The 57,671-nt window shown below is 40.3% G+C and carries 48 protein-coding genes (2 of these 48 only partly in view); 29 read left to right on the top strand and 19 right to left on the bottom strand.

From position 1 onward, the window contains the following. From crcB to lrp, 5 genes are all read right to left on the bottom strand, one after another. Positions 1–29, bottom strand: the 5' end (the start) of a protein-coding gene (gene crcB / locus FH971_RS08860) for a fluoride efflux transporter CrcB (protein ID WP_137220902.1). It extends 346 nt beyond the left edge of the window; the window shows 29 of its 375 coding nt (coding positions 1–29); it begins with the start codon at positions 27–29; the stop codon falls past the left edge of the window. Beyond that, the gene (locus FH971_RS08855; RefSeq protein WP_140234052.1) at positions 22–1,353 is read right to left on the bottom strand and encodes a replication-associated recombination protein A; all 1,332 of its coding nucleotides are present in this window, start codon (positions 1,351–1,353) and stop codon (positions 22–24) included. The genes crcB and FH971_RS08855 overlap by 8 nt, the downstream gene beginning before the upstream one ends. A gap of 8 nt (positions 1,354–1,361) precedes the next feature. Then, a complete protein-coding gene (lolA, locus tag FH971_RS08850) occupies positions 1,362–2,006 on the bottom strand; it encodes an outer membrane lipoprotein periplasmic chaperone LolA (protein WP_140235554.1) in 645 nt (214 codons plus the stop codon). Positions 2,007–2,014: 8 nt separating this feature from the next. Then, a complete protein-coding gene (locus FH971_RS08845; RefSeq protein WP_140234051.1) occupies positions 2,015–4,624 on the bottom strand; it encodes a DNA translocase FtsK in 2,610 nt (869 codons plus the stop codon). Between the two features lie 271 nt (positions 4,625–4,895). Then, complete coding sequence (gene lrp, locus FH971_RS08840; RefSeq protein WP_140234050.1) at positions 4,896–5,393, bottom strand: leucine-responsive transcriptional regulator Lrp; 498 nt, start codon at positions 5,391–5,393, stop codon at positions 4,896–4,898. A gap of 178 nt (positions 5,394–5,571) precedes the next feature. Between lrp and ald the strand changes: the two genes are divergently transcribed. Next, the gene (gene ald / locus FH971_RS08835; RefSeq protein ID WP_137220910.1) at positions 5,572–6,687 is read left to right on the top strand and encodes an alanine dehydrogenase; all 1,116 of its coding nucleotides are present in this window, start codon (positions 5,572–5,574) and stop codon (positions 6,685–6,687) included. A gap of 161 nt (positions 6,688–6,848) precedes the next feature. On the opposite strand, the gene FH971_RS08830 is transcribed toward ald, so the two are convergent. From FH971_RS08830 to FH971_RS08820, 3 genes are all read right to left on the bottom strand, one after another. Further along, the gene (locus tag FH971_RS08830; protein WP_137220912.1) at positions 6,849–8,063 is read right to left on the bottom strand and encodes an RsmB/NOP family class I SAM-dependent RNA methyltransferase; all 1,215 of its coding nucleotides are present in this window, start codon (positions 8,061–8,063) and stop codon (positions 6,849–6,851) included. 285 nt (positions 8,064–8,348) lie between these two features. Continuing rightward, positions 8,349–9,614 carry a sugar MFS transporter gene (locus FH971_RS08825; protein ID WP_140234049.1) on the bottom strand — a complete coding sequence of 422 codons (1,266 nt, stop codon included), beginning with the start codon at positions 9,612–9,614 and terminating at the stop codon, positions 8,349–8,351. Between the two features lie 109 nt (positions 9,615–9,723). After that, positions 9,724–11,358, bottom strand: a complete 1,635-nt coding sequence (locus FH971_RS08820) for an alpha-glucosidase family protein (RefSeq protein WP_140234048.1) — start codon at positions 11,356–11,358, stop codon at positions 9,724–9,726. A gap of 505 nt (positions 11,359–11,863) precedes the next feature. Here FH971_RS08820 and FH971_RS08815 point away from each other — a divergent pair. From FH971_RS08815 to FH971_RS08800, 4 genes are all read left to right on the top strand, one after another. Continuing rightward, the gene (locus tag FH971_RS08815; protein WP_140234047.1) at positions 11,864–14,584 is read left to right on the top strand and encodes a TonB-dependent receptor; all 2,721 of its coding nucleotides are present in this window, start codon (positions 11,864–11,866) and stop codon (positions 14,582–14,584) included. Positions 14,585–14,691: 107 nt separating this feature from the next. Further along, entirely contained in the window at positions 14,692–16,275 is a 1,584-nt protein-coding gene (locus FH971_RS08810) for a tryptophan halogenase family protein (protein WP_140234046.1), read from the top strand. Between the two features lie 125 nt (positions 16,276–16,400). Then, positions 16,401–18,314, top strand: a complete 1,914-nt coding sequence (locus FH971_RS08805; RefSeq protein WP_140234045.1) for a glycoside hydrolase family 13 protein — start codon at positions 16,401–16,403, stop codon at positions 18,312–18,314. 103 nt (positions 18,315–18,417) lie between these two features. After that, entirely contained in the window at positions 18,418–20,412 is a 1,995-nt protein-coding gene (locus tag FH971_RS08800; protein WP_240778462.1) for an alpha-amylase family glycosyl hydrolase, read from the top strand. A 178-nt stretch (positions 20,413–20,590) separates the two neighbouring features. On the opposite strand, the gene FH971_RS08795 is transcribed toward FH971_RS08800, so the two are convergent. The 4 genes from FH971_RS08795 to FH971_RS20390 all read right to left on the bottom strand — a co-directional run bounded on the left by FH971_RS08795 (position 20,591) and on the right by FH971_RS20390 (position 24,108). After that, positions 20,591–21,904 (bottom strand): coproporphyrinogen III oxidase family protein, encoded by a 1,314-nt coding sequence (locus FH971_RS08795; protein WP_140234044.1) that lies wholly within the window; start codon positions 21,902–21,904, stop codon positions 20,591–20,593. Between the two features lie 605 nt (positions 21,905–22,509). Then, positions 22,510–22,752 carry a YecH family metal-binding protein gene (locus FH971_RS08790; RefSeq protein WP_140234043.1) on the bottom strand — a complete coding sequence of 81 codons (243 nt, stop codon included), beginning with the start codon at positions 22,750–22,752 and terminating at the stop codon, positions 22,510–22,512. A gap of 284 nt (positions 22,753–23,036) precedes the next feature. Then, positions 23,037–23,225, bottom strand: coding sequence for a hypothetical protein (locus FH971_RS08785; protein ID WP_140234042.1), 189 nt, complete (start codon positions 23,223–23,225; stop codon positions 23,037–23,039). A gap of 25 nt (positions 23,226–23,250) precedes the next feature. Next, positions 23,251–24,108, bottom strand: coding sequence for an STAS/SEC14 domain-containing protein (locus tag FH971_RS20390; RefSeq protein ID WP_167495999.1), 858 nt, complete (start codon positions 24,106–24,108; stop codon positions 23,251–23,253). A 620-nt stretch (positions 24,109–24,728) separates the two neighbouring features. Here FH971_RS20390 and FH971_RS08770 point away from each other — a divergent pair. The 3 genes from FH971_RS08770 (at position 24,729) to FH971_RS08760 (ending at position 28,863) form a co-directional block, all read left to right on the top strand. Continuing rightward, the gene (locus FH971_RS08770; protein ID WP_140234041.1) at positions 24,729–25,883 is read left to right on the top strand and encodes an MFS transporter; all 1,155 of its coding nucleotides are present in this window, start codon (positions 24,729–24,731) and stop codon (positions 25,881–25,883) included. Positions 25,884–26,239: 356 nt separating this feature from the next. Continuing rightward, on the top strand, positions 26,240–28,225 hold the full coding sequence (locus tag FH971_RS20725; protein WP_140234040.1) for a protein-L-isoaspartate(D-aspartate) O-methyltransferase: 1,986 nt from the start codon (positions 26,240–26,242) through the stop codon (positions 28,223–28,225). A 185-nt stretch (positions 28,226–28,410) separates the two neighbouring features. Beyond that, complete coding sequence (locus FH971_RS08760; RefSeq protein ID WP_140234039.1) at positions 28,411–28,863, top strand: hypothetical protein; 453 nt, start codon at positions 28,411–28,413, stop codon at positions 28,861–28,863. A 228-nt stretch (positions 28,864–29,091) separates the two neighbouring features. Here FH971_RS08760 and FH971_RS08755 read toward each other — a convergent pair whose 3' ends face one another. Beyond that, positions 29,092–29,556, bottom strand: a complete 465-nt coding sequence (locus tag FH971_RS08755) for a GNAT family N-acetyltransferase (protein WP_140234038.1) — start codon at positions 29,554–29,556, stop codon at positions 29,092–29,094. A 331-nt stretch (positions 29,557–29,887) separates the two neighbouring features. Between FH971_RS08755 and trmY the strand changes: the two genes are divergently transcribed. The 5 genes from trmY to FH971_RS08730 all read left to right on the top strand — a co-directional run bounded on the left by trmY (position 29,888) and on the right by FH971_RS08730 (position 37,899). Next, positions 29,888–30,484: a tRNA (pseudouridine(54)-N(1))-methyltransferase TrmY gene (gene trmY / locus FH971_RS08750; protein WP_137220942.1), complete on the top strand. Its 597-nt coding sequence runs from the start codon at positions 29,888–29,890 to the stop codon at positions 30,482–30,484. A gap of 216 nt (positions 30,485–30,700) precedes the next feature. Next, positions 30,701–32,800, top strand: coding sequence for a glycoside hydrolase family 97 protein (locus FH971_RS08745; RefSeq protein WP_140234037.1), 2,100 nt, complete (start codon positions 30,701–30,703; stop codon positions 32,798–32,800). A gap of 451 nt (positions 32,801–33,251) precedes the next feature. After that, complete coding sequence (locus tag FH971_RS08740; RefSeq protein WP_140234036.1) at positions 33,252–34,811, top strand: MFS transporter; 1,560 nt, start codon at positions 33,252–33,254, stop codon at positions 34,809–34,811. Between the two features lie 57 nt (positions 34,812–34,868). Next, the gene (locus FH971_RS08735; protein WP_140234035.1) at positions 34,869–37,331 is read left to right on the top strand and encodes a glucan 1,4-alpha-glucosidase; all 2,463 of its coding nucleotides are present in this window, start codon (positions 34,869–34,871) and stop codon (positions 37,329–37,331) included. Between the two features lie 172 nt (positions 37,332–37,503). Further along, on the top strand, positions 37,504–37,899 hold the full coding sequence (locus FH971_RS08730; protein WP_137220950.1) for a DUF805 domain-containing protein: 396 nt from the start codon (positions 37,504–37,506) through the stop codon (positions 37,897–37,899). Between the two features lie 83 nt (positions 37,900–37,982). Here FH971_RS08730 and FH971_RS08725 read toward each other — a convergent pair whose 3' ends face one another. The 3 genes from FH971_RS08725 to FH971_RS08715 all read right to left on the bottom strand — a co-directional run bounded on the left by FH971_RS08725 (position 37,983) and on the right by FH971_RS08715 (position 40,896). Further along, positions 37,983–38,915, bottom strand: coding sequence for a DUF808 domain-containing protein (locus FH971_RS08725; RefSeq protein ID WP_140234034.1), 933 nt, complete (start codon positions 38,913–38,915; stop codon positions 37,983–37,985). A gap of 146 nt (positions 38,916–39,061) precedes the next feature. Continuing rightward, positions 39,062–40,099: a LacI family DNA-binding transcriptional regulator gene (locus tag FH971_RS08720; RefSeq protein WP_140234033.1), complete on the bottom strand. Its 1,038-nt coding sequence runs from the start codon at positions 40,097–40,099 to the stop codon at positions 39,062–39,064. A gap of 86 nt (positions 40,100–40,185) precedes the next feature. Next, positions 40,186–40,896 (bottom strand): DUF3334 family protein, encoded by a 711-nt coding sequence (locus tag FH971_RS08715; RefSeq protein WP_140234032.1) that lies wholly within the window; start codon positions 40,894–40,896, stop codon positions 40,186–40,188. 277 nt (positions 40,897–41,173) lie between these two features. On the opposite strand from FH971_RS08715, the gene FH971_RS08710 reads away from it, so the two are divergent. The 13 genes from FH971_RS08710 to FH971_RS08650 all read left to right on the top strand — a co-directional run bounded on the left by FH971_RS08710 (position 41,174) and on the right by FH971_RS08650 (position 53,482). Next, positions 41,174–42,790 carry a methyl-accepting chemotaxis protein gene (locus FH971_RS08710; protein WP_140234031.1) on the top strand — a complete coding sequence of 539 codons (1,617 nt, stop codon included), beginning with the start codon at positions 41,174–41,176 and terminating at the stop codon, positions 42,788–42,790. Between the two features lie 386 nt (positions 42,791–43,176). Next, entirely contained in the window at positions 43,177–43,434 is a 258-nt protein-coding gene (locus FH971_RS08705; protein WP_140234030.1) for an HPr family phosphocarrier protein, read from the top strand. Positions 43,435–43,446: 12 nt separating this feature from the next. Continuing rightward, complete coding sequence (gene ptsP, locus FH971_RS08700; protein ID WP_140234029.1) at positions 43,447–45,180, top strand: phosphoenolpyruvate--protein phosphotransferase; 1,734 nt, start codon at positions 43,447–43,449, stop codon at positions 45,178–45,180. Positions 45,181–45,249: 69 nt separating this feature from the next. Beyond that, positions 45,250–45,759 (top strand): PTS glucose transporter subunit IIA, encoded by a 510-nt coding sequence (gene crr, locus FH971_RS08695; protein WP_137220963.1) that lies wholly within the window; start codon positions 45,250–45,252, stop codon positions 45,757–45,759. Between the two features lie 275 nt (positions 45,760–46,034). Then, a complete protein-coding gene (locus FH971_RS08690) occupies positions 46,035–46,376 on the top strand; it encodes an ArsC family reductase (RefSeq protein WP_140234028.1) in 342 nt (113 codons plus the stop codon). Beyond that, positions 46,376–47,509, top strand: coding sequence for a succinyl-diaminopimelate desuccinylase (gene dapE / locus FH971_RS08685; protein WP_140234027.1), 1,134 nt, complete (start codon positions 46,376–46,378; stop codon positions 47,507–47,509). The genes FH971_RS08690 and dapE overlap by 1 nt, the downstream gene beginning before the upstream one ends. Then, a complete protein-coding gene (locus tag FH971_RS08680; protein ID WP_140234026.1) occupies positions 47,500–48,228 on the top strand; it encodes a M15 family metallopeptidase in 729 nt (242 codons plus the stop codon). The genes dapE and FH971_RS08680 overlap by 10 nt, the downstream gene beginning before the upstream one ends. A gap of 16 nt (positions 48,229–48,244) precedes the next feature. Further along, complete coding sequence (locus FH971_RS08675; RefSeq protein ID WP_140234025.1) at positions 48,245–49,093, top strand: alpha/beta fold hydrolase; 849 nt, start codon at positions 48,245–48,247, stop codon at positions 49,091–49,093. 107 nt (positions 49,094–49,200) lie between these two features. After that, the gene (gene can / locus FH971_RS08670) at positions 49,201–49,818 is read left to right on the top strand and encodes a carbonate dehydratase (RefSeq protein WP_137220974.1); all 618 of its coding nucleotides are present in this window, start codon (positions 49,201–49,203) and stop codon (positions 49,816–49,818) included. Positions 49,819–50,018: 200 nt separating this feature from the next. Further along, positions 50,019–51,203, top strand: a complete 1,185-nt coding sequence (kdnA, locus tag FH971_RS08665; RefSeq protein ID WP_137220976.1) for an 8-amino-3,8-dideoxy-alpha-D-manno-octulosonate transaminase KdnA — start codon at positions 50,019–50,021, stop codon at positions 51,201–51,203. Positions 51,204–51,275: 72 nt separating this feature from the next. After that, the gene (gene kdnB / locus FH971_RS08660; RefSeq protein ID WP_140234024.1) at positions 51,276–52,346 is read left to right on the top strand and encodes a 3-deoxy-alpha-D-manno-octulosonate 8-oxidase KdnB; all 1,071 of its coding nucleotides are present in this window, start codon (positions 51,276–51,278) and stop codon (positions 52,344–52,346) included. Between the two features lie 87 nt (positions 52,347–52,433). Further along, a complete protein-coding gene (gene kdsB, locus FH971_RS08655) occupies positions 52,434–53,171 on the top strand; it encodes an 8-amino-3,8-dideoxy-manno-octulosonate cytidylyltransferase KdsB (protein WP_137220980.1) in 738 nt (245 codons plus the stop codon). Between the two features lie 74 nt (positions 53,172–53,245). After that, a complete protein-coding gene (locus tag FH971_RS08650) occupies positions 53,246–53,482 on the top strand; it encodes a DUF2897 family protein (RefSeq protein ID WP_137220982.1) in 237 nt (78 codons plus the stop codon). A 228-nt stretch (positions 53,483–53,710) separates the two neighbouring features. On the opposite strand, the gene FH971_RS08645 is transcribed toward FH971_RS08650, so the two are convergent. Both FH971_RS08645 and FH971_RS08640 read right to left on the bottom strand, forming a co-directional pair. After that, positions 53,711–54,793, bottom strand: a complete 1,083-nt coding sequence (locus FH971_RS08645; protein WP_140234023.1) for an AI-2E family transporter — start codon at positions 54,791–54,793, stop codon at positions 53,711–53,713. Positions 54,794–54,825: 32 nt separating this feature from the next. Continuing rightward, the gene (locus tag FH971_RS08640) at positions 54,826–55,041 is read right to left on the bottom strand and encodes a sulfurtransferase TusA family protein (protein ID WP_137220986.1); all 216 of its coding nucleotides are present in this window, start codon (positions 55,039–55,041) and stop codon (positions 54,826–54,828) included. Positions 55,042–55,204: 163 nt separating this feature from the next. On the opposite strand from FH971_RS08640, the gene bepA reads away from it, so the two are divergent. From bepA to FH971_RS08625, 3 genes are all read left to right on the top strand, one after another. Beyond that, on the top strand, positions 55,205–56,638 hold the full coding sequence (gene bepA / locus FH971_RS08635) for a beta-barrel assembly-enhancing protease (RefSeq protein ID WP_240778494.1): 1,434 nt from the start codon (positions 55,205–55,207) through the stop codon (positions 56,636–56,638). A gap of 97 nt (positions 56,639–56,735) precedes the next feature. Further along, on the top strand, positions 56,736–57,092 hold the full coding sequence (gene arsC, locus FH971_RS08630; protein WP_140234022.1) for an arsenate reductase (glutaredoxin): 357 nt from the start codon (positions 56,736–56,738) through the stop codon (positions 57,090–57,092). An 11-nt stretch (positions 57,093–57,103) separates the two neighbouring features. Further along, positions 57,104–57,478, top strand: a complete 375-nt coding sequence (locus FH971_RS08625) for a DUF2069 domain-containing protein (RefSeq protein ID WP_140234021.1) — start codon at positions 57,104–57,106, stop codon at positions 57,476–57,478. Between the two features lie 89 nt (positions 57,479–57,567). Here the strand turns inward: FH971_RS08625 and hda are convergent, their stop codons facing one another. Further along, positions 57,568–57,671, bottom strand: the 3' end of a protein-coding gene (gene hda / locus FH971_RS08620) for a DnaA inactivator Hda (protein WP_140234020.1). The gene runs 607 nt beyond the window's last position; 104 of the gene's 711 nt are visible here — the last part of the coding sequence; the start codon falls outside the window, past its right edge; its stop codon occupies positions 57,568–57,570.

Below are 57,671 nucleotides of genomic sequence, written 5' to 3'. Positions count from 1 at the left end.
CCTAATGCAACGAGCAACACATTAATCATAGCGTTTGTCCTCACTTTGCTGATCAAGCAGGCTCAATTGTGCCATTTTGTCTTGAATGCGTTTCTCAAAACCTCTATTAGTGGGCTGATAAAATTGGCTATGTTGTAATGACTCAGGGAAGTAATTTTCACCTGCGGCATAAGCACCCGGCTCATTATGCGCATATCGATATTCTTTACCAAAACCGATTTCTTTCATCAATTTGGTTGGCGCATTACGCAGATGATTAGGAACTGGTTCGTGTCCCGTTTGTTTGGCCAGCTCTCGAGCTTGGTTAAAAGCGCTATAAACGGCATTACTCTTGGGCGCACTGGCCATGTATAAAACAGCTTGTGCAATAGCACGTTCACCTTCGGCAGGGCCTATGCGGTGATAACAATCCCAAGCGTTTAATGCAACCGTCATGGCAACGGGATCGGCATTACCAATGTCTTCTGAGGCAATAGCCAGTAATCGACGTGCAACATACAAAGCATCGCCACCACCCTCTAAAATTCGGCAATACCAATACAAAGCGGCATCGGGTGCTGAGCCCCGTACTGACTTATGCACGGCTGAAATTAAATCGTAAAATTGATCACCATTTTTATCGTAACCCGCAGCTTGATGTCCAGCGACCTGAGTGAGCATTTCGGTGGTAAATTCGCCGCCATCGCTGACTAAATCACTCATGAGTTCCAGCAAGTTAAGCGCTTTACGAGCATCGCCATCGCTAATATCTGCAAGCTGCTTAGTGACATCGGCAGGTAGTGTTAACTGGCGTTTGCCTAAACCGCGTTCAACATCGGTTAATGCTTGAGTGACAATTAAACTAATTTCGTCTGAGGTTAAGCGATTAATAAGGTAAACACGCGCCCGAGATAATAAGGCGTTATTGATTTCAAATGAGGGGTTTTCGGTGGTTGCACCAATAAAAATAACTGTACCATCTTCAATAAAGGGTAGAAAAGCATCTTGCTGGCTTTTATTAAAACGGTGGACTTCGTCAACAAATAATAAGGTACGTTGACCACGACTTTGGGCGATAGCTTTTGCTTGTTCTATTGCTGCACGAATGTCTTTTACACCAGATGTAACCGCGGATATACGTTCAACATGGGCGTTGGCATAATGAGCAATTAATTCTGCTAAAGTTGTTTTTCCTGTCCCTGGCGGCCCCCATAGCAACATTGAATGTGCGCGGTTAGCTTCCAGAGCTTTACGCAGTGGCTGACCGTCACCCAACAAATGTGCCTGACCGATATATTCACTAATGTCTCTTGGGCGCATGCGAGCAGCCAAGGGGCGAAAGTCTGGGGCAAAATCAAAACCTAAATTAGCCATCAAACAACCTAGTTAGTTTGCTTTAAACGTTGATCGTCTATATCAACGTTATCAGGCACGGCAAACTTAAAGATATCGGCTTCGTTATCTTTTACTAAGCGCTGCTGAGTTAATGTAAATTGGCTCAAGTTTCCTTGTTCATCAGTTAAGTTAAATTTAACTAATTGATCCGCGTCGAAACACACACTTACCGCAACCACATTGCTATTGAGCTTTTTAGGTTGGATATCAAAACAATGTAATGTGCCTTTAACGTCTTGCTTGATAACTGAGTATTTAGCCCATGTCGCTTCATCTCGATGAACCAATAAAGCCATTGGTGATGCATCGACCGCTTGGGCCACATCCATCACAGTGACTTCTTCGGCAAAGGGATTAAAAATCCACAAATTAGCACCGTCAGCCACAATCAATGACTCATCTGGCTGAGTTAAATGCCAGTAAAATTGATTAGGATACGCAAGCGCAAATACACCGCTTCCGGTTTGAATGGGCTTATTGTTTATGTCTGTCACTTGCTGGGCAAATGTCGCATGTAAGCTATCAATATTTGATAACTTGGCGCGTAATTCGGTTGCGTCATCAGCCGTAGCGGCAAAACAACTTAAACTTGTGGTCAATAATAGACTTAATACCGCAAAACGTTTGTTCATCATTACCATTAATTCCTCGGTGGTGGCGGTGCCAACACTTCACGATTACCATTGTGGCCTTGGGCTGTCACAATACCTTGGCTTTCCATCATTTCAATAATACGGGCGGCGCGATTGTAACCAATTTTAAATTTACGTTGCACGCTAGAAATTGAACCACGGCGAGTTTCGGTCACAAATGCCACGGCATCATCATATAAAGCGTCCAACTCTTCTTCGCTGTCTGAGGTTTCACCAGGTAACAACACCTGTTCACCATCGGTAGCGCCATTAAGAATTTCATCAACATATTGCGGCTTACCACGAGCGCACCAGTCTGCAACCACTTTATGAACTTCGTGATCATCAATAAATGCCCCGTGAACACGATTTGGCAAACCCGTACCCGGTGGCAAATACAACATATCACCCATTCCTAACAGCGTTTCTGCGCCCTGTTGATCAAGGATAGTACGAGAATCAATACGTGACGATACTTGGAAAGCTATACGAGTCGGAATATTGGCTTTAATCAAACCAGTGATCACATCAACTGACGGACGTTGTGTTGCTAATATTAAGTGAATACCTGCCGCTCGAGCTTTTTGCGCGATACGGGCTATCAGTTCTTCTACTTTTTTACCTACGATCATGATCATGTCTGCAAATTCGTCGACAACAACCACAATAGAAGGCAGTTTTTCTAACGGCGGCGCATCGTCTAACATGCTTTCTGACGACTTCCATAATGGATCGGGAATGTACTCGCCTTTGGCTGCCGCTTCTTTAATTTTTATGTTGTAACCTTTAAGGTTACGCACCCCTAATGCCGACATTAGTTTATATCTGCGTTCCATTTCGCCTACACACCAGCGCAGTGCATTGGCCGCTTCTTTCATGTCGGTAACAACTTCACACAATAAATGTGGAATACCTTCATACACAGACAATTCAAGCATTTTAGGGTCAATCATAATAAAACGGACATCATCAGGGCCCGATTTATACAGTAAACTGGTGATCATCGCGTTCACACCCACCGACTTACCAGAACCTGTGGTTCCTGCAACCAATAGATGCGGCATTTTGCCTAAATCAACCACGACTGGATCGCCAGCAATGTCTTGGCCTAACACCATTGACAAGCTTGATTTACTTTCTTTAAAGGCTGCTGAATCTAGTACATCACGCATAAAGACTGTTTCACGAAATTTATTAGGTAACTCTAGGCCTACGTAGGCTTTACCTGGAATGACTTCAACAACGCGCACGTTTTCGGACAATAATGAACGAGCCAAATCTTTCGATAAATTAGTGATTTTAGACGCTTTAACCCCTGGGGCTAATTCAAGTTCAAAACGAGTAATAACAGGCCCAGGGTAAACCCCTACTACATTGGCGATAATGTTAAAATCCGCCAATTTAAGTTCAACTAACCGAGCTACCTGATCTAACTCTGCTTCACTAATAGGGTTTTTCTTACGATCAGGAACATCGAGTAAGGTAATGCTGGGGAGTGGATCCATCTTTTGACGTACTTGTGGGCTTTGCCCATCAATCACCACAACGCCATCAACAATCTTGACTTCTTTTTTAGGCTGTTTTTGTGCGACTAAAGCGCCAGTTGAATGAGGTTTAGCAAAGGCTTCATCAAATGAATCGTCAGTTAAATCTGGGTTATTGATAGCGCCGTCATTGATGTCCTGGTCATCAATATTGACATCATCTTTACTGGCTATCCAAGGTGCAAATGGTGCTTCATCGTTATCAAGTTGCATCGACGGCTCTTGGCGCTCATCAATATCATCGACATCAAGCTCTTGGTCATCAATGTCTGACACTATGATATCTTCTGTCGGTTTTGCTTTACGACTAAAAAAGCGGCGTTTCTTTTCAGCAATTTCAGAAATGTCCACAGCGGGTTCAACGTCTATTGACGGTTGATCATGTTGATCAATTTCATCACGACGCTGGGTAAACTTATCCACTAATGACATAAAACCTTTAGTATCTTCAGTTTCACGTTCATGTTTAAACAATTGCGGTAGCGACCATAATTTTTTGGCACACCAAATAGCCCCTAACCCCGTTAACTCTATAATGGTTAACCAACTAATACCGGTAGCTAAGGTAAAGCCGGCACCAATAAAACACATTAATAATAATGTGGTACCTAACTTATTAAAGTAGGGCAACATTGCCTGACTGATCACATCACCAGCAACACCACCAGCAGAAAAAACAAACATATTATCGGCATTCATACTGAACAGCGCAGCCAAAGCCAACAACATGAGAATAAAGCCAATGATTCTTAACCCAACAGAAAAAAAGTCTATTTCGAATAAGCGATGTGCACGATTAAAAATAAACCAGCCTGTAGTGGCAATAATAATGGGAATTAAAAAGGCCATAAAACCAAAAAAATAAAACAGCACATCAGCGGTCCATGCGCCAACGGCACCGGTCCAATTGTGGATTTCACCTTGAAAATGCGACTGACTCCAGCCCGGATCATTCGGGTTAAAACTGGACAGCGCCAATAGAATGTAGGTTGCAACCATGCAACAAAGAATTAAACCACCTTCAAGTAACCGTTGTAGGCCACTGAGTGTTCTTAGACTATTTTCCTGAGTCAAACGAAAACATCCATAAAAGAGTGAAAAATAAGGAGTAATATAACAGAATATCACTGTATTTGCAGTGATTATGCACCTTGATTATATGAAGCTCAATCGATTGTTATGTCGAATTAATCCTAAAACTCAAAAGCATTACAAATGAATCTATACTTGGTTAGTTTTTCAGCACAAGCAATACAAAACAAAAATGGTGAATATGACTTCCAACAACGGAAGATAATTCACCATTCAGGGTTTGCTGGTTTGGCTGGTATTGCAGCCGAAGTCATTAACCTAAATTGTACAACGCAACTTTACTGGTTTGTTTAACCTCTTCCATTACAACATAAGTACGAGTATCTGATATTGAAGGAAGTTTCAGTAGGGTTTCACCTAATAAACGCCGATATGCCGACATATCTGACACTCTTGTTTTTAATAAATAATCAAAATCACCAGAGACTAAATGACATTCTTGAATATCATCAAGCAATTGAACCGCGCGGTTGAATCGGTCAAATATATCAGGAGTATCACGATTAAGGGTAATCTCTACAAACACTAATAACGATGCACCTAGAAAATGTGGGTTAACCGTTGCGGTATAGCCTGTAATAAACTTCTGTTTTTCTAGTCTTTTCACTCTTTCTAAACAGGGTGTAGGGCTTAATCCTACTCGTTTTGATAGTTCAACATTTGAAATACGACCATCCGTTTGCAGCTCATTCAAAATGTTACGATCAATGCGGTCTAAATCTTTCACTGAAAAGCTTTTATTATTTGCCATATATTTAACCATGTTTTATCCATAAAACAATATTTAACTCTATTATTTTAGAAACTATAGCAGCATAATCTACTAAAGCAACACTATACTAGAGTTACCTGAAGGTAACACGATCAGGTCACAATTTATAACAACTAAACCCACTTGAGTGGGTTTAATTTCAATCGAGGCTCAAAAAATGATTATTGGTGTTCCAACAGAAATCAAAAACCATGAATACCGTGTAGGTATGGTTCCTTCAAGCGTTCGCGAATTGACCAATAAAGGTCACGATGTATTTATTCAATCAGAAGCGGGTTTAGGTATTGGATTTACAGATCAAGACTATATTGACGCAGGCGCCTCGATTTTAGCAACAGCTGCTGAAGTGTTTGTAAAATCGGAGATGATAGTTAAAGTTAAAGAGCCACTTGCAATTGAACGTTCAATGTTACGCCAAGACCAAATTCTGTTTACTTATTTGCATCTTGCACCAGATTTACCACAAACAAAAGATTTAATCAGTAGCGGTGCTGTGTGTATTGCTTATGAAACAGTCACTGATGACCGTGGTGGATTACCCCTACTCGCTCCAATGTCAGAAGTAGCAGGCCGCATGTCGATTCAAGCGGGTGCCCGCGCACTTGAAAAATCATTGGGTGGCCGTGGTATGTTACTTGGTGGTGTTCCTGGTGTTGAGCCAGCAAAAGTTGTGATTATCGGCGGCGGTATGGTTGGTACTAACGCAGCACAAATGGCTGTTGGTATGGGTGCCGACGTAGTGGTATTAGACCGAAGCATTGATGCTTTACGCCGTTTAAATGTTCAATTTGGTTCTGCAGTTAAAGCGATTTACTCAACAGCTGATGCGATTGAACGCCATGTGTTAGAAGCCGATCTTGTTATTGGTGGTGTATTAGTCCCAGGTGCTGCTGCGCCAAAATTGGTGACTAAAGACATGATTAAGCGTATGAAACCAGGTAGTGCGATTGTTGACGTTGCTATTGACCAAGGTGGTTGTGTTGAAACATCACACGCTACTACTCACCAAGACCCAACGTTTATTGTTGATGACGTAGTACATTACTGCGTAGCTAACATGCCAGGTGCTGTTGCGCGAACGTCTACATTCGCATTAAACAATGCCACTCTACCTTATATTATTAAGTTAGCTAACTTAGGTTACAAACAGGCATTATTAAATGACAAACATTTATTAAATGGCTTAAACGTTATCCACGGTAAGATAGTTTGTAAAGAAGTAGCTGAAGCATTAAATCTTGAGTTCACTGAACCTAAAAGCATGCTTAACTAATTTCAGGTCGAGATAATAAATGCTTATCTAGATTGACAAAAATGCCGCATATTTAATGCGGCATTTTTATTTGAGTAAACATTACATGCTCAGAGATAATATTAACAATAATTAGAAAATCATCTTATTACAAAGCATAAAAACCAAAGTCTATATAACGTTTATTCAGATAGACGTTCCATTTTGGCCAAATAGAAACCATCAAAACCACGCTCTGACACCAAGATATTTTCATCTTCGATAAGGGTAAACTGCGGATTTTCTGCTAGAAATGCATCGATTTGATTACGATTCTCTTCTGGCATAATGGAGCAAGTTGCATAAATTAATATGCCTCCTACTTTGACCATGCGACTGTAGCTTTGCAAAATATGCTTTTGCAGTTCAACCAATATTGGCAAACGCTCTGGGGTATCACGCCATTTTGAATCTGGGTTTCGTTTTAATACCCCAAGCCCTGAACAAGGCACGTCTAACAACACTCGATCAGCAGAAAACTTAAGGCGTTTAATGGTTTTTGAACTGGCAATAATACGTGTTTCAACGTTATGTGCACCAGCACGTTTAGCACGGGTTTTAAGGTTATCGAGTTTCCATTGCTCTATATCCATGGCTAATAAACGGCCCTTACCTTGCATTTGTGCTGCAATATGTAATGTTTTACCACCCGCGCCAGCACAAGCATCAACAACACGCATACCCGGTTTAGCATCCACTGCATTAGCAACTAATTGCGAACCAGCATCTTGTTGTTCGAACCAGCCATCTTTAAATGCATCTGTACGGAACAATGCTGAGTCGGATGTCACCTCAACCGCGGAAGCTACATCGCTTAACGGTACAGAGGTTACGCCTTCTTTTTGTAGACGAGCAATCAGCTTTTCTCGATCACATTTAAGCTCATTCACGCGTAGATAACGCTTAGGTTGCTCAGCAAGTGCTGCGCGTTCAGCAGGCCACTTATCACCAAGTTGAGCTTGCCCAAGTTCATCCAACCATTGTGGACAGCCATCCCACAACACTGGATCTGCCTTTGCGATTTCAAGGTTAGCATCAAATACGGCTTGTTCAACTTGCAACGAATACTGCATTTTGGGTAAATCTAAGCCGTGAAAAATATGCCAGCCATTGAGTAGTTTTGATCCTAAACGATCAAACTCTTCTGGTTTAATATCAACCAGAAAACAGTATAAATTTAAACGACGTAAAATATCGCCAGTGACTTGGGTGATCCGAGCTTGTTCTGATGGATTAAGGGTTAAACCAGAAAAATGCTCTGAATAGGCTCTATCTAATGGTTTTCCTCGGGTTAACACCATAGTGAGTACATTTAATACTAACTCTGATGAACTGCCTGACAGCGGATAAGTCAACATGGGCTCTCTCATAATATTACGGTCAATTTAAAAACGTGCTGATCATAGGGATTAACGCTGCTGATAGCAAGGCAATATCGGCCTTTAGTCCCCACAGCTACTGCTTAAAATAGATAAAAATTGGTCTATATACAGTTTTATGTGACCAAGGTATTGAGACATCAAAAAGTCAGTGATGTACTGATTATTAAATCGTCGTTGTTAGCGTAACAGTATTAAGATGACACAAAAAAGCGGCCCGAAAGCCGCTGATCATTAGAATTAAAATATATTGTCAATACGGGACTACATTCTTGAGCCTTTAGCACCATAAAATAAAATAAACGCGTAACACACAACGGGTAAAACAAACGCCAGTTGCAGCCCCATACTATCTGCCATTACACCTTGTAATAGCGGTACAATTGCGCCGCCAACAATGGCTAAACATAATATGCCGCTACCCTGTGAGGTGTGTGGACCTAAATCTCGCAGTGCTAAGCTAAATATGGTTGGGAACATAATAGAATTAAACAGTCCTACAGCCAAGATTGACCACATGGCCACTGCACCAGTACTGTTCATGGCCACTAACACCAATGCTGCCGCAACAAAAGCGTTAAACGCTAACATGGTTCCTGCTGGGATTTTTTGCATAATCACAGAACCAACAAAGCGACCTATCATGGCCCCGCCCCAATAATAGGTAATGTATTTAGCCGCATCAGCTTCTTGTAAGCCTGCCACATTTTGTTCGCCTAAAAAGCTCACTAAAAAACTGCCAATAGACACTTCTGCGCCAACATAAACAAAAATACCAATCGCGCCCAATACCAAATGAATGCTTTGTAAGGCGCTGGTTTTGCCATTATGAGTGACCACACCACTATCAGAATTATCATTGTGTTCAGCAATTGTAGGTAAATTCAATTTAGAAAATATCAATGCAAGTAAACCTAGCATCCCGGCCAGAATAAGGTATGGAAGCTTAACCACTTCAGCTTCGGCTTGTGCATGACTCAGTCCATCAACGGCACCAGAGGCGACCGACAAGATCAACACTGCGCCAAAGTAAGGTGCAACCGTAGTGCCTAATGCGTTAAATGCTTGAGTTAGGTTTAAACGACTAGATGCTGTTTCAACTGAGCCCAAGGCATTCACAAAGGGATTAGCTGCCACTTGAAGAATAGTGATCCCAGATGCTAATACAAATAAGGCCCCGAGAAACAATCCATAAGTAGCAAAGACTGCTGCAGGATAAAACAGTAGACAACCAATGCAGGCAATAACCAATCCTGTCACGATACCTTTTTGATAACCTAATTTTTTAACCAACTTACCCGCAGGTAATGAAACTAAAAAGTACGCCCCAAAGAAGCAAAATTGAATCAACATAGCTTCGGTATAATTTAATGAGAACACCCCTTTTAAATGCGGGATCAAAATGTCGTTTAAACAGGTAATAAATCCCCACATGAAAAACAGTGACGTCAACGACACTAGTGCAAATCGGTAATTACCATTGCCTCCAGTAACCGTTGTTTGATGTGTACTTTGCATTGCTGAAGCCATAATGTGCTCTCTTCTTGTTAGTTATTGTTAGCTGTTTTTATTTACGGTATTTCGGATTTTTATAATGATTTAAAAAACCGAAATACCTTAGTATTTCGGCTTAGTCATATTAATTTGTAAGCAATCCATAAAAGCTGGCAAAACTTGGTAGCACTATAGTTTCCGGATGTTGCTTATCTTGTAAGCCACAGGTTAACCCATGACCTTGTAAAATCGAAGATAATGTTAGCTCATCTAATTCAAAGGTTTGTTGATTATTAGACAAGTTAAACAGGACTAACATTTGTTGCTGACCTTTGCTGCGGATAAACGCAAGTACATCAGGATGACTATCAACAAAGTTAATATCACCGTCAATCAACAAATTTTGCTGTTTGCGCCACTGTAAAAAATGCCGGTAACTGTTCAGTATTGAATCTTGATCGGCTTCTTGTACATCAACAGCACTATTATTGTGTGCAGGATCTATCGGTAACCAAGGTGTTGCTTCACTAAAACCCGCATTAGGTGCATCTTTTTCCCAAGGCATGGGTGTTCTACAACCATCGCGGCCTTTAAACATCGGCCAAAAAGCAATACCAAATGGGTCTTGTAACTGATTAAACTCAATAGATGCTTCGGTTAAGCCTAATTCTTCGCCTTGATAACTGCACACACTGCCACGTAGTGAAAATAACATCGCGTTGAGCATTTTTATCATCGTTGGGTTAGTACTGTCTTTCCCCCAACGGGAAGCAACCCGTTTAACATCATGATTACCTATGGCCCAACATGGCCAACCATCACCAATACTGGCTTCAAGTTCTTCAACCGTTTGGCGAATATAAGCCGCATTAAAATCATCAGTTAATAGTTCAAAACTGTACGCCATATGCAAACGGTCATCGCCCTGAGTATATTCCGCCATGGTGGCTAATGAGTCTTCTGATGACACTTCACCTAAAGTGACAGCACCTGGGTAACGATTAACTAATGCTCGCAGTTGTTCTATAAAGACAACCGTTTGCGGTCGAGTATTGTTGTAATAATGATATTGGTAGGCATAAGGGTTATCTTCACTAAAGCCGCGACCTTGACGCTTATCTTTGGGTTTTGCTGGGTTATCACGCAATTTTTCGTCGTGATAACAGAAAGTAATCGCATCAAGACGGAAACCATCCACACCTTTTTTAAGCCAAAACTCAACATTGTCTAATACCGCTTGGCGTACTTCTGGGCAATAGAAATTAATATCAGGTTGGCTTTTAAGAAAGTTATGTAAATAATATTGCTGACGGCGAGGTTCCCATTCCCATGCACAACCACCAAAAATGGCCAACCAATTATTAGGCGCACTGCCATCATCTTTCGGGTCGGCCCATACATACCAATCTGCTTTATCATTATCACGACTTTGGCGACTTTGCTCAAACCAAGCATGTTGATCTGAGGTGTGGCTTAACACTTGGTCAATCACCACTTTAATATTTAATTGATGAGCTTTGTCGATAAGTTGATCAAAGTCGGCCATGGTGCCAAACATTGGATCAATTTCAAGATAATCACTAATGTCATAACCGAAATCTTTCATTGGCGATTTAAAAAAAGGTGAAATCCAAATCGCATCTACATTTAGGCTGGCAATATAATCAAGTTTATTGATAATGCCCTGTAAATCACCGACACCGTCACCATTAGAATCTAATAAGCTACGGGGGTAGACTTGATATATCACTCCGCCGCGCCACCAAGTTACCTGATCCATTACTTCCCCTTAGAATTAAGCCAACCCAAAAATTAATCGGTGAGTTACCTTGATGTTGCGACTGAGTAACAGCCATCAGTTATTTTGTATTACCCCGAGGATACGTGAATAAGGAAATCCGGTTCAATACACCTGCATACGTATGCAAAGAAATCATTAGCTGAACGCACATGAAAAATACAAATAATATCTCATAAATACAATAAACTAACTGCGATATCGAGCATCTTTAAGTTGTTTCAAATTTGTAAAATTCAGCTAATAATTAGCGCTTAATAACGTTGAATACGTATGCATAATATTGTCGGCAAAACAGTACTGGGAGTAGTATCGTCACTGTTGCGCAACAATTTGGTCATAACTTCAGCACTTATGCAGTCACTTATAAAGTTAATTAAGCATGCTGAGGAAAAACACAAAAAAGACTGTAACCAAAAATTCAAAAGGACACTAACACTCGACCTGAACATCTAGGTGTTAAGTATCCACAAAAGGGGAAAGATGAATGTTGCTATTTAAACCGAGCCTACTTACGCTGGCGTTAGTTGCCGCAGGTGCAAGCATGAGTGCTTATGCCGCTGATGACATTAACACTACAGAAGCTGCCGACGAAAATATTGAAGTGGTAAAAGTCACTGGTATTCGTCGCAGCTTACAAGAATCACAATCACTAAAGATGTCTTCGTCATCCATTGTTGAAGCCATTTCTGCTGAAGATATTGGTAAATTACCTGATGTCAGTATTGCAGAATCACTTGCTCGCCTACCCGGTGTATCCGCACAGCGTTTAGATGGACGCGCCAACGTTATCTCTATCCGTGGCTTAGGTCCTGATTTTACTACAGCGACGTTAAACGGTCGCGAACAAGCCTCGGTTAACGACAACCGTGGTGTTGAGTTTGACCAATACCCTTCTGAATTATTAAATCGTGTTGTGGTGTATAAGACCCCTGATGCTTCTGTAATGGCTCAAGCCATCGGCGGCACGGTAGATATGCAAACCATTAGCCCGCTAACCCATGGTGAGCAAACTATTGCCATGTCATTGCGCGGCGAAATGAACGATTTAGGTTCATTAAACAGTGGTTCTAGCGACACAGGTTATCGTGGCAGCATTTCATACATCGACCAGTTTGCAGACGACACTATCGGTATTGCGTTAGGTTATGCCCGCATGATGTCACCAAACCAAGAAGAACGCTGGCAAGCCTGGGGTTACCCAGAAAATGATGCTGGTGACAGTGTATTAGGTGGCGCAAAACCGTTTGTGCGTTCAAGCGAATTAGAACGTGATGGCGTGTTAGCCGTTTTCGAATATGCACCTAACGATAAATTTACTTCGGTAGTCGATGTGTATTACACCAAGTTTACTGATGACCAACGTTTACGTGGTATCGAAATCCCTGCCGCTTGGGGTACTAATGGTGGCGTAACATCCACTGCTACTGAAGATGGTTTAGTGACTCAAGGAACCATTATTGGTGCCGAAGTTGTTATCCGAAACGACGTCAACAAGCGTGATGCCGAATCACTGTCAATTGGTTGGAACAATAAGTTCACCATCAATGACAGCTGGAGCATTGAAGCCGATATCGCTTTATCAAAAGCTGAACGTACTGATATTGGTATGGAAAGTTACACAGGCACAGGCCGTGGAACAGGTGTTGGTGCCGTTGATGATCTTGGTTTTAACTACAATGGTAATGGCGGCTATGACTTCACTCATGATCTTAATTATGCTGATCCTAATCTGATTAAGTTAGGCGATCCACTCGGTTGGGGTAGCCCGCTTGGTGCCAATACTCAAGATGGTTTTATTAATAAACCAGAAATTGATGATGAATTAACATCATTCCGTTTAAGTGCAGAATACGTGTTTGACCAAGGTGATGTGCGCAGCGTCGAGTTTGGTGTTAACCGCACTAATCGCGATAAAAGCAAGTTAGACAAAGGTTATTACCTAACGTTAGCGGGTTATGACGGTACTGATAACTACTTAGTATCAGTTCCAGAACAGTATTTGTTATCACCAACCTCACTCGACTTTTTCGGCATGGGCGACGTACTCAGTTATGACTCATTAGCGTTTTATAACGACGGGGGTTATACCGAAACAGACGTTGCAGATGTCGATTTATCACGTGCAACCAACTCTTGGTCTGTTACAGAAGAGGTCTCTACCTTTTTTGTTAAAGCAAACTTAGAATCTGAGTTATTTGGTTTTCCATTAACGGGTAATGTCGGTATTCAAGCGGTTCATACAGACCAAAGTTCAGACGGTACCGTCGCGACAGTTGAAGATGGTGTGGTCACATTAACACCTCGCACAGCTGGTGACACTTACCTAGAGTGGCTACCGAGTATGAACCTAGGCTTTGAAATTGCCGATGGTCAAATGCTACGCTTTGCCGCAGCACGTACCTTAACCCGTGCGCGTATGGATAAAATGAACGCTAACGTAAACTTTAGCTACAACGAAAATCCAAACGACGGTGTTAATTGGTCTGGTGGCGCAGGTAATCCTGAGCTACGTCCTTGGTTAGCACGTCAATATGACATCAGCTACGAAAACTACTTCAGTGATCAAGGTTATTTCTCATTGGCGGTTTTCTATAAAGACTTAGAAAACTACGTTTATGATCAGCAAACTAACTTTGACTTCAGCACTATTTTGCCACAAAACCCAGGTGACAACCCAATTGGTAATGTTAGCCAACCTCTTAACGGTAATGGTGGTTATGTACAAGGTATTGAAGCCTCGCTATCTATCGACTTCGGTATTTTTGTTGAGCAATTAAGTGGCTTTGGTACCATCTTAAGTGGTTCGTACAACGACAGTGAAGTAAAAGAAACGGCTGACAGTGATCCAACAACGCTACCAGGCCTTTCAGAAAAAACCTTCAATGCGACGGTTTACTATGAAAACTCTGGTTTTGAAGCACGTATCAGCTCACGCTATCGTAGTGACTTCTTAGGTGAAGTCACTAAAATCAGCCTACAACGTGAAAACGTTAACATTAAAGCTGAAACGGTTGTTGATGCACAAATTGGGTATGACTTTACTGAAAGCGGTATCGATGCGTTATACGGTTTATCGGTACAGTTCCAAGTAAACAACTTAACCAACGAGCCATTTACCTCTTACACAGGTGATGATCAACGTTTAGTCCGTGATTATCAAAACTACGGTCGTAACTTTATGTTAGGCGCAAACTACAAGTTCTAATGGGCTTGTAGAATGAAGTAAATCGACTAAAAGCCTCTGTAACCTTTTACAGGGGCTTTTTTATAATATCGACAATAACGTTTATCAGTGCGACAAAGGCGATAGCAATGAATCAAAATAACATTAAAAACATTGTCATTGTAGGCGGCGGTACCTCAGGCTGGATGACCGCTGCCATGCTCATAAAACTGTTTAAATCCCAACTCAATATCACCCTTATCGAATCCGACGCTATAGGCACCATTGGTGTGGGCGAAGCCACTATTCCGCCATTACAGATTTTTAATAGTGTATTGGGGATCAGTGAAAGCGACTTTATAAAAGCAACCCAAGCAACCTATAAATTAGGTATTGAGTTTGAAAACTGGTATCAACAAGGCGATGCTTATATGCACGCTTTCGGCAATATTGGTCGTGACTTAGGGTTTACTGCATTCCACCATTATTGGTTAAGCTCGCGAGCCAATAATGTAAAAACCAATGGTTCAGAAACCAATAGCCCTCATGCCAAATATCCAGAAATAAATCGTTCACAAGTCGAAGGCAGCCAATACAATCCAAATGACTTTTGGCAATACTCACTTAATTATCAAGCAGCTAAACACAATAAATTTCAACCGATTCAAACTATTTCACAAGCTCAAATGAGTGGTATTACTCATGCTTATCACTTTGATGCCAACTTATACGCCAACTTGCTACATCAATACAGTGATCAGCGCGGCGTAACGCGAGTTGAAGGCACGATTGCCAGCACCGAACTTACCATCGATGGCAATATTGAAACGGTTACCTTACAAAATGGCCAAAGTATCCGCGGCGACTTATTTATTGATTGTTCAGGATTTTCGGCGATCTTAATTGGCCAAGCTCTGGGTGTGGATTATGAAAACTGGCAACATTGGTTACCGTGCGATAGCGCATATGCTGTGCCTTGCGAAAGCGTATCGCCCATTATTCCCTACACTAAAGCAATAGCACACGATACTGGTTGGCAATGGCGTATCCCGCTGCAACATCGGACGGGTAATGGCATTGTGTATAGCAGTCAATTTATGACAGACGAGCAAGCAAAGCAGTTATTGCTGACAAACTTAGATGGAAAATCGTTAGCCGAACCACGTAAAATTAACTTTCAAACTGGTAGACGCACCAAGCAATGGCATAAAAACTGTGTTGCTATTGGCTTATCGAGTGGTTTTTTAGAACCACTAGAGTCCACCAGCTTACATTTAGTCCAATCGGCTATCATTCGTTTGACCAAATTATTTCCACAAAACGGTATTACCCTTCAGCACATTGATGAGTTTAACCGCCAATCACAAACTGAGTTTGAACAAATTCGCGACTTTATTATTTTGCACTATCACCTTAATGCAAAACAATCTGCCGACGGTGAACACGGTTTATGGCAGCAATGTCGCGACATGGACATTCCCGAAAGCTTGCAACGTAGAATCGATTTATTCAAATCGACTGCAACGGTTTTCAGGCATCAAGATGAATTATTTACCGAAGCGGCATGGGTACAGGTGATGTTAGGACAAGGCATTACGCCAACAGATTTCCATCCCCTTACCCAAGCGGTTAGACAAATTGATCTCAACGACTACTTAGCCAATATCCGTAAAGTCATTGCCAGTACCGTTGACCAGATGTCTAGTCATGAAGACTATATTGCAGCTCTTTAATAAATTGCTGTAATAGACTGATTTTAAATATATTTAACGACTTAATGTAAGCTATTGGCTCAAGCTGTTAATTTAGTAAGCCAATAATAAAACTAATAACAATAAATACTATAGGATGATCAACTATGTCATTACCTTGCTCACCCCAAACCTGCCAGCACCGCGTAAGCAAGCTAGTATCAAGCTTATTATTCGGTTTTGCCCTTAGCACTTGCGCCATGTCGGTGAGTGCTGCCCTCAGCGTAGAGCCCATGTCATGGTGGACAGGGATGCAACAAACCCAGTTACAACTGTTGATTACTGGGGATAATATTCGCGACACTCAAGTGAAATTAATCAAGGCTCAAGGTGTCACCCTTAGCAGCATCAATAAAACAGACAGCAATGACCATTTATTTGTTAATTTAGATTTAAGCCAAGCCACACCACAACAGCTTACCTTGGGTTTATTTAAAGACGATCAATTGCTCGAGCAATTTGATTATGCACTACAAGCCCGCAAAAAAGGCTCTCGTGATCGTCAAGGATTTAGCAATAAAGATGTGATTTATTTAATCACTCCAGACCGTTTTGCTAATGGCAATCCAGATAATGACAACCATCCCGATATGCTTGAACAAGCTAATCGTGGTTTTGATGGTGGCCGTCATGGTGGTGATATTATGGGGATCCGCAAAGCGCTGCCCTACTTACATGACTTAGGCGTTACTCAGTTATGGATTAATCCTTTGCTTGAAAACAACCAACAAAAATATTCATATCATGGCTATTCCACCACCAATTTTTATAAAATTGATCCACGCTTTGGCAGTAATCAAGAATATCAAGCCTTAGTGGAAGAAGCGCAAACCTTTGGCATTGGCATAATCCAAGATGTCGTAGTTAATCACATGGGGTCTGGTCATCAATGGATAACCAGTATGCCAAGCAGCACTTGGATAAATGACCAATCTCGTTGGCTAAAAGATCCAACCGATGTTAGTTACTCAAGCCACAGACGCACCACTGTACAAGACCCTTATGCTGTTAGCGCAGATATTAGCGACTTCAGTGATGGCTGGTTTGACGTCACTATGCCAGATTTAAATCAACGCGATCCCCACATGGCTACCTACCTAATCCAAAATAGCATTTGGTGGGTTGAATATGCAGGATTAAGTGGCATTAGGGAAGATACCTATTCATACGCGGATAAACATTTCCTTAGCAATTGGTCAAAAGCCATTATGAATGAATATCCTCATTTTAATATTGTGGGTGAAGAGTGGACGGCTAATCCTGTTACGGTTAGTTATTGGCAAACAGGTAAACAAAATACCGATGGCTATCAGTCATTTGTACCCAGCATGATGGATTTTCCAGTATATGAAGCCCTAATATCGAGCTTAACCGACAAAGAACAGTGGGAGTCAGGTTTCATTAAACTTTATCAAATGCTGGCAAATGATTTAGTTTATTCCAACCCAAGCAATTTAGTGTTATTTGAAGGCAATCACGATACCAATCGTATCTACAGCTTAATGAACAACGATATTGAACTGTATAAAATAGCCATGGCCTATGTGCTTACCAGTAACCGTATTCCACAAATATTTTACGGGTCAGAAATACTAATGCAAAGCCCAACAGGAGAACGTAACGACGGTGCTGTGCGTGCCGACTTTCCTGGTGGATGGCCGCAAGACAGCGTCAATGTCTTTAGTCATCAAGGTTTAAATGCAGATCAAAAACAAGCGTTGAATTTTATGCGAACACTGTTGAATTACCGTAAAACCTCGCAAGCGATACAGCAAGGAGACTTACATCATTTTGTACCTAAAGACGGTATTTACGTACAAAGTCGTCATTTTGGTGATGAAACCTTATTAATTGTTTACAACAAAAATGAACAAGCTGTTGAACTTGACCTAAGCCGTTTTACCGAAGTCTTTAACGGCAATACTCAAGGCATCGACATCATTAACAAACAAGCACAAGCACTGAATCAACCGCTAAAACTGGCACAAAAAGGCGTAACAATATTGGCACTTAGTCATTAAGGCCAGCGCAGTGTGAGTCAATCATATTGAATTGACTCGCACTGAATGTTTAAGCTAACCCCGTTGCCTTAAGGCTCAATAATTAGAATAATAACGAGAACCCATGCGATTACTTTTACCTGTTTTTTCATTGCTTAACCCCAACTCTCTAACCTGTGCTATTGGTTTAAGCATCAGCATAACAATCAGTGGGTGCCATCCTGCGAACACATCAACACAGTCGATGAAGTCGGCATCAGTAGAGTCCACTCATCAACAGCCAGATATCAACACAGATGAAAACAACAAAGCCATCAACACAATAACCAAACCTGTGGTTTATCAGGTGTTCACTCGCCTGTATGGCAACACCAATACCAGCAACAAACCATGGGGCACTATTGCAGATAACGGTGTAGGCAAATTCAGCGATTTTACTGATGTAGCATTACAAGATATTAAGTCACTTGGCACCACCCATGTTTGGTATACCGGCATACCACACCATGCATTAATCAATGATTACACGGCTTATGGTATTAGTAATGATGATCCTGATGTGGTAAAAGGCCGCGCGGGCTCACCATATGCGGTAAAAGACTACTACAACGTCAATCCAGATCTGGCTGACAATCCGACTAATCGTTTGGCCGAATTTGAAGCCTTAATCGCCCGCACTCATGCCAATGGCATGCAAGTGATTATCGATATCGTACCTAACCATGTTGCACGGAATTATCATTCTATTTCAGCACCTAAAGGCGAGTCAGACTTTGGCGCCAACGATGATAAGACTCAGGTCTATAGCAGGCACAACAATTTCTATTATGTGGTGGGTGAAGACTTTCAAGTCCCAGATGCGTCAAAGGGTTATCAACCTCTAGGTGGTGAAACACATCCCCTCAAAGACGGTCAATTTCATGAGTCACCTGCCAAGTGGACCGGCAATGGTTCGCGCTTAGCCAAACCTGACATCAATGATTGGTACGAAACAGTCAAAATTAATTATGGAGTGAAACCTGATGGTAACCATGACTTCCCTGCACTGCCTAATGTTTATGCTAATAAAACCGCAGCCGAGCATTTAGCCTTTTGGCAAGCACAAGCGGCCGATGATATCCCAGATTCATGGCGTAAGTTTGAGCACATTGCCCAGTATTGGCTAACCAAAGGCGTCGATGGATTTCGCTACGACATGGCTGAAATGGTACCGGTAGAATTTTGGAGCTATCTTAACAGCCACATTAAACACACTAACCCAGATGCGTTTATTTTAGCTGAAGTGTATAACCCCGATTTATATCGCAATTATATTCACTTAGGTAAAATGGATTATTTGTATGACAAAGTTGATTTGTACGACACCTTAAAAGCCATTATGCAGGGTAAAGCCAGCACGGCAACCATTGCGACGGAACAAGCCAAAGTCAGTGATATAGACCAGCATATGCTGCACTTTTTAGAAAACCACGACGAACAACGTATTAACACTGCAGACTTTGCAGGTAATTCACGCAATGCCCTGCCAGCTATGGTGATATCAACCACCTTAAGCCGTTCGCCTACCTTGTTATATTTCGGCCAAGATGTTGGCGAGCCAGGCGCCGAAAATGCAGGCTTTGGTCAACCTACTCGAACAAGTATTTTTGATTATGTTGGCGTACCTGCACATCAACGTTGGATGAATAACGGTAAGTTCGATGGCGGTCAATCAACCGCTGATGAGAAAGCCCTACGTTCATATTATCAAACGTTATTAAATCTAAGCCACACAGCATCAGCTCTCAGCGGTAACTATATGGAATTAGATAGCTTTCAACGCCAAAAACAGGTTGTTGGGTATGACGACAATGTATTCGCTTTCAGTCGTTTTAACACAGACCAACAGTTGATCATTGTCAGTAATTTCAGTCAAAGCCAAAGCAAACAATTTACCCTTAAGTTACCAAAGACATTAAAACAAACTTGGCATCTTATGGGAAATGCAAAACTGACAGATTTGTTAAAAAACGTTCAACTCAGTCAAGAGCTCATACTTAATCAAGATAGCAGTGCCAGTGTTGATATTAAATTGGCCCCATTGCAATCTGTCATTCTTGAAGTGATGAATAAGGGATAACGTCGACACTCAAAACCTTACGTCGATAAAGATTATTTCAAGCTACAATTTAGAGAATGACTTATAGTGCTATTTGCATCATTAGCCGATGTTGCAATTAACACAAACGAAACAGTTAATAAAAAGCCACAGAAATCATCTGTGGCTTTTTGATAATATTTAATTGATCGCGCGCATTCTATGCTCTCACCAAGGTGTCTATTGTATTGATTGGTAACTCTCTGGCTTGTTCGCGTAAATAGTCCATTCCAGATAAAAATCCTGAGAACATTTTAAGCGCAATAAACTGCCCTTCATCGGTGGTAATGTAATTATCACCTTGTTTTCTGAGCGCCCCTGCTGAAATTAAAAAGCTCATTTCTAATGGAAATGCCTGCCATAAAGACTTACCAGTATGGGCTTTACACTGTTGATTATCCAGTAAGCCATAGCCCATCATCATCATAAAATAATGTTGTGATAGTGCTTTATGTTGTAATGGCTTGGTATAACAGGTACCAGATAGTCCGGTGTTAATGCGATCAATATAATCTGGAATATCAAAACTTGAGATCCTAAATTGTTCACCAAATCGACCAAAAGCGCCAGATCCAACGCCGAAGCAGTCTTCGCCATCAAGTACGTATTTATTTTCAACAGGCTGACCAAAATTACGACTAAAGGTCCACGGAAACTCCATCACATAATGCTCAGCCAATGCTGCTTTTACCGCCAGAAATTGAGGCCATAACGCTTCGGGTTCGCCAGCAAGACAACCAGCTTTTTTTCGATTTTTTCCAATACCGAGCGTTAATGGATACGTGGTGATTTGATCCGGATGTAACCGAATGGCTTGTGCTAAATCAATCGCTACTGCCTCAGGTGTTTGAACTTTAAAGCCATACATCATGTCAATGTTGACCGTAGGTATTATCTCGATAGCACGACTGACATACTCAGCTTGTTGTAACCCACTGCCAAATTTTTCAAAGCGACCAACCATTTTTAAAATATTATCGTCAAAGCTTTGTATTCCAATAGACATACGGTCGACCAAACCTTTGAGTAAATGCGGATTACCTTCTTTAAAATAAATGGGATCGCTTTCACAAGTGACCTCACGCACTGTTGTTAATGACTTAATGAGCTCAATGGTTTCGATTAATTCATCTTCTAAAATAGTCGTGGTTCCACCACCGATATACACCCGATTAAAACGAAAGCCTTGGGTTATAACTTGCCTAATTTCTTGTCTCAGTGCCTTGAAGTATTCTCTGGCTAGAGATTCCTTAAATTTGATTTTATGAAATGAGCAATAGCGGCACAATGTATGACAGAAAGGAATATGGATATACAGCGTTTCAATGGGTTTGTCTGGCACACTAAGCTGCTGTAATTCATCAATTGCGACAGCATCATTCAAATTTAAGGAATGCCTTATGGTTTGACCCATAACCCAATCTAGGCTATTGGTCGCAATATTCAATCTTGAGGATGAAAGGAATTTATTCATGAGTTAGCCTTAATGTTAACAATATAGCCAATGGCATGCGTTTTTAAGTAACAAACCATGTCTGGCTTTTGCACAACGATGTAAATAACGATTAATAAAAGACGAAGAGTAAATGGCTACTTAATCGATAAATGTCTACAAAAGCATGCAGTTAAACAGAAATATTTTGGGCGATGTAATAAATCAATATCTAAATGTAAAATTACACCTACACCCTTCTCTACACAATACGAGTCTTCTTCTTACTAAAGTTTGACATTGATCACATAGTGAATTGTAAATGATGATGGATATTATTTATTCATCATTAATGACAGTCATTTACCCTCACGAAAAATCAAGTGTATTGAATGAAAGTCATAACTAGGACTAAAGTTAAATAACCTCATAAAGTTCAAATAGGGCTAGTTACACTGGACTGATGACTAGATCCAAATAATGTGTAGATGTGAGCATAATGTTGCAGATTATTAACGCTTCTATAGAAATGGTAAATGTGACCTAGGTTTTGAGTCCCAAATGATTTTTTAAGCTTGTAAATAATGTTGCATTAGACCTAATTAAATTAAACTAGGTCTGCGCTACATTGTGTCACTGTGAATGATTTAGTGATTACAGATTTTATCTTCAGCAGTGGTAATGCCGCCTTCACTCGAGATGAACTTACCTTTACCTTCTAAAAACTCAATAAGCATTTCAGCATCCATCTCGGTTGCAGAACAAGTATGATAACGAGTATCAGCACCAAACTCAGAATGCATCATAGTCTTAAGATCTTGCTTTGTTAACGCAGAGCCATGGGTTAGCATCATTTCCATTACTTTATGGCCGTGTACTGATTCAGACATTATATCTCCAATTAAGGTGTAAATATTTTATACTTTATAACTTATTATTTTTTTATAAATACAGATCTTATCCACAAAATCTGAAAATACCTTTTTCGGTACCAGTATTAACATTAATATGACCCGCCCTCACAACTAGTCTATAAGCAGTAAAGTAGTACAAAATCAATAATCAACTTAACAAAGTTGATTTAACAAATAGGCAATAAAATCAACCGCCATGCGGATATAAAAATGCAGCAGCAGCTATTTCTATTAAATGATCTTTTTCACAGTTTCGGCTTTTATTGGCTTTTTTCAATGCCTGCTATTGCAGAATGAATTGCTTTAAATATAAGCCTATCAGCTTCCACTGTGTCATTTTCAGGCACATCCCACGCCATAATTTCACGATATTTTTCGACGACTTTACGTATATCTTCAGTGATATTGTCTTGGTAACGTTCAATTTCTATATTTTGTACATCAGACATATGAATACTCCTTAGCTGTAATAAGTTAGAACACAGACTCTTGAACCGGAACGATTAATATTTCACAACGACTATGATTTTGAACATAATGTGGCACTGAGCCCAATAACTTGTTTATGCCTTTTTTCTTTTTTGCCCCAAAAATGGCTAAATCAACATGTCGTGCTTCCAAAAATGACACAATGCCATAATTTACCTCACCACAAATTACTTTGGCCTCAATGGGAAAATCTGCATCTAGATCATTTACAAAAGCTTTCATCTGAAACTCAGCGGCATCAATACCTTGTTTATTTTGTTCTTCGATGATGTTTATATCAACAAAGTTGTTACCCACTGGATCACCATAGAGTGTGTAAGGGATAACTTCTTGAACAACATTTAACAATGTTAATGACGCTTGATAGTATTTAGCGAGTTCAATTGCACGTTTGCAAGCGTGTTTTGAATACAAGGAAAAATCCACAGCAACCACGATATTTTTATAGGGTTGCAATTGTTCTGCAGACTTTTCAAACTCTTGTTTTTCACGCAACCAATCCCAAGCATCTTGCAGGTTTTCTCGGTCAAAATAACGCACTTCACTGGATAGTAAGAAAGGCTTGGCGATAAAAGCCATCCAATATTCCCATGACTTATCGCCAACCATCGCTATGCGTTCAAAATCACTAAGATGCTTCATACCAAACTTAAAATCATCTACGGCGGCATCTAAATCCCAACCTGAAAAATTATCAAACTCAAAAAGTAATGATATTTTACCTAATCGTTTAATTTGAGTTTCTAGTTGAGGTAAGAAGTTCTGATAATCTTCAAGAGTTAATTTACCAGACGCTCGCACAGCAATGGTATTGCCATCAAATACAGGTATAAATTGCAACATGGAATTTTCCTTCTATTTATGGATAGTTCACATCCAGAATTATGTTAAAACATACTGCTCATTAGGGTCTGTTGATCTTTGCAGGTTAAATTTTGTTTGAGATAAAAACGTTTTAATCGAGGCGAGCGGATTGCTGCCTAGCAATCTAAGCTAAATTCGCTCAACAAAGAGTAAAACGTTTTTAGCCGAACCCTTCGGGCAGCGTTTGTTGGTCATTTTTACTGCGTTATCGACTTTTTATGTAGAATAACTACACCACAAAGTCTCTGTCTTGTACAAATGACCAACAATTCGCTGCAAAAATAACCTTGAAAGATCAACAGGCCCTAACCTCATCTTAAAACCTTTTTTTATGCTGCTTATTGATCAATGACATCATTTTATAATTCAATTTCGCCTATTTTTTATACTCATCAATTACAATTTATTACTTGTTGTTATCTGTATTTCAATCCCATACATAGTGCTATATTTGGATCAATGATAACAATCTAAAACCATTAACGATTAGGTTCGCTATTCAAGGAATACTGATCTTATTGCTTCTTTGATGACTTGTCGGTCAAAGTAGGTATTTAAAGACTTATCGGACACATCACGAGGATGATAATTCAACGACTATGCGGCATATTAACAACAACATCATCTATCTCGGGTGGGTCAGTTTTTTTACTGATTTCGCATCGTCTATGGTCACAACGCTACTGCCTTTATATGTTGTTTATATCCTCAACGAAGGCGTCGATAAGTTAGGCATTATTATCGCTGCGGCAAGCTTTATCTCTTATTTCTTTAGAATATTATTTGGTTATCTAAGTGACCGTTTTACGCTAGTGAAACCTTTGGTCGTAAGCGGTTATTTTATCTCCGCACTTACCAAGCCAATGTTGGCATTGACGCAGGGTTATCTAGGAGTAGCAATCATCCGTGGCGTAGAGCGTATGGGTAAAGCCGTCCGCAGCGCCCCCAAAGATGCATTAATCAGCGCCTTCAGTGAAACAAATAGCTCCGGCAAAACCTTTGGCTTTCACAAAACAATGGATATCGCAGGAGAACTTGGCGGCGCTATCTGTATTTTCCTCATCCTCACGTGGTTTACACTGGATAAAGACAGCATTCGACTAATATTCGCCGCCACTTTGATCCCAGGTCTCATGGCCAGCGCTATTGCGTTATTTTTGGTCAAAGATATTCCTGTTTCAATTAAAGCTAAAGATGAAAAACGCAAAGCGGTAATCAATCAACAAGACATGCGCTTATTGCCTTTGATTATCATTTATTTTGCTTCCCTATTTTTTATATTGAGTGATCAGTTTCTGATCATTAAAGTTAAAGAAGTGGGTTATTCCATCTCCACTATTCCTTTATTTATCATCACCCTGACGTTAACGCAAACCTTATTCAGCTATTATAGCGGTGTTATAACGGACAAAATTGGCAACCATAAAATGCTGTTAATTGCCTTTGCATTTGGCACCCTATCCATCCTAGCCTTATGGCAAGAATATTTATGGCTGTGTTTTATTTTATTGGGAATGTTTACGGTTATGTCACTCAATACAATCAGAGCCTATATATCACAATATGCTATTAGCAAAGCTTTTGTTTATGGCATCTTCTATGGTGGTGTTGCATTAACCAGTTCGCTCGGAGCCATTGTGGTTGGCCAATTGTGGACACAATTTGGATTTGAAACGGTTATCCTATTTTCGCTTTCTGGCATGACCATACTTTTGTTGGTACTGGCTTTTTGGATTTGGAAGAAACCAACTTAATTAAACATGAAGATAATCCTATTACTTCTTTCAATATATAACCCTCACGGTTACTCATATGATCTGGAAATCCTTGGCAGACAACGCAAATACATTATTTTTAGTTAAATGATCCATCTACATTAAGATGGAGTTTATCTTGGTTCCTCGTTCATGCATGAAAATAACTAAAAGTAACTCAAAACGACTAAAACGGTTAAATATTAGTCAACCAATTGGGTTGGCAGTGTTAATGATTATGCTTTGATTTCACTAAATCTGCCTATTTTATACACTAATCTTTATCGGGTTAAAGCAACTGATATAGTTAATTATCAATGGTCAAAATTGATTAGTTAACATTAGGAGAATCAACAATGAATAGATTCGAAAGCCTAAGAAAACAAATGATAGATTATCAGTTGCAGGCTCGTGGTTTACAAAATCAAGTGGTACTAGATGCCGTCAATGCTGTACCACGAGAGAATTTTGTACCTACAGAACTGGTTGAGTTTGCTTATAGTGACTCCCCACTCCCTATTGAGGCTGGACAAACAATCTCGCAGCCTTATATCGTTGCCCTCATGACTGCGGCACTGGAATTACAAGGCGATGAACGCGTACTTGAAGTGGGAACCGGTTCCGGATATGCAGCAGCCGTTTTAGCTGAAATAGCTGATTATGTGTATACCATTGAGCGACATAAAATTCTTGCCGATTCTGCACGCATCCGACTTAAAGACCTCGACTACAAAAATGTCCAAGTATTACAGGATGATGGCACATTGGGCTGGCCTGAACACGCTCCTTTTGATGCCATTATTGTTGCAGCAGGAGGGCCAGACGTTCCCGAAACACTTAAACAACAATTAGCCATCGGTGGGCGTTTGGTCATTCCGGTTGGATCAAATTTACACTCGCTAACATTGCTGCGTATTCGACGTATCGGTGAAAATGAATATCAACAAGAAGATTTAGGAAGTGTTCGGTTTGTACCTTTGATTGGCGCTGCGGGTTGGGAAGATGAAGCAGCAACAAAACTTGCACAAAACATAGCAGAAGCAAGTTTGCCTGAATTGATCTATCAATCCAGTGAACATTTTGCCCGTATTGATGATGTTAATCTGGATAATTTAATGACGCGCATCGGTGATAGCCAGGTGGTATTACTCGGTGAAGCCTCTCATGGTACTGCCGAATTTTATGAAATGCGTGCACGTATCACACAAGAACTCATCGAAAAGAAAGGCTTTACCATTGTGGCAGTTGAGGCCGACTGGCCAGATGCGGCACATTTAGATCATTATATACATGGGACAGAGCCTGATCCTTTGCTGGAGAGCAAACCTTTTTCTCGTTTTCCTACATGGATGTGGGCAAACCATTCGGTACTGGAATTTAGTCACTGGTTAAAAGCACACAATAAGAAAACCAAAGATCCTAGTCATCAAGTGGGTTTTTATGGACTCGATCTGTACAGCTTATTTAGTTCAATCGAAGCAGTACTGAACTACCTAGACAAAGTAGACCCTAAAACAGCAGAGGTGGCTCGAGTACGCTATGGCTGCCTAATGCCGTGGGCAAGCGATCCAGGTATGTATGGACAAGTTACAATGACCAAACAATATAGGGAATGTGAAATGGATGTCATTGCCACGCTGAAGGATTTATTGCATAAACGCATGGAATATTCTCAAGCAGATGGAGAACAGTTCTTCAATGCAGAGCAAAATGCCCGCCTAGTCACTGATGCTGAACGCTATTATCGCACCATGTATTATGCCGAAAATAGCTCATGGAATCAGCGCGACCAACATATGTTTGACACTTTACAATCGGTTATTAAATTTAGAGGACCACAATCTAAAGCCGTCATATGGGAACATAATTCACATGTTGGAGATGCAAGAGCGACACAGATGAGTGCCCGTGGTGAATTAAATATTGGACAACTTGCAAGGCAAGAATATGGTGACAAGGCCTATAATATCGGTTTTGGTACGGACCATGGTACGGTAGCCGCCGCCTCTGAATGGGGAGGACCGATGGAAATAAAACAAGTACAACCAGCACACATCGACAGCTATGAACGCTTATGCCATGAAGTCTCTACCGATAACTTTTTATTACCTTTGCGTAAACCACTCAAAGAGATTACACGCAAAAAGTTGCTTGCCGAACGACTCGAACGTGCCATAGGTGTCATTTATCGACCTGAAACCGAATTACAAAGCCATTATTTTTACGCCTCGTTACCGAATCAATTTGATGAATACATCTGGTTCGATGAAACCCGCGCAGTAGAACCTTTGGCAAAGGAAACAATACAAGGTATGCCCGATACTTTCCCATTTGGTCTTTAGAGCATCAATAATGGACATATTGTGACTTAATCAATTGCACTACAGTCGGATTATTTTGTTAAAGGTAAAAAAGCCCCAATGCAATGGGGCTTATACAAATAATGACGGTTAAAGTGATCAACCATAACTAAAGCCTTTTACATCAAGGTCGATAATACATATCATCTTCTGGAAAAGGCTTAACAATGAACGTTTCAGGTTTAGGCTCAACGACTTCGATTACTGATAATCTGCAAAAAGCCCAAGTCAGATTAACATCTGATTTTGTTCCACTAGACTCATCAAGCTCACAGGATACGCAATCTGATACAGTCTCTATTTCAGATGAAGGCCAAAAGAAATTATCCACTGAACTGGGTGCCACTATGCATAAAAATGCCTCCAGCGCTGAAATTCAACAAAGTGAACAAGCCGATACGCGCACTGAAAATGAAAAATTGATTGATAAGCTAAAAGAACAAATAAAAGAGTTACAAGAACAACGTCGAGATCTTGCTGGAGATAATTCACCACAAGCTCAAGATCAGCTTAAAATGATAGATAACAAGATTATGATGCTCAATACGCAACTAATGACCTTGCTTAAAGTACAAAAAGAGGCCGAAACGTCCTCATCTCATAACCTATTGATATCATGAACTAGCTGATTATTGTGTGAGCGGAATAAGCTAAGCTGAAGGCTAAGGAGAAAACTAAAAATTTTATTGATGATGACAAAATCTTTTCCTTTTACCACTGTTATTCTGAAATAAATTAGCGCTAAAACAAGTAATATAAACCATAATTATCAACATCTTATAGCAAAACCTGATAGCAACACCGCATAACTATAAACACACGTTATGTCGTTTCTAACTAACCACTCTTTATAAAAATTTCTGCATAGCAATACAATCCAAGCTAATCCCTCGCGGTGAATGATAAGTCGACACTTCATCCCCCACAAAACCACAAGCGTAATAAAATCCTGCTGCATTTAGCGTAGATTCGAGTGTTAATAATTCCAGATCATTTTCTAACGCAAGTCTTTCGAGAAATGCCAACATCAACTTAGCAGCCCCTTGACCAAAATAGTCGGGGTCAACAAAAATTGCATCGATCATTCCGGTTTCGAGGTTAACTTTACCACAACCAATAACCTTACCATTAAGTAATGAAACGTAGAAAGAATCCACAATATCGTTAATCAAGACAGCTGAAATATCGCCTTGAGTCCATAATGCCAATTGCTGTGAATTGTAAAAACCTGAGCATTTTTCAATAATGGCTCGATTTCTCAAGGTGTAAATAGCCTGAACATCAGACTCAAGTGCTTTCCTAATAATTATCATAAACATCCTTGAGTTTGTGATTTGAGAATATGAAGTTTGTAGCAAAATTTACATGTGTAAAAAAGTAATATTATGACCTGTATTGTTGCGATTAACTTTTTAGGTAATATCGATTCAACAGTATTAATAACATAACGTTTAGTGGTTATTGAGACAAACTTATTAGGCAAAGGTACTACCCAGTTAACAATCAAATTAACCCTAATGCCTTAAACGCGTTACAGTCAGGTGTAAAGCTGTGATAATACGGTTAATATCATGCGCAATAGCTGATTGATTATCCAATCAGTTATCAAACTTATTGCTCCAATTTTCCTCATTAGGATTTACAATGCGCGCTTTTGTAGTTCGAGCCAGAGCGGCTCCTGTCGATAGTCAGCAGTTTTTGGCTGGTATAGGTCAATCGGCCCACACTGAAATTTTAGCCCATACGTTAATGAATACTATTTTTGTCGCCCAATCTCATCGAGATGATGTGGTGGTGTATTTAGTGTTAGAAAGCACCCTCGATTTTTCGCGCACCATTTGCTTTCGTTCAAGTGAATTAGGTCATATTGGTGGCTTTCATGAGCAGAATCTAACTAATAAAATCGCCAAAGCATTAACTGCATCAAAGGGGATGACTAAAGAACAATTGCGTGAGGTTGAGCCTGGCATTACCGTGCGTACAGTGAGCTTTGAAAAGTTGGTGCAAGAGTTAGCCGAAGACTATCAACTGTATATGTTAGAGAAGAAAGGCACTCCAGTACGAGAAATTGAGTTTGCTGACAATCCTTGTTTTCTACTGACAGATCATATTCCTATGCCTAAAAAGAGCTTTAATAGCTTAAAGCGACTGGGTACTCAACACATAAATTTAGGGCCTAGAATGCTGTTTGCGTCGCAATGCGTGGTGTTGATCCATAATGAGTTAGATATGAGATTGTAATGGTGATCTCCTGCGGTGAGTAATTGTATCTAGCATCCTTCTATTCTCTCCAATAACACTAGATTAATCATGAATTTATAGAAGATCGAGAAGCATTTTATTTGCAGTAACGTTGCATTCACTCCCTGAATACGTATGCAGATCTTTGCTGTAAAATCTAAAAGCGTCATATATTGCTTGTTGAAAAGATAAAATAATAAACAACAAGGATTTTGTATGGCGCGCGTTAACTCGACTCATTCTACGACCTCAACAGCTCATTTAAGCTTTATTCCCAATATTATCGTGTTGTCTAGTGCAATAGCATTTGCAACTCTTACCGTCCCTAGCATAGTGCAAGCTAAAACGGTTAACGTCGAATCCCCAGACAAACACATCAACATCAGTTTGACTGATGACAATGGTCATCCTGAATATCAAGTGAGCTTCAACGGTAAAACCGTGGTTAACCCGAGTAAACTTGGCTTGGTATTTCAGCAATTAGGTGAATTGGGGGTAGATTTCAGTATAAAAAATGTCACCACCAACAGTGTTGACCAAACTTGGCAGCAACCTTGGGGTGAGCGTGAGAATGTTCGTGATAATTACAATCGCATAGTGACGACCCTGAGTAACGGCAAAGTCGATTTTGATATTGAATTTAAAGCCTTTAACGACGGTATTGGTTTTCGCTACTTGGTGCCAAAACAAGCTGGACTCAATAACACTCCCAAACTGAATATTACCGACGAATTAACTGAATTTACGATTCCAGATCCACAACATACTACCGCATGGTGGATCCCAGGGCGCGGTTGGAACCGTTACGAATATTTATACCGTACAACTTCGCTTGATAAAATCGACCGAGCCCACACACCAATGACCTTTAGAACGGCCGATGGCGTGCATCTGAGTATCCATGAAGCCGCCCTCACCGACTATGCTGCTATGGTGCTTAATCAAGGTCGCGACGGGATTTTACGTGCTGATTTAACGCCATGGTCGGACGGTATTCGCGTGAAGACTCAACCTGGATTTTCAACACCATGGCGTACGATTCAAATAGCTAAAGATGCCCCAGGTCTGCTTAACTCAGACCTGATCCTTAACCTTAACGAACCCAATAAATTAGGTGATGTGTCTTGGGTGAAACCAGGTAAATACGTTGGCATTTGGTGGGGTATGCACCTCGATGAAAACACCTGGGGAAGCGGACCTAAGCATGGCGCGACCACCAGCGAAACCATGCGTTATATGGACTTTGCCGCCCAATATGGGTTTGATGGTGTATTGGTTGAAGGTTGGAATGAAGGCTGGGATGGTAGTTGGTTCGATAACGGCGATGTGTTTAGTTTTACTAAAGCTTATCCTGATTTTGATATCGATGAAATTACTCAATACGGGCACAGTAAAAATGTCCGTTTAATCGGTCACCATGAAACCTCAGGCTCGGTAACCAATTATCGTAATCAAATGAGTGATGCCTATGATATGTATCAAGAGCATGGCGTAACTCAAGTTAAGACAGGTTATGTTGCGGACGGTGGTGATATTAAACGAATAGATGAAAATGGCATCGTTAGACATGAATGGCACGATGGCCAATTTATGGTTAACGAATATCTACATAGCGTTACCGAAGCCGCAAAACGTGGCATTAGCATTAATACTCACGAGCCGATTAAAGATACCGGCCTGCGCCGCACTTACCCAAATTGGATAGCACGCGAAGGCGCTCGAGGCCAAGAGTTTAATGCATGGGGAAGCCCACCCAATACTCCAGAACATACGGCAATTCTACCTTATACTCGTATGCTAGCTGGGCCGATGGACTTCACCCCTGGCATCTTTAATTTAGCGCCTGAAGGTTTAGATGCGGTTAACCGAGTCAAAACCACGCTCACAAAACAATTAGCCTTATATGTTGTGTTGTACAGCCCAATTCAAATGGCTGCAGATTTACCACGTAATTATGTACAACGCTTAGATGCATTTCAATTTATTCAAGATGTACCAACGGATTGGAGCGACAGTATCGCCCTTGCGGGTGAAATTGGCGATTATGTTGCCTTTGCAAGAAAACAACGCGGTACAGAAGACTGGTATCTAGGCGCATTAACAGATGAAAACTCACGAAAATTGACGCTAAAGCTTAACTTTTTAACTCCAGGTAAACATTATCAAGCCACAATTTATCGTGACGGAGATAAAGCGGATTGGCTAACAAACCCTTATGATTATGTGATTGAGTCTAAAAACGTTACAGCAAAAGACACCCTAAATTTATCATTAGCTGCCAGTGGTGGTACGGCAATTCGTTTTAAAGCGCTTTAAGCAAATTAAGCCTTAAAAATGTTAATAAAGCGTATGTGTTAAGTTATCCAAAAGGCATGAATACGTATGTATTAAGTTGTACCAACAACGAGCTCGAGGATAGGATATACCCAGCTATTTCATCTGTGATTGCAGGACGAAATGGATTAGGTCGTTTCTGGTGAGTCTTCGGCCATGGAGATCATCAGTTTTAGAGTACCTTGTTTAACTTTATCCGTTGATAATTTGACGAAAGTCGGCAATGAATAAAGCGCAGGTCTTAGCGAATACCCGTCTTAGGGAGATGCGTATTCGCTATTTTTTTGGCTATCGTTACATAGGTCTAATGACTAATTGGCAACAGATTAGCTGTAAATATTTAAACTGAAGATACAAACGAAAACCAGTAAGACTAACATTAGCAATAGAATTAAAAGAAGTAAGCACAATGACTTACCAAAAAGGATGTCACATGTCTGGCAATAATCATAAAAATATCCCCCAACAACCGCAGCTTAATTTTTGGCAAATCTTCAATATGTGTTTTGGCTTTTTGGGGATCCAATTTGGTTTCGCACTGCAAAATGCCAACGTTAGTCGTATCTTTCAAACGTTAGGTGCATCTATTGATGACATCCCCATTTTATGGATTGCAGCCCCGCTTACCGGCCTCATTGTACAACCTATTATTGGTTACTTAAGTGACAATACTTGGAATAGCCTTGGCCGTCGTCGCCCGTATTTTTTAATTGGTGCAGTATTAACCACATTGTCACTCTTTATCATGCCGCACTCGCCTACTTTATGGATTGCTGCGGGTATGTTGTGGATTATGGATGCATCGATCAATATCGCCATGGAACCGTTTCGGGCTTTTGTGGGCGATAATCTGCCCAAAAACCAACGAACCCAGGGCTATGCAATGCAAAGCTTTTTCATTGGTATCGGCGCGGTGGTGGCCTCTGCCTTGCCATATATTTTAACTAATGTATTTGATGTCGAAAACACCGCACCAGCGGGCGAAATTGCCGACTCTGTGCGCTATGCATTTTACTTTGGTGGCGCGGTACTAATGCTAACCGTGGGTTGGACCATTATTTCAACCAAAGAATATTCTCCAGAGCAATTAGCGGAATTTAATCAACAAGACACCACTGACGCACAAGACACTAACGTCAATACGCGCACAGCCAAACAATATCAAAATGGTGCGATTCTATGGATGGCGATTGGCGCCATTTTCACCCTCGCAATTGTTACCCAGGACCTTGATAAGCAACTTTATATTTTAAGCTTGGGTATTTTCACCTTCGGACCACTGCAACTTTACTGCTCGCGTAAGTTAGCCAAACTGTCAAACAGCAACACTGAATCGTCAGCAACACGCGACGGATTAGGCATGACGTTTAATGTTGTCGATGATTTGTTTCATATGCCAAAAGCCATGCGTCAGCTAGCACTGGTACAATTTTTTGCTTGGTTTGCCCTATTCGCAATGTGGATTTACACCACAGCGGCCGTTACGTCGTACCATTACGGCACCACAGATGTGGTATCACAAGCCTATAATGACGGTGCAGATTGGGTCGGTATGTTATTCGCGTCATATAACGGCTTTGCTGCAATTGCTGCGATTGTTATTCCGTTTCTAGCCAAAGCCGTCGGCATTAAACTTACCCATACCATCAACATGTTTATTGGCGGAGCGGGTCTCATCAGCTTTATGTTTATTGAAAACCCTAACCTGTTGTGGATACCAATGATTGGCGTCGGTTTTGCCTGGGCATCGATTCTATCGGTACCTTACGCCATGTTATCTGGTGTATTACCTCCGAAAAAAATGGGCGTTTACATGGGAATTTTTAACTTCTTCATTGTGATCCCACAGTTGTTAGCTGCCAGTATTCTTGGTTTATTGCTTAAGGTGTTTTTTGATGGCCAGCCTATTTATGCATTAGTACTAGGCGGGATATTTATGATGTTGTCTGGCATTGCGGTGCTATTTGTAGATCAAGACAAACAAACACAATAAGGATTACCAGTCATTGTCACTGGTAGCTAGTTTGAAATTAATATTTTGGGGAATTCCATGTTAAAGCCACATTTACACAGCCATCGCAGTGTTATAGCCAAAACCATCACAACCAGCATTATGTCACTAGCCTTAAGTGCGTGCTCACCTGTTGATACTCAAGTAAACACACCTGCTCAGGTTATTAACGTCGCTCCAGGTATGCCTGGCATAGAACCTACTTGGGCATTTGCTGGTAAAACAGGAATTGGCACATCTTACGAACCCTATGTTAACGGCCAATATCAAGACACTGCCGTAAATCCAGTAAGTAAAGTCTGGTTTTCGATAGCTCAAGGGATATTAACCGAGACCATGTTTGGCCTTATCCACAACGCCCAGCTTAAAGAACTGCAATTCATTATCTCTGGCAATGGCTTTGTCGATACTGAAAAAGACAACACAATAAGCACTATTGAGTATTTAGATACCGATGATATGGGACGACCATTATCGCTGGCTTATAAAGTCATTAATAAAGATGTTGAAGGTAAATACCAAATAGAAAAACATATCTTTACCGATCCCGATAGAAGTAGCTTGATGATGAAAGTCACCTTTACAGCTTTTGAGGCTGGCATTACACCACATCTTTATGTCAATCCGCACATTGATAACAGCGGCGCCAATGACATTGCCAGTGTAGAAGGCCAATCGCTAGTGGCTTACACAAGTGACACTAATTCAACGGTAATGACCGTTAAAACAGATGTTGATTTTGTCGCCGCTAGCGCTGGGTTCGTCGGCACATCAGATGGCCTGTTAGATATACAAGATAATGGCAAACTAGATTCGCTTTACCAAGCCACTAGCAACACCAACCAAGGTGGAAATGTTGCGCTAACGGCTCAATACCCTCCTCTTAAAAAGGCTAATGATAGTTTACGTTTTAACTTGGTTATTGGATTTGGTAAAGACAAAGCAAGCAGCCTAGCCACCACTCAAGCAACATTGGATGCGGGTTATGATGCCGTTAAACAAGCCTATTTAGGCGACGACAAACATCTTGGCTGGAAAGACTATTTAACCTCACTTAAACCACTAAATAGCATGAGTACCAACACCACAGATAACGGTAAATTACTCTATGCCAGCGCCTTAGTGTTAAAAGCTCAAGAAGATAAAACCCATGCAGGTGCATTAATCGCATCCCTTTCAAACCCTTGGGGCGACACAGTTTCAGCTAAAGTCGGCAGCACAGGCTATAAAGCCGTATGGCCACGTGATTTTTACCAATGCGCAATGGCATTTTTAGCCATGGGCGATACTCAAACACCAAAAGTGGCTTTTGAATATTTAAAGCAAGTTCAAGTTCAACAACAAACACCCGGTTTTACAGGTACGCCTGGATGGTTTTTACAGAAAACTCATGTCGATGGTAAAATTGAATGGGTTGGCGTGCAGCTAGATCAAACAGCCATGCCAATCATGCTCGGCTGGAAACTGTGGCAAGCAGGTGTACTTAGCGATGCAGAAATAACCCAGTGGTACAACGACATGCTTAAACCCGCTGCAGATTTTTTAGTTAAAGGTGGTGAAGTAAAACTGAATTGGAATGATACTAAAATTACCCCTCCGAGTACTCAACAAGAACGCTGGGAAGAACAAGCTGGATTTTCGCCCTCAACCACTGCAGCTGTCATTGCTGGCTTAGTGGCTGCCAGTGACATAGGAGCGCTAGCGAAAGATAAACAAGCGCCTAAGTTTGCCGATTTAGCACGAAAACTACAAAATCAACTTGAAACAACGATGGTCACCGCCACAGGCTTATTAGGTCAAACAGATGCCCAAGGTAATATTTCACCTTACTATGTGCGCATTAGTCCTAATGGCAATCCGAATAACGCAGATAAGCTCTTAGATAATAACGGTAAACCGGGACTCGATCAGCGGATGATTTTAGACGGTGGTTTTTTAGAATTAGTCCGTTATGGTGTTGTTGACGCCCAAGATCCTGTTATTAAAAACAGCTTAATGTTGATAGATAATCAAGGTCTTGAAGATAACTTACGAGTTAAATACCAATTTACCGCCAAAGATGGCAGCAAAGTCCCAGGATACCGTCGTTATGGTAACGATGGTTACGGCGAAGACACTGTAACAGGGCTTAGTTATGCCGAAAAAGGCAATACTGAAGATCAACGTGGACGTATTTGGCCATTCTTTACTGGTGAGCGCGGACATTATGAATTAGCCCTAGCCAACGCAAGTGGTACATTATCGGCCGACATAAAACACAAACTGATCAACACTTATGTTCAAGGAATGGAAACCTTTGCTAACCAAGGACTCATGTTGCCAGAGCAAGCTTGGGATAATGTTGGTAATGGCACCCGCTATGGTTACAAAATGGGCCAAGGAACTAACTCAGCCACCCCACTGGCTTGGACCCATGCAGAATACGTTAAATTGGTACGTTCGATGACCGACGAACAAGTGTGGGACTTTTACCCGGTTGTAAAGCAAACGCTAGCGAGATAAGCACACATCAAGAGCCCTGTTATTAAGAGCATTATTAGTAGCTAGCTCAACAAACCGTTGTGGTACACAAAAGCTTTATTCTTAGTCAGAGTTTTAAACAAAACCTTGTTAATTCAACACGATCTTGTTACATATATACCGTATTAAAAAAGTTAACGTTAAGGAACAACAAATGGATTGGTATCTAAAAGTTTTAAAGCAGTATTTTGATTTTAGCGGTCGAGCGCGTCGTAAAGAATACTGGATGTTTGGATTAATCAGTGCGGTCATTAGTATTATATTAACCTTAGTTGATATGGGCGTTGGTTTATACAGTGATATTTATGGTGCGGGCTTACTTAGCTCAGTTTATTCATTGGCTATATTAATCCCAAGTTTGGCCGTGAGTGTGCGCCGTTTACACGACAGCGACCATTCTGGTTGGTGGTTGCTATTAGTACTAATACCTATCCTTGGTATCTTAATCATTTTGGCTGTAATGTGCTTTAACAGTAAAGATGATAATGAATATGGGCCAAATCCAAAAGCGATGCCTAACCCAGAAAATAATGATAATTTAGCTGTTTAGACATTAAGCAGTATTATTACCAAAAAGAGCATAGTCGGTGACTATGCTCTTTTTGTATTTAAAGCGCTATTCTGAAAATATTTCTACGATTTAGATGGTATTAATTTCATCACACCATTCATCACTAGCACGGCCAGACCACCAGCAACGACACCAAATAGTGCATTGAGCACGCTAGGGGTTAATAAGCCTAAAAAACCACCGACGACATTGATTTGATTAACAACGGTTTGTGCATGCTCAATCCATTCAAATACCAGATGAATGCCGTGGGTTAAAATGCCGCCTCCCACCATAAACATCGCAATAGTGCCGACAAAGGTGAGGATTTTCATTAAATAAGGTGCTGCAGATATCAAACCTAATCCTATTTTATGCCCTATTCCGCTTGGCTTACGTTTCGCAAGATATAAACCAAGATCGTCAATTTTAACAATACCTGCCACTAAGCCGTATACACCAACGGTTATAACAACAGCAATCACCGATAAAGTTAAAAACTGAGCTAATAGATCCATGTGGGCTGCCACACCTAAACTGATAGCGATAATTTCAGCCGATAACACAAAGTCGGTGCGAATAGCGCCTTTGATTTTTTCCTTTTCAAATGCAGCTAAATCTTCAATATCCGCTTTTGCTTTAGCTACCACAGCATCATCATCAATCTCTGGTGTACGCTTATGTGTTAGTGAATGATAGACCTTTTCAAAGCCTTCATAACATAAAAACAATCCACCAAACATCAGCAAAGGCGTAATAGCCCATGGAATAAACGCACTGATCAGCATAGCCATTGGCACTAAAATCACTTTATTTTTAAATGATCCCATTGCTACCGCAAACACCACTGGGAGCTCACGTTCAGAGGCAACACCAGACACTTGTTGCGCATTTAACGCTAAATCGTCTCCTAGCACCCCAGCCGTTTTACGGGCCGCCACTTTGCTCATTGCCGCGACATCATCCAAAATAGTCGCAATATCATCTAATAGGGTTAATAAACTAGCGCCTGCCATAAATAGTTTTGTCCTTAAAAGCAATGTTATCAATATGATTGAGATACATTATCTATCTCAAGCTTTGACTTACTAAACCAAGGTGATTTTTTGTTACACCTTTTGTTCAATATTAATCTGTAACACCTCAATCAGTCATATCGGTACTAACTGTTATCAGTGGTTGCGCCACAAGAATGACGGATAACAAGATTAGTTTGAATTAATCGTGGGCTAACCTCTTGACCGCGGATCAATTTGAGCACACTTTCGACTAAAATTTCACCAGCAAATCGAGTATCTTGTTTAACGGTAGTGAGCGCTGGGTTTGCAAAGCTGGCGATTGGAATATCATCATAACCTACAACAGCAACCTGCTCGGGAACCAATACACCACGTTGTTTAAGCGCTCGAATAGCGCCAATAGCAATCAAATCACTGGCAGTAAAAATGGCATCAAATGCAACGCCTTTATCTAACAGCTCATTAGCCGCCTCATATCCCGATGCCTCAGTGTTAATGGCATCGTACTGCAGTTGTTTATCTACATTAATCGCGAGTTTTATTAACGCATCGATATGGCCTAAATAACGGTCTCTGAACTCTGGACTTCTACTTGATGAGTCACCTAAGAAGGCAATCTGTTTACGCCCTAACTTTAGTAAATGTTCAGTGGCAATGAAGCCACCTTGATGATTATCGCAACCAATCGATAATACCGCTTTATTATTGTGCTCTGCGCCCCAAATAACAAAATGAGTACTTTGTTCAATCAGTTTATCAAGCTTATGGGCATAGTCTACATAGTCGCCATAGCCCAGCAAAATAATGCCATCGGCCTTGTTGCTGTCTTCATAGTCAGCATGCCAATCACTGGAGAGCTGTTGAAATGATACAAGTAAATCATATCCTTGCTGAGCTGTCGCACGAGTAATTGAACCTAGCATTGATAAGAAAAAAGGATTAATCATTGAATCATCGTTTGTCGGATCTTCACAAATTAACAGGGCTATTGTTTGACTATTCTGCATCCGCAAATTACTGGCATTTTTGTCGACTTTATAATTAAGCTCTTTTGCAATGACTTGAATACGCTGGCGGGTTTCTAAATTGACCAACGGGCTGTTTCTTAGCGCGCGAGACACAGTCGATTGAGACACTCCTGCACGGTAAGCTATATCAATAGAAGTCGCTTTAGATGTCATTGTTATAGTTAGCCCTTTATTTTTTATCGTTGCCACTAAAAGTAAACCACCAAATCAACTAGTTGAAAATGGTGGTATTACTGTGGTTATAGGCCTAATTGGCTGAGCAAGTCATCTGAATCATCTACAACAAGGCCTTTTACATTAGGATCATTTAACACATCTTTTGTTTTATCGGTTTTGGCTTGCGATGGTTGACCGTGAGTTTCGATTAACGAATCAAGGTCAAATTCTTCATCAACTTCAAAGTCTGCTGAGCGAATAAATTCGGTTTTATCCATAGCAAATTCAAGATAAAAAATATGATTATTTTCAGTCTTAAATGATACTCGTCTTGCGACGGCATTATCGAGGTTAGTATCAACGGAAATAGTTAGCTCTTTATTAATAACCAGCATTTTAGGCTGACTTTGGCTAATTGATGTTTGTAATTCTTTAGATATTTTGCCAATAAAATCACCTAAAATTTGGTTCATTAATTCGCCCATCACATTACTGACATCATCTGAAGTATGCGAAAAGGCTAATTCTGTTTCTGGCATTCCCATGTTGATCATATAACGACGGTAAATCTCAATCGCTGATGCTGCGGAAAAGTTAATTACCACTAAACCAGAAAAACCGCCATCGAAAATAGAGAAACAAGACAAATCCGGTTTTAAACGCGTCCGAGAAATACTTTGCACCATGCCAGCATGACTAATTTGACTTGCACTAGTGCTTGACAGCACATGAGAAACGGAATGACAAAGTTTAAGCAAAATATCATCATTGTTGACGGTTAAAGATGCATTCATAGTGATGTTACCTTTTTCATTATTTGACCTAATCTTGCGGGTAAAACAAAAAAAAATCAAAATTAAAACAATCGATTAGCATGTTAATTAATCAATCAAACCAAATATTTCACTAATCAACTGATAATCAATAGCTTTTACATGCTGGATACATTTGACTCACAAATGTAAAAATGTGTAGTCTGCTCACAAAAGCAAGCCATTGGACTTACGTTATTTTATATCTTAGATATAATTTCCTTACGTTTTGTATGGATACATTAAATTAGGACTAATAATGATTAAATTATTAAGGCGCTTAACAATTTTCAAGCGTTTATTCATTATGTTAGCTTTGGCTGCTATAGGCACTGTTGTTTTCGGTTCGTTTTCGATTAAAGAACAATACAATCATTTAATTGAAGAAAAATTTAAACAGATTTCAGGGCAAGTCAAGCAATTAAGCAGCACACTTGATGCTTTCAATTTAGCCAAGCCAAATGCTACGTCCGAAGAATTAAGCCTGTTTGCTAGTCACATTCAAGTCAGTGAAAATCAGGGATTTATCATTGTCGACAGTCAACATAACATTATTGTCAATCCATTAAATCAAAGCTCTATAGGTAAACCTGTAGGCAATTTAACAAAATCAAATGATTCAAATTCTTATCAACAATTAATTGCTACCGCCAAAAACAACCAAAATGCGCAAGCCGAATTCTCTTTTGTCGATCAGCAAAATCAATCCCAGACAGTATTAGTTGCAGCACAGCAGTATCCAGCACAAAACTGGACCATAATGACACAGTCGAATGTTCACGATGTCAATCAGAGTATGACCGAGATCATCATTGATATCTTTATTATCATGATGGTGATTGCTGTTCCTATTTTTGTATTCTTTTTATTACTGAATCATTCCATCACTCAGCCTCTCAAGATCACCATTGATGCAATGGAACAAATCGCTAAAGGAGAAGGTGATCTTACTCAGCGTTTGTCTACAGAAGGCAATGATGAAGTGGCGGCATTGGCAAATGCATTCAATGATTTCGTGATTAAAATTGCCAACATGGTGGCCACATTACAGCCACTTGGGCATACATTAAGCGATGAAGCAGTGCATTTATTAGATACCGTTAAATCGTCGAATCAAAGTGCCAACCAAATACACAGTGAAACCCAAAGTGTTGCAGCCGCGATTAACCAAATGCTATCGACCAGTCAAGAAATGGCTCGAAATACTCAGGATGCTGCAGACGGAGCGGCTAATGTGAAACATCAAGCAGAACAAAATCACAAATTGATGCAGCAAACAGTTGAACAAACAGAAAGCTTAGTCGACGAATTACATCAAGCAGAAACAGTATCGCTAACATTGAGCCATTCATCAGCTGAGATTGGTAGTATTCTTGATGTGATTGGCAGCATTGCAGATCAAACTAACCTTCTCGCACTTAATGCCGCTATTGAAGCAGCAAGAGCCGGTGAACATGGTCGAGGATTTGCTGTTGTGGCTGATGAAGTGCGTGCGCTGGCCAACAGAACTCAGTCTTCAACCAATGAAATTAATAAAATTATTAGTCAGATCCAGACAGGCATTAAATCAGTAATGGACAGTATTGCCCATACACAAAACCAATCAGGTCAGTTGCAATCAAAAGCAGTACAATCTAGCGATGCAATTATCGAAATCTTAGCGCTTATTGATAATATTAGTGGCATGACAACACAACTTGCTAGTGCCACTGAAGAACAAGCGTTAGTAACCGAAGATATTAACAAAAACATTAATACCATTTCTGAACTAACTGAGTTGTCGTTAGCGGCTAACGAAACCCACAGTCATGCGGCCCAATCACTACAAACAGTTAGCGTAGATATGAGCCAGACACTAGGACAATTTAAAATATAATGCTAACCAACACTTTCTACGTTTAGGCTAAGTCCTAGGCGTAGAAAGTGTAATTACCTTCCTATAACACTTCTATATATCTTCTAATATTATTATTAGTCAATGTTAGCTCATTGACTAGAAAATGCTCTTGGAACGATTTCGAATAGAACATCACTTTTAGCCATTATCACTTTAGGGTATATTAAGCCCGTCAGGTTAAATATCTGAGCACTAATCTGAATCCTATAACGTATTACTCAAGCGTAAGTGACAGCACGTTGTTGCACTAAACAATTGAAATTAAAATGTTAATTAGATGAATATTGATACCAAACTGATCCATTATCAAAACATAATGGATCAGTTACGTAGTTAGTTGTCATTCATTACAGAGTATGTTGTCTATGTATCAAAAAACGGTCACTATTGTTGCTCCACACGGTATTCACACTCGTCCAGCGGCATTACTGGTTAAAGAGGCCAAAGAATTTGATTGTGACATTATAATCGAATGTAATGGTAAACAAGCCAGTGCCAAAAGTTTATTTAAATTACAAACCTTAGGTTTATATCAAGGTGTATCCGTTACGATATTAGCCTCTGGGGAACATGCCGAAGCGGCCGTTGATAAAATGGCCTCACTATTGATTACCCTCTGCTAATAGGATAACTGTATGTCAATCAATGGAATAGTTGTTTCTGCAGGTATCGCATTTGGTAAAGCACTGACGATTACGACTCAACTACCACCACTGGATTTTAAACTGCTATCTTCTGAAAAAATTAACCTCGAGCAGCAGCAACTCACACAGGCTATAAACAATCTAATTGCTCATTTACGCCACTGTCAACATCACCTGTGTCCAGATTGTGATCATTTCCAATTAATTGATAGCGACATTATGTTGCTTGAAGATGAAGAGCTTCAGCAACAACTATATCTCCATATTAGCCAATTTAGAGTGGGGGCAGCGGTTGCAGTTGATCGCATTTTTAATCAACATGCAGCAAAAATGTCAGCACTAGACGACCCCTATTTAGCCAATCGAAGTGACGATATTATCTGTTTGGCAAAACGCCTTACCAGTGCATTACATGGTCATTTACAATGGGATTTATCTACTCTCACAGAAGACACTATCTTACTGGCAGATGATTTAACTCCTGCAGAATTTGCCATATTGCCACTAACCCACATAACAGGAGTTATCCTCGAATCTGGCGGCCTCACCAGCCATACTGCTATTCTCGCTCGGGCTGCAGGTATTCCAGCATTACTCAATTATCAATTTTCACAATCTAAAAACACCATTAAAGATAACACTCAGCTTATTCTTGATGGTATATCGGGTGAGCTACATATTGCTCCATCATCTGAGCTTTTTGACCAATTAAAACAAAAACAACAACAAGAATTACAGCGTCGCCAAGCATTGATGATCTATAAAGACAAACCCAGTCAAACTCTTGATGGTCATCGGGTTACTTTGCTGGCTAATGTGGGCAATCTAAATGAAATATCTCATATCACTGATGTGGGGGCCCAAGGTATTGGTCTATTCCGTACTGAATTTTTGCTGATGAATGCCAAGGCATTGCCTGATGAACAGCAGCAATACAAACTCTATTGCGATGCTGTGCATAGCTTAGAAGGCAATGTACTCACAATCAGAACGTTTGATATTGGTGCAGATAAAGAGATCCCTTGCTTAACCCAAGATAATGAAGATAACCCAGCACTTGGTATTCGAGGTATTCGTTATAGTTTGACACACCCTCGCACTTTTATTACCCAAGTTAAAGCCATACTCCGAGCAGCAAGTCATGGCAACATTAGATTAATGTTTCCTATGGTAAGCCAAGTAGAGGAGCTAGAAGCCGCCTTTGTGTTAATTGAACAGGCTAAAGCTGAATTGATTGAACAACAAAAAAGTTTTGGATCTATAAGTTATGGGATTGTTGTTGAAACACCTGCAGCGGTACTCAACCTGCCAAGCATGTTGCCACACCTCGATTTTATCAGTATTGGCACCAATGACTTAACCCAATATACGTTAGCCGCCGATCGCACCAATCCAAATTTAGCCAAAGAGTATCCGCCATTGTCCCCGGCGGTAATACAACTCATTACCTTAACCATCAGCCACTGTAAACAGACTGATGTGAGTGTGTCATTGTGTGGTGAACTTGGCAGTGACCCGCAAGTATTGCCTTTATTAATAGGACTTGGACTTGACGAGTTAAGTATTAATCCAACGAGTTTTTTAGATGTGAAAGTGGCATTAATCAAAGGTAATTATCAACAATATGTCGAGCATGCACAACACGTAGCTTCGTTAACCCGTATTGATGATATTGCTAAAGCGATTAATGCTTTTGCACACGATTACGATTCAATATGCAAATAAAGTTGGTAAAATTAACCTAGGCGTTTACAATTAACCGCATAAAAATATTAATAAAAGAGGCTTGTTCTTATGGGATTTTTAAGCCGTATTCGACGACTTATATCTGGTCAACCGCCATTAACGGGCGGCATTGCAATTTATGCTCCTGTATCTGGTGATATTGTTGCCATTGAAAAAGTACCAGACGTAGTATTTGCTGAAAAAATTGTCGGCGATGGCATCGCTATCAATCCTAAGGGCGAATTTATTGTCGCTCCAATCGATGGCACTATCGGTAAGATATTTGAAACAAATCATGCATTTAGTATCGAGTCTCCTCAAGGCTTAGAGTTATTTGTCCACTTTGGTGTTGGCACTGTTGAACTTAGAGGAAATGGCTTCAAACGCTTAGCCGAAGAAGGACAACAAGTTAAAGCTGGCGAGCCCATTTTGTCTTTCGATTTGGCGTATTTGCGCGGTAAAGTCGACAGTTTATTAACGCCTGTAGTATTAGCCAACATGGAAGACGTTAAACAATTGGATAAAGCTCAAGGTAGCGTAATTGCAGGCAAAGACATTATTTTTACCGTGCAAATGTAGCAATCTATTAATATTGGCAATGTAATTGGCCTAATCAAGGGTTATTGCCAATATTTATCCACACAATAATTTGCAATCTTACGGCTAATTTACCCTAGGCTACAGATTGTGAAATATGTTCGAAACATCGTCTTCGGCTTGTTCAAGCCGCTTCACAATGCCACAATGTTGCTAACGCATTCAATGAAATCCATGTTACCTAAGGTACTTATCAGGCTTATCTAAATAGCCAGTCCTTGTGATGACAACCCAATTGACATTAATGGAGTATTCTTTTGACCTTATATGGCATAAAAAATTGCGATACGGTTCGTAAAGCTCGTAAATGGCTTGAAGCTGAAAAAATAAATTATACATTTCATGATTTTCGTGAAGACGGCTTAAGTGAAACAACGGTTGCACAGTGGGCTAATGTCGTCGGTTGGGAAACCTTATTTAATAAACGCAGTACCAGTTTTCGTAACTTAACCGATGCTGAAAAAACGGATATTACCCAAGACAAAGCGATTGCCTTAATGGTGCAATACCCTACCCTGATCAAGCGCCCAGTATTAGTCAACAACGATAAGATACTGGTTGGCTTTAAAATAGCAGAATATCAAGCGTGGTTCGCATAATGAATAATGACGTAGTTGAATTAGCAAAAGATCTGATTTCACGACCATCGGTAACACCATTAGATGAAGGTTGCCAAACCTTGATGGCCAATCGACTCGCCGCTATTGGTTTTAATATTGAACCTATGGTTTTTGAAGATACCACTAATATGTGGGCAAGGCGTGGTAATAGTGAGCCTGTGTTTTGCTTTGCTGGTCATACTGATGTAGTCCCGACAGGCGACCTTAGCCGTTGGCACACCCCACCGTTCGAACCGACTATTATAGATAACTATTTACATGGTCGCGGTGCGGCGGACATGAAAGGTTCATTGGCCGCTATGATAATCGCTACCGAACGTTTTGTGGCTAAAAACCCCAATCATCATGGTTCGATAGCATTTCTCATTACCAGTGACGAAGAAGGTCCATTTATTAATGGCACCACTCGCGTTATTGATACCCTTGAAGCACGTAACGAAAAAATGACGTGGGCATTAGTTGGCGAACCTTCCTCAACCCATAAGCTCGGTGATGTGGTCAAAAATGGTCGTCGTGGCAGTTTAACAGGCAACTTAACTGTTAATGGTATTCAGGGCCATGTCGCTTACCCGCATCTAGCCGATAACCCAATTCATAATGCAACGCCTGCACTAACAGAACTGGCACAAATGCATTGGGATAATGGTAATGAGTTTTTCCCACCAACTAGTTTTCAAATAGCCAATATTAATGGCGGTACAGGTGCATCAAATGTGATCCCGGGTGATCTTAAGGTGATGTTCAATTTCCGTTACTCAACTGAAGTCACCGCTGAAGAATTAATTACCCGTGTTGTTAACATTCTTGATGCCCACGGTTTAGACTACGATATTAACTGGATTTTTAACGGCTTACCCTTTTTAACTGGCGATGGCCCATTGCTTGATGCCACTCGAGAAGCCATACGTGAAGTCACGGGTTATGACACCGCCCCTCAAACATCTGGTGGCACATCAGATGGACGCTTTATTGCACCAACGGGCGCGCAAGTTATTGAGTTAGGCCCCGTTAATGCCACCATTCATAAAGTGAATGAATGCGTAAAAGTATCTGATTTAGAAGTATTAGCCAATTGCTACCAAAGCATTTTGGAAAAACTATTGTGCAATTAAACCAACAATTCAATGTTGATATTCCACAACTGCAACGTAAATTGTATGGCCTAGATGGTCAATTTATGTTGTCTGTTGGGGACTTTTTGCTTGAAAAACAAACGGCCGCTGCATTTTGCACTATGCAACTTGCAGCGGCAAAAGCGGGCTTAGATTTACAGTTGTGTTCGGCTTACCGACCTTTTGACCGCCAGGTACATATTTGGAATGCCAAAGCTAAAGGTGAACGTACATTATTAAATAATGCATCGCAGCCTATCGATTTTGCCTTACTAACCAATCAACAGTTAATCGACGCTATTTTAATTTGGTCGGCACTTCCTGGTGCATCAAGGCATCATTGGGGCACAGATATTGACGTGTTTGATGCCAAACAAATTAATAAGCAGTCTCTGCAGCTTATTAGTGCTGAATATCAACCAACAGGCCCTTGTTTTGCTTTGCACCAATGGCTTATTCAACATGCAAACACTTATGGGTTTTATTTCCCCTATCAAGCACAACAAAGTGGTGTGAGCCCTGAACCCTGGCATTTAAGTTATTACCCCGTAGCCGACCAATATTTAAGTCAATTTCGCACTGACGAGCTAGCAAAAGTATTGTCTGTTGCAGAAATAACATTACAATCGTCGTTACTTGAACGATTGACCGAATTGGTTAATCACTATGTATTTTTTGTCGCGCCCTCTCCGGCTCAATGCCTGCGTGAATTAACTTGAAAATGAGCCATCCTTTATGTCAACGTTATTACCCTGCAAGATCATCGATAACCAACCACTGCATTATGTCGATAAAGGTGACGGCCCAGCACTGATTTTTTGCCATGGCTTATTAGCTAACAGTCAAATTTGGCAGGTTCAAATTGCCGCGTTATCGGCGCATTATCGCTGTATTGCAATTGATTTTTGGGGCCATGGTCAAAGCCAAACGATCCCTAAAGCCTGTGAAAACTTACAAGATGTTGCTCAGCAAATATTAAGCTTGATGGACATGCTCGAAATAAAAAATTCCGTGTTAATCGGCCACGGAAGTGGCGGCGCGATAGCGACAGAAATGGTATTACTGGCGCCTGCTCGGATCCATGGTTTAGTCATGCTCAATAGCTTTGTTGGCTTTGAACCACAAGTTAACTGTATTAAATATCAAGGCTATATGGCACAAATAGCCAACCAACAAGCCATTTCAACTGAATTAGCAACGACACTTAGTGAAATGTTTTTCACTAAAAACGCTGGTAAATTAAGTCACCAAGATTCGACTTTAGCCATTGAGATGTCGCTGTTTACCGAGCAACTTACTCAGGTAAATCCAGCACAAATTGCGCCGTTACTCAAGTTTGCCAATATGGCTATTTTTAAACGCGACACCCTAGAGTCGGTCGAAGCATTAACCTTACCGACATTGATAGCGGTCGGTTTACAGGGTCATTTGCGAACGGCACTGGAAAGTTATCTAATGCACGATTGCATTGATGGCAGCCAGTTATTGCACATTGAACACGCTGGCCACTTAGCTAATATCGAAAAATCTGATTTTTTTAACCAGCATCTTGTTGATTTTCTGAGCAAAGTGAATTTTAATTAATCAAAGCAATGGATAGACCAGATAGACAAACATTGCTGATATACTCGTGAAAATGACATATTGCCAGTAAGCCCTTACTGGTAAAATACTGAATAATCTGAGCACCAATGAAACTTCTTAAACCATTATTTGATAATAATCGCCGTTGGGCTGAACGGATCAATAAAGAAGATCCAACGTTTTTTGAACAACTTGCCAAACAACAAAATCCTGAGTACTTATGGATTGGCTGTTCAGATAGCCGAGTGCCATCAAACCAAATTATTGACCTATTACCCGGCGAAGTCTTTGTTCATCGTAATATCGCTAATATGGTCATTCACACCGATTTAAACTGCTTATCTGTACTACAATATGCTGTCGATGTGTTAAAAGTAAAACATATTATGGTTGTAGGTCATTATGGTTGTGGTGGCGTTCGTGCAGCCATGAATAATGAACGTTTGGGTCTAATTGATAATTGGCTTGGCCATCTTCGTGATATTCATCGTATTTATGAAGCTGAGCTTGAACCCATGACAGAACAACAACGCTTTGACCGTTTGTGTGAACTTAACGTCATGGAGCAAGTCTCTAATGTGGTGGTGACCAATATCGTGCAAGAAGCTTGGGACCGAGGTCAAGAAGTCGCCATTCACGGATGGATTTATGGTATTGATAATGGTTTATTGACCGATTTAGATGTGACAATAGATCGTGCTAACGGGCGTAATATTGCACCATAAAGCTTACCCTATAAATGTCTATTTGCTATTAGCCTCACACCTTGATTGAAATAAAAGATATTTAGGCCTGCTTTTTAGCAGGCCTTTGTTTTTTGTTATTAAAAATATGCAATAAAAGTCGCGAACCACCTTAGAGGGCGTTATAATTAGCGCGTTTATTTGGCGCTATAATGCGCAAAAATTTTTAGGAGATTATTTCCATGCCTGGTTTTGAATTATTTGGTCCTGAAGAAAAGCAGGAAGTTGCTGACGTAATGGAGAACGGTTTTACCTTCCGTTACAACTTCGACCATATGCGCAATGATCGCTGGAAAACCCGCGACATGGAGCAACTGCTTTGCGAAAAGATGAACGTTAAACACGCTCACCTTGTATCAAGCGGTACAGCAGCATTGCAAACCGCGATGGCAGCAGCAGGCATTGGCGCAGGCGATGAAGTGATTGTTCCTCCATTTACCTTTGTGGCTTCTGTTGAAGCTGTATTTATGGCCGGCGCAGTCCCTATTTTTGCAGAAATTGATGAAACATTGTGTTTATCTCCAGAAGGCATCGAAGCCGTTATCACGCCACGTACTAAGGCAATAAACCTAGTTCACATGTGTGGTTCTATGGCAAAAATGGACGAAATCAAAGCCGTCTGTAAAAAGCATAACTTGCTCATTTTAGAAGATGCCTGTCAAGCTATTGGTGGTAGTTATAAAGGCCAAGCATTAGGTACTATTGGTGATGTGGGTTGTTACTCATTTGACTCAGTCAAAACCATCACCTGTGGTGAAGGTGGAGCAATCATTACCAATAACAGCGACATTTATAATTACTCGCACATGTTTTCTGATCACGGTCACGACCATGTAGGAAGCGATCGCGGTGCTGAAAGCCACCCTATTATGGGATTAAACTTCCGTATCTCTGAAATGAATGCCGCGATGGGTTTAGCACAGTTACGAAAATTAGATAAGATCATTGCGATTCAACGCAAGAATAAGAAAACCATCAAAGATGCAATGGCAACAATTCCAGAGGTCACTTTCCGCGAAATCCCTGATCCTGAAGGCGATTCAGCGGGTTTCTTAACCTTCTTCTTACCAACAGAAGAACGTACCCAAGAAATTAATAAAAAGTTGGCAGCCAACAAAGTTGATGGTTGTTTTTATTGGTATATTAACAACTGGCATTACCTAAAGAATTGGAAACACATCCAAGAACTTAAATCGCCAGCGGCACTGCCAATTATGCTAATTGAAAACCGTCCTGACTATACTCAAATCAAGACACCAAAATCAGACGCTATCATAAGCCGCACCATTTCGATGCTAATTAAGTTATCTTGGACTGAAGAACAGATTGCTGAACGTATTGAAAACATCAAACGAGCTTTTGCCTAGCATTAATGCCCTTCACCCAATGATGTCTGTGGGGCACTTTTTACAGTATTTATCTCAATGGAGACTGTTGTAATGAGTTTTAAGAATTTTAAAGTAGTTGAAAAAATGATCTTCGGCCGTGGCTCTTTTGCTCAGCTTGATGATGTATTAGCAGCACAACGTACTAGTGATGATAGTTTTGTGGTATTTTTAGTTGATGACGTACATAAAGGTAAAGCCTTAGAAGCTCGCATTCCCACTAAAGACCAAGATATTATTATTTGGGTTAATGTTGATGATGAGCCAAGCACAATACAAATCGATACATTAACAGAACAAGTTCAAGCCTATAACAGCCAAAACCCAGTGAGTGTAGTCGGTTTAGGCGGTGGTGCAACAATGGATGTGGCTAAAGCCGTTTCATTAATGTTGACCAACCCAGGCGGCTCAGCAATGTATCAAGGTTGGGATTTAATTAAAAATCCTGCCATCCACCACATTGGTATACCGACTATTTCAGGTACTGGTGCAGAAGCATCTCGTACAGCGGTATTATGCGGACCGGTTCGTAAATTAGGATTGAATTCTGATTACACTGTATTTGACCAAATCATCATGGACTCAGAATTAATCGATGGTGTTGAAACTGATCAATGGTTCTACACAGGTATGGATTGTTATATCCATTGCGTTGAATCATTGCAAGGCACATTCTTAAACGAGTTTTCTAAATCTTATGCTGAAAAAGCCATGGATTTATGCCGTCAAGTTTACATTGAAGATCATCCAGAAAAAGATGACAAGCTAATGATGGCGTCATTTATGGGCGGCATGAGTATAGCATACAGCCAAGTTGGTGCATGTCATGCTGTATCTTACGGCTTATCTTATATCCTAGGTTATCACCATGGTATTGGTAACTGTATCGCCTTTGACGTATTAGAAGAATTCTATCCTGAAGGTGTAGCGGAATTCCGTAACATGATGAAGAAGCACAACATCACGCTGCCAAAAAACATCTGCAAAGATTTGCCAGATGAAACCATTGCTAAAATGGTTTCAGTGACCAAGAGCATGGGACCATTATGGGAAAATGTTTACGGTAAAACTTGGCAAGAAAAAGTGACTGATGAAATGCTAACGACGTTATTCCGTCGTATATAATAAACGACAAGTTCAGTCATAAAGGGCTCTTATGAGCCCTTTTATTTATTGTCTATACCATTGTACAACTACAAGTAGGTTATATTAATGAAAGTTATTCTATTAATCCCGGCGCGTTATGGTTCAAGCCGTTTCCCGGGCAAGCCGCTAGCCCCGATTAATGGCAAACCCATGATCCAACATGTTTATGAACGCGCCTCATTGGCAAAAGGATTAGACGGTATCTATGTTGCCACTGATGATGATCGTATTAAAGATGCGGTTGAATCTTTCGGCGGTAAAGTCGTAATGACCAGCCCTGATGCAGCCTCAGGTACCGACCGTATTAATGATGCTATTGAACAACTTGGTCTTAGCGATGACGATCTAGTTGTTAATTTACAAGGCGATCAACCGCTTATTGATCCTATATCAATTGAACAAATTGTCACTCTTTTCAAACGTCACCCTGGTGAGTTTGAAATGGCTACCTTAGGTTTTGAAATTGTAGATAGAAAAGAGTTAGACGATCCATTGCATGTAAAAATGGTATTCGATAATAACTTTAATGCATTATATTTCTCTCGGGCTCGTATCCCATTTGGTCGAGATACTAATGATTATCCTGTTTACAAACATTTAGGCATTTATGCCTACACTAAGCGTTTTGTAAATGCCTTTGCTAAGTTACCTTTAGGTAAGCTTGAAGACATAGAGAAATTGGAACAATTACGTGCACTAGAATACGGTCACACAATTAAAATTGCTATCAGCGCATTTGATTCTCCAGAAGTTGACACCCCTGAAGATATACGTAAGTGTGAATTACGCTTAGCCGTTGATTAAGAAAAATGTAATATCTAGCCGTGCTTTTATGTTAAACACGGCTAAATAATACCAAGATTAAACTGGAGTTTGCTATGAATTTAGAAGGCTATGAAGTATGGCTAATTATCATTTTAGTCATCGGTGTTATCGCCAGTAATATTGCAGTATTAAAGTATTCGGCAAAATTTAAAATGCCACAATTTGGCGAACACAAAGACAAAACACTTAAACCAGTGCAAAAAGATAGTTCGGAAAAACCTGCTGACAAGCCACTTCCTGAAGAACCTTCTACAGAAGACAATAAAGACAGCAAAGATAAAACGCTATAGTGATCGATGGATATATCAAGGCAGCATAAATAACACATTACAAATGCAAATTACCCAGTAATCAATGAGCTATTATTTATTGTTTTTATCACGGCTATAACCATATTAGCGACACCATAAATATGGCATACCTACTCAGCATTAAAATAAAAAAGCTAACCCCATAATGGCGTTAGCTTTGATAGTTATAATGCTATATCAGGTTAATTTAATAGTACGTCCGAACCATTATTCACTGTCTAATCTGACTCGTTGATGTTCTTGATTATTTGGCCACGAATTTATCACGGCTTTCACCAATGAAGCCAACGGTATGGCAAAAAACACTCCCCATACGCCCCATAAGCCACCAAATACCAACACGGCAGCTATGATCACCACAGGATGTAAATCTACTGCATCAGAAAATAATAATGGTACTATCAAGTTTCCGTCTAAGGCCTGAATAATACCATAGCCCAACATTAAGTAACCAAACTCAGCACTAAATCCCCACTGGAAAAAAGCCACTAACAGAATAGGCAATGTCACCAATGTTGCACCAACATACGGAATTAACACTGACAATCCGGTTAGAACGCCTAATAATGCTGAATATCGCAGTCCCATGATGGCAAAAAAGATATAACTGGCTACGCCAACAATCACAATCTCTATCACCTTGCCGCGAATATAATTGAAAATTTGTTGGTCCATTTCAAACCATACTTTACTGGCTAAACCACGGTTAGTCGGGAAAAAACGTTTACTGCCTTTAAGCAAATAGTCTTTGTCTTTTAAAAAGAAAAACACTAATAATGGTACTAAAATCACGTACACCATTAACACTAATAATGACGCAGAATAACCTAAAATTTGTTTTCCTAAATCAATAAGATGTTGTGTATCAAGCATCTTGTTGATTTCTTCCATCATCGAATCCAGTTGTGATGAACTCACAAATTGAGGGTGTTCGGCACTAAACTCTCTAACGATTAACATGCCTTTATCGATCATAGAAGGTAAATCAGTAACTAATGACACTCCTTGGCGCCAAATACTCGGCACCAACCCCAACATTAATATCAGCATTAGCCCCAAAAAAACCACCAAAACAATTGAGGCAGCCGCCGTTCTACTTATACCCAACCGAGACATCTGGGCTACTGGCCACTCTAATAAAAAAGCTAATACCAATGCGACAAGTAAAGGTGCAAGCAAACCAGCACCAAAGTATAATGCAAGACCAATCCCGATAATGATAAACATTAATGTGATAGCTTGGGGATCACTAAAACGGGTTTTGTACCAATCAGATAAAAATTCCAGCATTGAAAAACCTTTTTTATTTAAACAATATCAATTTATTTGGTGATGATAAATGACAAGCAATGCGTTTGATCTGCAATGATTTCAATACCAAAACCCATTTTTTTTATCAACAGGGGAACATCTCGACGTGAACCGGGGTCTGATAAGAGTATATGTAATTGTTCACCCACTTTCATTTGCTTCAGTAAAAGTTTAACTTTTACCAAAGGATAAGGGCAAACATAGGGTGTTAAATCAATTAAAATCATTATCAACTTGCTTTACACAATCTATGGCTATTATCCTAGCTTGGACAATAAACCACAAGCAATGTAATTTAAGCAAACTTGTTGGTTAAGCTTAAATTTTCGATTCAATTATCATTAAAGGTTTCGCTTGAGTAAATTATCATTATCAACCTTTTCAAAATCACTGACCGCTAGTGCCATTAGCGTGTTATTTGCCGCCAGTATCGGTCACAGTTTTGCCAACAATGATCTTCCAGATCTTGGCACTGCTGCGGTAAATACTTTTAGTTTAGAAAAAGAAACCGTTTATGGTGACGCCTATATGCGCGTTATTCGCTCATCGGCTCCAGTACTCAATGACCCGGTGCTAAATCAATATTTATCAGAATTGGGTAATAAGCTGGTTGCGAATGCCACCGGAGTTAAAACACCTTTTTACTTTTTTCTACTCCGCAATGATGAAATTAACGCATTTGCATTTTTTGGTGGTCATGTTGGCGTTCATACTGGCTTATTTTTAAATGCAGATAATGAAAGTGAATTAGCATCAGTACTAGCTCACGAAATTACCCACGTCACTCAACGCCATCTAGCTCGATCGCTAGAAGCACAGCAAAAAACGTCGACAGCGACTATTGTGGGGATGTTAGGGGCTATTTTATTAACCATCGCAGCACCTCAAGCAGGTATGGCTGCATTAGCGACAACCCAAGCTTTATCTTCGCAAGCAAAAATTAACTATACTCGTTCAAATGAACAAGAAGCTGACCGTATTGGAATGCAAATTCTTGTCGACGCCGGATTCGATCCCAATGCTGCAGCAACATTTTTTGGTCAACTAGCCATTCGTTATCGCTTTACGACCACACCACCACAAATGTTACTGACCCACCCTTTACCAGAATCTCGTATTACAGAGGCGCGTAACAGAGCGGCTCAGTATCCGAAGCACTATATACCCAATAGCCTTAATTTTCAGTTAGCTAAAGCCCGTATTCAAGTACGATTTTCAAGCTTAAGTGATGATGCTGCGTTGTCTTTATTTGAACAACAGCTAAAAAAGAACGAATATGCTTTTAAAGAAGCGGCACTTTATGGCAAAGCCTTAGCCCTTTTCCGACTAGAAAAGTTTGATCAAGCTGAAATAATTATCGATCAATTACTTAAACAAGATGACAACAATTTATTTTACATCGACACCAAAACAGACTTACTCGCTCAGAAAAAAGACTATATAAACGCAATAGCATTATTAGAAGCTCAGCAAAAATTAAAACCAACTTCTCAAGTGATCAACACTAACTTAGCTAATATTTATGTCGAAGCCGATCAACCTAAAAAAGCGATCCCACTTTTAGAGGAGCTGATCTTTTTCGATAAACAGAATATGCTTCCGTATCAAATTATGGCCGATGCATACCGTAAGCTCGACAATAAAGCACTCGAATACTACAGCAATGCTGAACTAATGGCTTTATCGGCCAACTATAAAGGTGCAATTGATCAACTAAATTATGCTTATCGTTATTCTGATGGACAAACGTTACAATTAGCCCGAATAGAGGCACGTATTAGACAATTTAGACAAGCAGATAGCGCAATGGAAGCATTAAAATAACCGTGATAACTTCACGTTATAAGTGATTCTTTGATAGAATAATGGCAAACAATAAATCAACTTATTGTTTGCCATTATTTAATGACGGACTATGACCATGACAACTACAAAAGCAACGATATACCATAATCCCCGCTGCTCAAAAAGCCGTGAAACGCTAGCATTACTGCAAGAAAATGGAGCGGATATTACTGTCGTTGAATATTTAAAAACACCGCCAACGATTGCTGAAATCCATACGATGTTAAAACTACTTGGCTTAACGGCTCGTCAGCTCATGCGCATCAAAGAAGACGAGTATAAAGCACAAAATTTGGCGGATACTTCGTTATCAGAAGAGCAACTCATCGCTGCAATGGTGGCAACACCTAAATTAATTGAACGTCCGATTGTGTTAGCAAACAACAAAGCTGCAATTGGTCGTCCGCCTGAAAATGTTTTGTCTATTTTGTAACGAGTAAAATAATGACCTCTCAAACTTTGTTTCAATTAAGTCGTATCGGTTACCTTGCATTACTCTTACTATTAAGTGGCTGGTTTATTCAACAAGGCTTAAACGGAACCTACTCACTGGGTTTTAGCCTAGTTTGGATTGTACCCTTACTGTTCCCACTAAAAGGTGTATTAACAGGTAATCCATACACTTATGCATGGGCGAGTTTTATTCTGTGTTTGTATTTATTACATGGATTAACTCTGGCTTATATCACTACCGACGCCCTAGTATTTGCGGTAATTGAATCGGTACTTATTGGAGTGTTATTAGTCACTTTTCCATTTTACGCCCGTAAACGCGGTCGAGAACTGGGGCTAGGATTAAAGAAAAAGTCCGAGAAATAGCCTAATAACGACGGTTTACAACAAATAAATAAAAACGCCAAATGTATTCATTTGGCGTTTTTGCTATCAGTAATAAAGATGAGTAATGTTTAAAGCCTAAGCATTTCTTTAATAAACGGAATAGTCAGTTTACGTTGATGTACCATAGACGCTTTATCAAGCTTATCGAGTACATCAAACAAGGTACGTAAAT

Origin of the sequence: Shewanella polaris (genome assembly GCF_006385555.1) — a bacterium.
Classification (GTDB): Bacteria; Pseudomonadota; Gammaproteobacteria; order Enterobacterales; family Shewanellaceae; genus Shewanella; species Shewanella polaris.
Note: the sequence above shows the minus strand (reverse complement) of the source record. Positions and strands in the feature narration are given on the sequence as shown.

What these genes read in the sequence shown, in the direction of transcription:
- crr (WP_137220963.1), top strand. Translation starts at nt 45,250, where the DNA reads ATGGGATTTTTAAGCCGTATTCGACGACTTATATCTGGTCAACCGCCA.
- FH971_RS08770 (WP_140234041.1), top strand. Translation starts at nt 24,729, where the DNA reads ATGCGGCATATTAACAACAACATCATCTATCTCGGGTGGGTCAGTTTT.
- FH971_RS08820 (WP_140234048.1), bottom strand. Translation starts at nt 11,358, where the DNA reads ATGGATCAGGTAACTTGGTGGCGCGGCGGAGTGATATATCAAGTCTAC.
- FH971_RS08795 (WP_140234044.1), bottom strand. Translation starts at nt 21,904, where the DNA reads ATGAATAAATTCCTTTCATCCTCAAGATTGAATATTGCGACCAATAGC.
- kdnA (WP_137220976.1), top strand. Translation starts at nt 50,019, where the DNA reads ATGCCTGGTTTTGAATTATTTGGTCCTGAAGAAAAGCAGGAAGTTGCT.
- FH971_RS08785 (WP_140234042.1), bottom strand. Translation starts at nt 23,225, where the DNA reads ATGTCTGATGTACAAAATATAGAAATTGAACGTTACCAAGACAATATC.
- ptsP (WP_140234029.1), top strand. Translation starts at nt 43,447, where the DNA reads ATGTCAATCAATGGAATAGTTGTTTCTGCAGGTATCGCATTTGGTAAA.
- FH971_RS08730 (WP_137220950.1), top strand. Translation starts at nt 37,504, where the DNA reads ATGGATTGGTATCTAAAAGTTTTAAAGCAGTATTTTGATTTTAGCGGT.
- arsC (WP_140234022.1), top strand. Translation starts at nt 56,736, where the DNA reads ATGACAACTACAAAAGCAACGATATACCATAATCCCCGCTGCTCAAAA.
- FH971_RS08800 (WP_240778462.1), top strand. Translation starts at nt 18,418, where the DNA reads ATGCGATTACTTTTACCTGTTTTTTCATTGCTTAACCCCAACTCTCTA.
- FH971_RS08725 (WP_140234034.1), bottom strand. Translation starts at nt 38,915, where the DNA reads ATGGCAGGCGCTAGTTTATTAACCCTATTAGATGATATTGCGACTATT.
- trmY (WP_137220942.1), top strand. Translation starts at nt 29,888, where the DNA reads ATGCGCGCTTTTGTAGTTCGAGCCAGAGCGGCTCCTGTCGATAGTCAG.
- FH971_RS20725 (WP_140234040.1), top strand. Translation starts at nt 26,240, where the DNA reads ATGAATAGATTCGAAAGCCTAAGAAAACAAATGATAGATTATCAGTTG.
- FH971_RS08760 (WP_140234039.1), top strand. Translation starts at nt 28,411, where the DNA reads ATGAACGTTTCAGGTTTAGGCTCAACGACTTCGATTACTGATAATCTG.
- FH971_RS08715 (WP_140234032.1), bottom strand. Translation starts at nt 40,896, where the DNA reads ATGAATGCATCTTTAACCGTCAACAATGATGATATTTTGCTTAAACTT.
- FH971_RS08755 (WP_140234038.1), bottom strand. Translation starts at nt 29,556, where the DNA reads ATGATAATTATTAGGAAAGCACTTGAGTCTGATGTTCAGGCTATTTAC.
- can (WP_137220974.1), top strand. Translation starts at nt 49,201, where the DNA reads ATGAAACTTCTTAAACCATTATTTGATAATAATCGCCGTTGGGCTGAA.
- FH971_RS08720 (WP_140234033.1), bottom strand. Translation starts at nt 40,099, where the DNA reads ATGACATCTAAAGCGACTTCTATTGATATAGCTTACCGTGCAGGAGTG.
- FH971_RS08705 (WP_140234030.1), top strand. Translation starts at nt 43,177, where the DNA reads ATGTATCAAAAAACGGTCACTATTGTTGCTCCACACGGTATTCACACT.
- FH971_RS08810 (WP_140234046.1), top strand. Translation starts at nt 14,692, where the DNA reads ATGAATCAAAATAACATTAAAAACATTGTCATTGTAGGCGGCGGTACC.
- FH971_RS08805 (WP_140234045.1), top strand. Translation starts at nt 16,401, where the DNA reads ATGTCATTACCTTGCTCACCCCAAACCTGCCAGCACCGCGTAAGCAAG.
- FH971_RS08855 (WP_140234052.1), bottom strand. Translation starts at nt 1,353, where the DNA reads ATGGCTAATTTAGGTTTTGATTTTGCCCCAGACTTTCGCCCCTTGGCT.
- kdnB (WP_140234024.1), top strand. Translation starts at nt 51,276, where the DNA reads ATGAGTTTTAAGAATTTTAAAGTAGTTGAAAAAATGATCTTCGGCCGT.
- lrp (WP_140234050.1), bottom strand. Translation starts at nt 5,393, where the DNA reads ATGGCAAATAATAAAAGCTTTTCAGTGAAAGATTTAGACCGCATTGAT.
- FH971_RS08815 (WP_140234047.1), top strand. Translation starts at nt 11,864, where the DNA reads ATGTTGCTATTTAAACCGAGCCTACTTACGCTGGCGTTAGTTGCCGCA.
- FH971_RS08745 (WP_140234037.1), top strand. Translation starts at nt 30,701, where the DNA reads ATGGCGCGCGTTAACTCGACTCATTCTACGACCTCAACAGCTCATTTA.
- dapE (WP_140234027.1), top strand. Translation starts at nt 46,376, where the DNA reads ATGAATAATGACGTAGTTGAATTAGCAAAAGATCTGATTTCACGACCA.
- kdsB (WP_137220980.1), top strand. Translation starts at nt 52,434, where the DNA reads ATGAAAGTTATTCTATTAATCCCGGCGCGTTATGGTTCAAGCCGTTTC.
- FH971_RS08650 (WP_137220982.1), top strand. Translation starts at nt 53,246, where the DNA reads ATGAATTTAGAAGGCTATGAAGTATGGCTAATTATCATTTTAGTCATC.
- FH971_RS08640 (WP_137220986.1), bottom strand. Translation starts at nt 55,041, where the DNA reads ATGATTTTAATTGATTTAACACCCTATGTTTGCCCTTATCCTTTGGTA.
- FH971_RS08790 (WP_140234043.1), bottom strand. Translation starts at nt 22,752, where the DNA reads ATGTCTGAATCAGTACACGGCCATAAAGTAATGGAAATGATGCTAACC.
- FH971_RS08645 (WP_140234023.1), bottom strand. Translation starts at nt 54,793, where the DNA reads ATGCTGGAATTTTTATCTGATTGGTACAAAACCCGTTTTAGTGATCCC.
- FH971_RS08830 (WP_137220912.1), bottom strand. Translation starts at nt 8,063, where the DNA reads ATGTTGACTTATCCGCTGTCAGGCAGTTCATCAGAGTTAGTATTAAAT.
- FH971_RS08675 (WP_140234025.1), top strand. Translation starts at nt 48,245, where the DNA reads ATGTCAACGTTATTACCCTGCAAGATCATCGATAACCAACCACTGCAT.
- FH971_RS08735 (WP_140234035.1), top strand. Translation starts at nt 34,869, where the DNA reads ATGTTAAAGCCACATTTACACAGCCATCGCAGTGTTATAGCCAAAACC.
- FH971_RS08625 (WP_140234021.1), top strand. Translation starts at nt 57,104, where the DNA reads ATGACCTCTCAAACTTTGTTTCAATTAAGTCGTATCGGTTACCTTGCA.
- lolA (WP_140235554.1), bottom strand. Translation starts at nt 2,006, where the DNA reads ATGAACAAACGTTTTGCGGTATTAAGTCTATTATTGACCACAAGTTTA.
- FH971_RS08825 (WP_140234049.1), bottom strand. Translation starts at nt 9,614, where the DNA reads ATGGCTTCAGCAATGCAAAGTACACATCAAACAACGGTTACTGGAGGC.
- ald (WP_137220910.1), top strand. Translation starts at nt 5,572, where the DNA reads ATGATTATTGGTGTTCCAACAGAAATCAAAAACCATGAATACCGTGTA.
- FH971_RS08710 (WP_140234031.1), top strand. Translation starts at nt 41,174, where the DNA reads ATGATTAAATTATTAAGGCGCTTAACAATTTTCAAGCGTTTATTCATT.
- FH971_RS20390 (WP_167495999.1), bottom strand. Translation starts at nt 24,108, where the DNA reads ATGTTGCAATTTATACCTGTATTTGATGGCAATACCATTGCTGTGCGA.
- FH971_RS08740 (WP_140234036.1), top strand. Translation starts at nt 33,252, where the DNA reads ATGTCTGGCAATAATCATAAAAATATCCCCCAACAACCGCAGCTTAAT.